This is a genomic window from Arthrobacter sp. BC5 (genome assembly GCF_056680255.1).
In genome coordinates this window covers 57,672-115,342 of record NZ_CM155273.1, presented here as the reverse complement: position 1 = coordinate 115,342, position 57,671 = coordinate 57,672, and the positions used below count along the sequence as shown (strand labels likewise).

40 protein-coding genes (2 of these 40 cut by a window edge) are annotated in these 57,671 nt (G+C 70.7%); 19 read left to right on the top strand and 21 right to left on the bottom strand.

What is annotated here, in order from left to right:
* From AC1MFI_RS00400 to AC1MFI_RS00370, 7 genes are all read right to left on the bottom strand, one after another.
* Positions 1 to 705 carry the 5' portion of a PIG-L deacetylase family protein gene (locus tag AC1MFI_RS00400; protein WP_479818718.1) on the bottom strand. 87 nt of this gene lie to the left of the window's left edge, so the window shows 705 of its 792 coding nt (coding positions 1-705); its start codon is at positions 703 to 705; its stop codon lies beyond the left edge, outside the window.
* Positions 706 to 739: 34 nt separating this feature from the next.
* Complete coding sequence (locus AC1MFI_RS00395) at positions 740 to 1,864, bottom strand: glycosyltransferase family 4 protein (protein WP_479818716.1); 1,125 nt, start codon at positions 1,862 to 1,864, stop codon at positions 740 to 742.
* A gap of 4 nt (positions 1,865 to 1,868) precedes the next feature.
* Positions 1,869 to 3,458: an ArnT family glycosyltransferase gene (locus AC1MFI_RS00390; protein ID WP_479818714.1), complete on the bottom strand. Its 1,590-nt coding sequence runs from the start codon at positions 3,456 to 3,458 to the stop codon at positions 1,869 to 1,871.
* The gene (locus tag AC1MFI_RS00385; RefSeq protein ID WP_479818713.1) at positions 3,455 to 4,933 is read right to left on the bottom strand and encodes a glycosyltransferase family 4 protein; all 1,479 of its coding nucleotides are present in this window, start codon (positions 4,931 to 4,933) and stop codon (positions 3,455 to 3,457) included. The genes AC1MFI_RS00390 and AC1MFI_RS00385 overlap by 4 nt, the downstream gene beginning before the upstream one ends.
* On the bottom strand, positions 4,933 to 5,754 hold the full coding sequence (locus tag AC1MFI_RS00380; RefSeq protein ID WP_479818711.1) for a glycosyltransferase: 822 nt from the start codon (positions 5,752 to 5,754) through the stop codon (positions 4,933 to 4,935). Before AC1MFI_RS00380 ends, AC1MFI_RS00385 begins: the two co-directional genes overlap by 1 nt.
* Positions 5,755 to 5,927: 173 nt before the next feature.
* The gene (locus AC1MFI_RS00375) at positions 5,928 to 7,046 is read right to left on the bottom strand and encodes a heparan-alpha-glucosaminide N-acetyltransferase domain-containing protein (RefSeq protein WP_479820946.1); all 1,119 of its coding nucleotides are present in this window, start codon (positions 7,044 to 7,046) and stop codon (positions 5,928 to 5,930) included.
* Between the two features lie 54 nt (positions 7,047 to 7,100).
* A complete protein-coding gene (locus AC1MFI_RS00370) occupies positions 7,101 to 8,111 on the bottom strand; it encodes a GNAT family N-acetyltransferase (protein WP_479818709.1) in 1,011 nt (336 codons plus the stop codon).
* 194 nt (positions 8,112 to 8,305) lie between these two features.
* Between AC1MFI_RS00370 and AC1MFI_RS00365 the strand changes: the two genes are divergently transcribed.
* Entirely contained in the window at positions 8,306 to 9,817 is a 1,512-nt protein-coding gene (locus AC1MFI_RS00365) for a lipopolysaccharide biosynthesis protein (protein WP_479818707.1), read from the top strand.
* Here the strand turns inward: AC1MFI_RS00365 and AC1MFI_RS00360 are convergent.
* Positions 9,802 to 10,896: a right-handed parallel beta-helix repeat-containing protein gene (locus tag AC1MFI_RS00360; RefSeq protein ID WP_479818706.1), complete on the bottom strand. Its 1,095-nt coding sequence runs from the start codon at positions 10,894 to 10,896 to the stop codon at positions 9,802 to 9,804. The two genes, AC1MFI_RS00365 and AC1MFI_RS00360, sit on opposite strands and share 16 nt — an antisense overlap.
* 347 nt (positions 10,897 to 11,243) lie before the next feature.
* Here AC1MFI_RS00360 and AC1MFI_RS00355 point away from each other — a divergent pair, with 347 nt between their 5' ends.
* The 13 genes from AC1MFI_RS00355 (at position 11,244) to sufU (ending at position 35,020) form a co-directional block, all read left to right on the top strand.
* Entirely contained in the window at positions 11,244 to 14,018 is a 2,775-nt protein-coding gene (locus tag AC1MFI_RS00355) for a helix-turn-helix transcriptional regulator (protein ID WP_479818705.1), read from the top strand.
* Positions 14,015 to 16,702, top strand: a complete 2,688-nt coding sequence (locus AC1MFI_RS00350) for a helix-turn-helix transcriptional regulator (RefSeq protein WP_479818703.1) — start codon at positions 14,015 to 14,017, stop codon at positions 16,700 to 16,702. The genes AC1MFI_RS00355 and AC1MFI_RS00350 overlap by 4 nt, the downstream gene beginning before the upstream one ends.
* A gap of 36 nt (positions 16,703 to 16,738) precedes the next feature.
* Positions 16,739 to 17,962: a glycosyl hydrolase family 8 gene (locus tag AC1MFI_RS00345; RefSeq protein WP_479818702.1), complete on the top strand. Its 1,224-nt coding sequence runs from the start codon at positions 16,739 to 16,741 to the stop codon at positions 17,960 to 17,962.
* Positions 17,963 to 18,164: 202 nt separating this feature from the next.
* Positions 18,165 to 20,861 (top strand): helix-turn-helix transcriptional regulator, encoded by a 2,697-nt coding sequence (locus AC1MFI_RS00340; protein ID WP_479818700.1) that lies wholly within the window; start codon positions 18,165 to 18,167, stop codon positions 20,859 to 20,861.
* Positions 20,858 to 23,515 carry a helix-turn-helix transcriptional regulator gene (locus AC1MFI_RS00335; protein WP_479818698.1) on the top strand — a complete coding sequence of 886 codons (2,658 nt, stop codon included), beginning with the start codon at positions 20,858 to 20,860 and terminating at the stop codon, positions 23,513 to 23,515. Before AC1MFI_RS00340 ends, AC1MFI_RS00335 begins: the two co-directional genes overlap by 4 nt.
* A 331-nt stretch (positions 23,516 to 23,846) precedes the next feature.
* Positions 23,847 to 26,393: a galactose oxidase early set domain-containing protein gene (locus AC1MFI_RS00330; protein ID WP_479818696.1), complete on the top strand. Its 2,547-nt coding sequence runs from the start codon at positions 23,847 to 23,849 to the stop codon at positions 26,391 to 26,393.
* A complete protein-coding gene (locus AC1MFI_RS00325) occupies positions 26,390 to 27,259 on the top strand; it encodes a hypothetical protein (protein WP_479818694.1) in 870 nt (289 codons plus the stop codon). Before AC1MFI_RS00330 ends, AC1MFI_RS00325 begins: the two co-directional genes overlap by 4 nt.
* Positions 27,260 to 27,304: 45 nt before the next feature.
* Positions 27,305 to 28,588: a glycosyltransferase family 2 protein gene (locus AC1MFI_RS00320; protein WP_479818692.1), complete on the top strand. Its 1,284-nt coding sequence runs from the start codon at positions 27,305 to 27,307 to the stop codon at positions 28,586 to 28,588.
* A 76-nt stretch (positions 28,589 to 28,664) separates the two neighbouring features.
* A complete protein-coding gene (locus tag AC1MFI_RS00315) occupies positions 28,665 to 30,287 on the top strand; it encodes an ArnT family glycosyltransferase (protein ID WP_479818690.1) in 1,623 nt (540 codons plus the stop codon).
* 2 nt (positions 30,288 to 30,289) lie between these two features.
* Positions 30,290 to 31,576 (top strand): GtrA family protein, encoded by a 1,287-nt coding sequence (locus AC1MFI_RS00310; RefSeq protein ID WP_479818689.1) that lies wholly within the window; start codon positions 30,290 to 30,292, stop codon positions 31,574 to 31,576.
* Between the two features lie 323 nt (positions 31,577 to 31,899).
* Complete coding sequence (locus AC1MFI_RS00305) at positions 31,900 to 33,039, top strand: excalibur calcium-binding domain-containing protein (RefSeq protein WP_479818687.1); 1,140 nt, start codon at positions 31,900 to 31,902, stop codon at positions 33,037 to 33,039.
* Between the two features lie 211 nt (positions 33,040 to 33,250).
* Positions 33,251 to 34,567 (top strand): aminotransferase class V-fold PLP-dependent enzyme, encoded by a 1,317-nt coding sequence (locus AC1MFI_RS00300; RefSeq protein WP_479818685.1) that lies wholly within the window; start codon positions 33,251 to 33,253, stop codon positions 34,565 to 34,567.
* Entirely contained in the window at positions 34,568 to 35,020 is a 453-nt protein-coding gene (gene sufU, locus AC1MFI_RS00295) for a Fe-S cluster assembly sulfur transfer protein SufU (protein WP_479818683.1), read from the top strand.
* On the opposite strand, the gene AC1MFI_RS00290 is transcribed toward sufU, so the two are convergent.
* From AC1MFI_RS00290 to AC1MFI_RS00275, 4 genes are read right to left on the bottom strand one after another with little or no spacing between them, the layout of a single operon-like run.
* The gene (locus tag AC1MFI_RS00290) at positions 35,017 to 36,717 is read right to left on the bottom strand and encodes a sensor histidine kinase (RefSeq protein ID WP_479818681.1); all 1,701 of its coding nucleotides are present in this window, start codon (positions 36,715 to 36,717) and stop codon (positions 35,017 to 35,019) included. The two genes, sufU and AC1MFI_RS00290, sit on opposite strands and share 4 nt — an antisense overlap.
* Positions 36,718 to 36,720: 3 nt before the next feature.
* A complete protein-coding gene (gene nhaA / locus AC1MFI_RS00285; RefSeq protein WP_479818679.1) occupies positions 36,721 to 38,076 on the bottom strand; it encodes a Na+/H+ antiporter NhaA in 1,356 nt (451 codons plus the stop codon).
* A 43-nt stretch (positions 38,077 to 38,119) separates the two neighbouring features.
* Positions 38,120 to 38,341 carry an SCO4848 family membrane protein gene (locus tag AC1MFI_RS00280; RefSeq protein ID WP_479818678.1) on the bottom strand — a complete coding sequence of 74 codons (222 nt, stop codon included), beginning with the start codon at positions 38,339 to 38,341 and terminating at the stop codon, positions 38,120 to 38,122.
* Positions 38,342 to 38,398: 57 nt separating this feature from the next.
* Positions 38,399 to 38,896 (bottom strand): DUF2505 domain-containing protein, encoded by a 498-nt coding sequence (locus AC1MFI_RS00275; RefSeq protein ID WP_479818676.1) that lies wholly within the window; start codon positions 38,894 to 38,896, stop codon positions 38,399 to 38,401.
* A gap of 246 nt (positions 38,897 to 39,142) precedes the next feature.
* Between AC1MFI_RS00275 and mfd the strand changes: the two genes are divergently transcribed.
* Entirely contained in the window at positions 39,143 to 42,739 is a 3,597-nt protein-coding gene (gene mfd, locus AC1MFI_RS00270) for a transcription-repair coupling factor (RefSeq protein ID WP_479818674.1), read from the top strand.
* A gap of 105 nt (positions 42,740 to 42,844) precedes the next feature.
* Here mfd and AC1MFI_RS00265 read toward each other — a convergent pair whose 3' ends face one another.
* The 4 genes from AC1MFI_RS00265 to AC1MFI_RS00250 form a co-directional block, all read right to left on the bottom strand.
* Positions 42,845 to 43,153 (bottom strand): hypothetical protein, encoded by a 309-nt coding sequence (locus AC1MFI_RS00265; protein WP_479818672.1) that lies wholly within the window; start codon positions 43,151 to 43,153, stop codon positions 42,845 to 42,847.
* 45 nt (positions 43,154 to 43,198) lie between these two features.
* The gene (gene deoC / locus AC1MFI_RS00260) at positions 43,199 to 43,879 is read right to left on the bottom strand and encodes a deoxyribose-phosphate aldolase (RefSeq protein ID WP_479818670.1); all 681 of its coding nucleotides are present in this window, start codon (positions 43,877 to 43,879) and stop codon (positions 43,199 to 43,201) included.
* Between the two features lie 92 nt (positions 43,880 to 43,971).
* Positions 43,972 to 45,711, bottom strand: coding sequence for a phospho-sugar mutase (locus AC1MFI_RS00255; protein WP_479818668.1), 1,740 nt, complete (start codon positions 45,709 to 45,711; stop codon positions 43,972 to 43,974).
* Positions 45,712 to 45,795: 84 nt separating this feature from the next.
* On the bottom strand, positions 45,796 to 46,596 hold the full coding sequence (locus AC1MFI_RS00250; RefSeq protein ID WP_479818667.1) for a purine-nucleoside phosphorylase: 801 nt from the start codon (positions 46,594 to 46,596) through the stop codon (positions 45,796 to 45,798).
* A gap of 122 nt (positions 46,597 to 46,718) precedes the next feature.
* On the opposite strand from AC1MFI_RS00250, the gene AC1MFI_RS00245 reads away from it, so the two are divergent.
* From AC1MFI_RS00245 to AC1MFI_RS00230, 4 genes are all read left to right on the top strand, one after another.
* Positions 46,719 to 48,119 (top strand): NAD(P)H-quinone dehydrogenase, encoded by a 1,401-nt coding sequence (locus AC1MFI_RS00245; RefSeq protein ID WP_479818665.1) that lies wholly within the window; start codon positions 46,719 to 46,721, stop codon positions 48,117 to 48,119.
* Positions 48,120 to 48,326: 207 nt separating this feature from the next.
* Positions 48,327 to 49,739 carry an MFS transporter gene (locus AC1MFI_RS00240; RefSeq protein WP_479818663.1) on the top strand — a complete coding sequence of 471 codons (1,413 nt, stop codon included), beginning with the start codon at positions 48,327 to 48,329 and terminating at the stop codon, positions 49,737 to 49,739.
* A 274-nt stretch (positions 49,740 to 50,013) separates the two neighbouring features.
* Positions 50,014 to 51,513 (top strand): serine/threonine-protein kinase, encoded by a 1,500-nt coding sequence (locus AC1MFI_RS00235; protein ID WP_479818662.1) that lies wholly within the window; start codon positions 50,014 to 50,016, stop codon positions 51,511 to 51,513.
* Positions 51,513 to 52,193, top strand: coding sequence for a hypothetical protein (locus tag AC1MFI_RS00230; RefSeq protein ID WP_479818661.1), 681 nt, complete (start codon positions 51,513 to 51,515; stop codon positions 52,191 to 52,193). The genes AC1MFI_RS00235 and AC1MFI_RS00230 overlap by 1 nt, the downstream gene beginning before the upstream one ends.
* A gap of 64 nt (positions 52,194 to 52,257) precedes the next feature.
* Here AC1MFI_RS00230 and AC1MFI_RS00225 read toward each other — a convergent pair whose 3' ends face one another.
* The 5 genes from AC1MFI_RS00225 to AC1MFI_RS00205 form a co-directional block, all read right to left on the bottom strand.
* Positions 52,258 to 54,093: an acetyl/propionyl/methylcrotonyl-CoA carboxylase subunit alpha gene (locus AC1MFI_RS00225; RefSeq protein ID WP_479818659.1), complete on the bottom strand. Its 1,836-nt coding sequence runs from the start codon at positions 54,091 to 54,093 to the stop codon at positions 52,258 to 52,260.
* Positions 54,094 to 54,201: 108 nt separating this feature from the next.
* Positions 54,202 to 54,834, bottom strand: a complete 633-nt coding sequence (locus AC1MFI_RS00220) for a Maf family protein (RefSeq protein WP_479818658.1) — start codon at positions 54,832 to 54,834, stop codon at positions 54,202 to 54,204.
* Positions 54,835 to 54,876: 42 nt separating this feature from the next.
* Positions 54,877 to 55,422, bottom strand: coding sequence for an AMIN-like domain-containing (lipo)protein (locus AC1MFI_RS00215; RefSeq protein WP_479820945.1), 546 nt, complete (start codon positions 55,420 to 55,422; stop codon positions 54,877 to 54,879).
* Between the two features lie 176 nt (positions 55,423 to 55,598).
* The gene (locus AC1MFI_RS00210) at positions 55,599 to 57,014 is read right to left on the bottom strand and encodes a dicarboxylate/amino acid:cation symporter (protein WP_479818656.1); all 1,416 of its coding nucleotides are present in this window, start codon (positions 57,012 to 57,014) and stop codon (positions 55,599 to 55,601) included.
* Between the two features lie 183 nt (positions 57,015 to 57,197).
* Positions 57,198 to 57,671 carry the end of a DUF885 domain-containing protein gene (locus AC1MFI_RS00205; RefSeq protein ID WP_479818654.1) on the bottom strand. It continues 1,242 nt past the right edge of the window, so the window shows 474 of its 1,716 coding nt (coding positions 1,243-1,716); its start codon lies off the right edge, out of view; the stop codon is at positions 57,198 to 57,200.

Genomic DNA, 57,671 nt, shown 5'->3' with positions numbered 1-57,671 from the left:
GATCATCGGCTGCTTCGCGGCGAGCTCCCGGTCCCAGGTACCGCTCTCCAGCCCGTGCTCGCCGATGAACCGCTCCTCCAGGGGAAAGGACATGCAGTACGGGAAATCCGCGTAGTACACCACCTGGTCCGGGAAGAAGCTGCCCACCAGGCGCGTGATCACGTGGTCCACGTGCCGGCCCACTCCCAGCGGACAGAACAGCAACTCCGCACCCGTCTGATCCAGCATGTCCTCGACGCTCATGCGTAACGCCCTGATGAGCGCCCTGTCACCCCGGGAGATCCGCCCGAAGGCGATGTCGAAGCGGTAGGTGGGGTACCGGTACACGAGCTCGGGCAGCAGTCTCTTCAGGAGCTCGAACCCGGGGACAGGGCGCCGCTCCCGAAAGAGGGCGTCCGCCAGCCCGAGGTGCACGTACCGGACACCCAGGTGTTCGAGCACCTGGCGGTCCTCCGCCCGCCTGCCGCTGAACAGCGTCTCCGCATCCGGCGCGGCGCACTGGCTGACGTACGTCCTGGCGGCCCGGGTGTGGGGCGGAGCGGAGGTCTCGGTGAAGAGGGTGGCCACCGTGATGTCCCGCGCCCTCGTGCTCTCCTTCAGCAGCGCGCCGCAGGACAGCACGGCGTCGTCCAGATGGGGGGACAGGAACAGCCACGGGTTGTTGCCGAGCAGGGACCGCTGCAGGCGGGGCAGGTGAGTGAGCACGGGAGCCTTCCAGGAAGTGGGACGGACGTGTGTGTCAGGTGGATGCCAGGGGCGCCCCTACTCCACTGCGGTAGATGCGGGCCTGCCGCTGCGCCAGCGCATCCCAGTCGAAGCCGCGGGCGAAGTCCCGGCCCCGCCGTCCGGCGTCGAGCAGTTCCGCCTCGCTGCCGTACCGCAGCGTGAGCTCCCTGGCGAGCCCACCGACGTCGAACGGCGCCACCTTCCACCCGCACCCGGCGGGCACCACTTCCCGGAGGCACGGGATGTCGAAGATGATCACCGGCGTTCCGCAGGCCAGGGCCTCGACGGCCACGAGCCCGAAGGTCTCGTGGCGGGACGGCACGACGACGAGGCGGGCCGAGCGCATCAGGGCATGCTTGCGCTCGCCGGACACCCAGCCCACCAGCTCCACGGAATCCGCGATGCCCAGGGTCTCGATGAGGCGCTCGACCCTCTCCTGGTCCGGCCCCGTTCCAGCGATGATCAGCCGGTCCCCGATGCGTGGCGCAGCCTCGGCCCAGGCGGCGAGGAGGAGGTCCAGTCCCTTGAGGTGCAGTTCCAGCCGGCCGACGAACAGCACGTGCCGGCCCAGCTCCGTCTCGCCCTCGAGCGCCCCCGGGTCGATGCCGTTGCCGACCACCTCCACGCAGGCAGCGGGATTGAGCGCGGCCAGTTTGTCCGCCGTGCCCTGGGAGACCGCGATGAGCCGCGAGTGCGACCGCACGCCCCACCGCTCCAGCCAGTGCAGGGGGAGCCTGTACTGCCGGGCCTTGTCACGGGCGTGCAGCCACTGCACCATGCCGATGGTCGGTCGACCGGTCCAGAGGGGAGCGGCCATGGTGGAGAACGGGGCGAAGAAGTCCTCCACCACGAGGTCGGCCTGCTGCCGCCGCCGTCGTGCCTCCAGCGGCAGCCGGGCGATGTAGCCCAGCAGCCGGGTGAGGCGGTTGCGCCCCTGCCCGATGCCCACGGGCACGTAGTGCACGCCGTCCTGCACGCGCTCCCGGGCCCCGGGGTACGTGGTGGTCAGGACGGTCACCTCGAAGCCGAGCTCCGCCAGGCGCCGGTTGATCTGGTGGGTGCGCACGGACCCGCCCCCGGCCCCCGGCATGAGGGGATCCTCGAAGCCGAGGTGGAGCACCCGGAGGTCCGCGGCCATGGTGCTACCTCTCGGATTCGTACGTGGCGGACGGGAAGCCCACGTTGTCCGCGGCGCCCCGCGCCAGGGTGGCGTCGTCGACCTCCCACAGGACCGTGCTGCCGTTGGTGGGGCCGTCGACGGCGAACAGCGGCTCGCCGTTGGCCTTGAGCCACTCCAGCATCTCCGGGCGGGCGTAGCCGTAGCCCAGGGACGTGGGGAGTTCCTGCGTGATGATGTAGTTGGCCCCGTTCTCCTGCATGAGGGGCGCCGACGGCCACACCCCGATCCGCGGATCGTCCTCGAACGCCACCTCGCCGGTGCTGTTCGAGACGCTGACCCGGGCATCGGCCGGGAGGTTCTCCTGCATCCAGGAGCGGACCTGCACGAAGCCGTTGTCGATGGTCACCAGGGTCCGGAGGCCGACCGCCAGGGCAAGGGCCACGAAGGCGACGGTGAACAGGATCACCGGCGTGCGCAACCGCTCCCTCCGTTCCACGAGCTCCACGGCACAGACCGCTGCGCTGACGGTGCCGGCGAACAGCACCGGGTACCCGTACTGCTCCTCGAGGGTGCCGAACGCAACGCTGTAGAAGCCGAACAGGCCGAACATCACCGCGGTGAGGCCGATCAGGCGCCGGCCCGCCACCCTGCTGAAGCACAGGATCACGCCGGTGACCGGACCGATGGCCAGCAGCAGGTAGGAGGACCCGAACTGGCCCAGCTGGTCGAGGAGCCGGTCCACCAGGCTCGGTGCCCCCGCCTCGTTGAATCCCGTGGTCTGCTCGATGCCGACCATGCGCCGCACGCCGTTGGTCTTCGCCCAGATCCAGGCGCCCAGGAGGCCGTTCAGGGCCAGCACGCCGAGATAGGCGGTGTAGGGCACGGCGGAGGCCAGCAGGATCCACAGGGCATCCCGCACGCGGAGGGTGCGCCGCCACACCGTGGCCGCGACCACGGGCGCGACGGCCCCGAGGACGTACACGTCCTTCGTCAGCACGGCATACCCCAGCAGCAGGCCCGCTGCCAGCAGTTTCGCGGGGCGGTACCTGGCCTGCGGGTGGACCATCAGTGCCACGATGATCAGCAGCCCGGCGAGCAGGGCGGCCATCCCGAGGGTCTCGAGGAACACCCGGCTGTTGTTCCGCAGCACGAACGGCTCGATCATGAGCACGCCGGCGATGACCCAGGCCGCCGCTTTGTTGGCGACCTTCCAGACCAGCACGAAGGCCAACCCCACCGACACCGCGCCGATCACGGCGTTCAGCCACCGCAGCTGCAGCACCAGGTCCATGCTGTTGCCCGTGATGCCGAACAGCTTGATGGCCGCGCCCTCCACGAGGAAGTAGCCCGGCGGGTGCAGCAGGAAGGGACCATCGGGCAGGTTGGGGATCTGCCCCATGCTGATGGACTGCCCCAGCCGGGCGTACAGCATCTCGTCGAGCCAGAGCTCGAATCCGCGCACCAGCCCGATGGAGCGGACACCGAAGGCGGCGGCGACGACGACGGCGAACCCCACCAGCGTGCCGAGCGTCAGCCGGGGGCCTTCGGGCACGAAATGGCGGGGAGGTGGTGGCACGTCGGCCGACTCCGCGTAGGTGACCGACGCCGTCATGGCAGCCCGTCCTTGGCCCGGGTCACACCCTCCGCGGGGCCCGCGGGCGCAGCAGGGCCGGCGGGGGCAGCTGGGCGCCTGGGGCCGGCGAGGACCCTGTCGCGGTCGGCAAGCGCGATCTCGGCCTCGACGATGCCGAGTCTGCGCAGCACGCTGCGTGCATCCGTCTCGTCGCAGCCGTTCAGCAGCACGCAGGTGTCGGTGCCATCCTCGGCCACCTCGTCCGTGGCCCGCAGCGACCGGTAGGGGTCGAAACCCTCCGGCGTGCGGAACCTGGCATGCGCCGCCATGTCCGAGCGCGCCCGCCGCCGCTGCGCCCTCGCCGTCCCGGTCAGGCCGCCCTCCTCGACGAGGATCCCGGCGAGCAGCGCGGCGCTGCGGTCCCACGTGAAGCGCGCGGCCCAGCTCCGGCACGCCTCGGTGATCGTCTTGGCCTTCGCCGCGTCACCGACGAGCTCCAGGGCCTTCACCGCCGCGATGCCGAATTCCTTCGCGCTGTCGACCAGCCAGCCCGTCTCGCCGTCGAGCACCGAGTCCCGGATACCCGGGACCCGCAGGGCGACACAGGGAACGCCCCAGGCGTTGGCCTCGATGACGGAACAGCCCCAGCCCTCGGCGGCGGAGGCCGACGCCGTGATCCACGCGCGGCTCAGGAGGGCGTCCCGCACCTCGTCCGGCTGGTAGCCATGGAACGTGACGGTCGACAGCAGGTCCAGGTCCGCCGCGATCTTCTGCAGCCGTGCCCGTTCCGGGCCGTCCCCGACGATGTTCACGCGAAGCCGGGGGATGGCCTCGGCCACCACCGCGACCTGCCCGAGCAGGAGGTCCATCCGCTTGTGCGGCACCAGCCGGCTGACGACGGTGATGGTGGGGTCCGGGTCCCGTGGGCCCACCTCCTGCGGCGGGTCCACCGTACCGTTGGGCACCACGAAGATGGGGCTCGTGTACCCGAGGCGCCGCCGCAGTTCCTGGCGGGTGGACGGGGACACGGCGGCAATGGAGCGCCTGCCGTACACCACCCGGGCGGCGTCCTTCTCGAGGAACCGTCCCACCGTGGCGAGCGGGCTCGAGAAGCGGGTCGCGAACTGGTCCTGGTGCACGTGGTGGACCACCTGCACGATCGGCGCCGAGCGTGGGAGGAAGAGGGGCGAGAAGAACGGGATGCCGTTCTGGCAGTCGATGACGCCGTCGAACTTCCGGCCGCACCGGAGCAGCCAGAACGCCGCGGCCGGATAGAGGCCGAGCGGCCCACCCGAACGGATCACGTCGATGCCGTCCACGACGTCGTGCGGCGACTGCCCGGGGCCGCGGCCCGTCACCCACGTGACGAGCGCCCCGGCCTCGACCCAGCGCACCGCGATCTGGTGCATGTACTGTTCCGCGCCGCCCGCCTGCGGGTGCCTGACATCCCGCCAGTTGAGGACGAGGAGGTGCTTGCCGGCGAGCCGCTCGATCGGCACGGCGGAGGAACCCATCAGTAGACCCTCGGCATCTGGAGGACCGTACTGAAACTCGCGATGCCGTCCCGGACGGGCCGGAAGGTCGAGGCGGGGCCGTCGGTCCAGACCACGGGGACCTCGAGGATCCGCCCTCCGGAGCGCTGGATCCGCTGGAGGAGCTCGACGTCGAAGGCGAACCCCGTGGTCCGGCACTCCACGAGGGCGCGCTTCACGGCGCCGAGTTCGAAGAACTTGAAACCGCACTGCGTGTCCGCGATGCCCTGGACCATGCGGCGTGTCATCAGCCGGAAGGCGGTTCCCCCGACCCTCCGGCCCAGGCGCTGTGGCTGGACGAAGGTGGCTCCGGACACGTGGCGCGAGGCGATCACGGCGGCTGCGCCTGCCTCGAGGTAGGTCATCGCCGCGTCCAGTGTGGCGATGGGAGTTGCGCAGTCCGCGTCGAGGAATCCTGCGAAGTCCGCGTGGCTGCTCAGGAGGCCGCGGCGGACGGCGGCGCCCTTGCCGGGCTGGGCGCACCCCATCAGGCGGATGTCGACGTCGCTGCGTGCGCGGGCGCACCGCCTCACGACGCCGCTCGTGTCATCGACGCTCCCGTTGTCCACCACCACGATCCGGGAGGACCACGGCTGGGACGCGAGGAAGTCCACCGTTGCCTCCAGCGTGGCCGGGATGCGCTCGGCCTCGTTGTAGGCAGGGATGACGACCTCGAGGTGAACGGGTCTGTGCGGTGGGGCGGGGGCGGCCGGGTGGACACCCGGCGACCGGCCGACGGCGGCGGGTCGTCCTTCGTGGGTGGTGTTCGCATGCTCGCGGACGAGACTCGATTCCGTCTCCACGGCTCTCCTCGGGTTGAAGCTCCTCGGCGGACCTGTTGGTTCACGCAAGTATCTGCAGCCTCGACGCTAATCAGGGCCGCCCCATGGTGCACGGGTAGGGGGTACTTCACTTCTCGTGCGCCTTACTCGGCCGGCGCTGAGGGAATACCCGGGCTGCCGCCGGCCGTCGTGTTCTAGCCGGCGGCCAGCACGCGGTCCCGGGTCCGTCTCGTTGCGGCCGTCACGAGGCCTTCGAGGGGACCGTTCGCGTGGCTGCGGCGCCACTGGATCGCGAAGACGGTGGCGACGGCGAGCTGGATGAGCAGGGAACCGCTGGGCTGGTTCGCCAGGAAGCCGGTCGCCAGGACGAGCAGGTGGGCCGAGTACAGGGTGAGTGTCATGCTGCCGAGCGCCGCCAGCGGCGCCAGCTCGGCGGCGGCGATGCGGGACAGGAGCAGGACTGCTCCCAGGGCGGCCATCGACGTGCCGACGGTATTGATCTTCTCCAGCACCGTGGTGGAGTGCGGGGAGAGGACGACCTGCCACCAGAGCGACGTGGTGGGGAGCCGGCCCTCGGGCCCCCACACCAGGATCCGGCGGATCGCCTCCGCCCCGAGGTCGGGCGATGCTTCCGCCAGGCGCCTCATGCCACCCAGGGGACCGAGGAGGAAGACCGAGAGCAGCCACGTGCCGACAGCGAGGACCAGCCCGGTGAGCATCAGCCGGAGCTGGACGCGACGGGACCCGAGCTCGAGCCGGCCGATGGCGAGCCCGGCGCAGAGGTAGGCCATGTAGGGCACGGCGGGGTACTCGCCCGTCAGCAGCAACTGGGTCACCAGGACCAGGGGCTCTACGACGAGGGAGGTGAAGGTGGGGTTGAACCCCGGGCCCGGCAGGGAATCGCGCAGCAGCTGGACGACGACCGGGCCTGCCACCGCCGCCATCACGGCAAGGAGAGCCAGCGTCCTGGCGGAGAGGCCGAGCAGCGGGACGGCCAGCAGGAACATCACCCCGTAGTAGGGCAGGATGATGGACACCGGCGTCGGGGCGTAGCCGATCGCGAGCCCGACGGCCAGGATGAGAGCGGCCCGGACCGCCACGGATGCCCGGGCGGCCCTGAGTGCGGTGCCCTTCACCGCGTGCCGTCCTCCGGACCCGAAGGCGAGCGACACCCCCGCCAGCAGGGCGAACAGGGCAGCGGAATGACCGGCGAAGATCCGCCAGAGGACGGTGGGTTCGAAGTCGTAGTCCTCCGGTGGGAGGACATGCACGATCATCAGGCCGATGAGCGCCAGACCACGCGCGCCATCCACCGCGATCAATCGCGGCTTCCTCACTGGTTCCCGTGAGCGCATGCGTTCTCTTTCCTACTCGTTCGCCCGGCCCTGCGTCCGCTGGACGCCCGCCCGTGCGTGGAACCTGTCCGCCGCACCCGCCAGGGCCCGGCGTCCCGAGATGACCAGCCGTTTGGCGCGGTAGAACAGGTGCGGGGACAGGGCGACCAACCGTCGCTTCACGACCTGCTCCGCGGCATCACGGGTGCGGCGGGCCAGCGGGGGGTGCCCGTAGCTGCCGACGAGTTGGACATGGGTGGCGTAGTACCACTTGTAGGGTTCGGCGCCCAGCAGGAGGTCGAAACTCCTGTGCCCCTGGCGGTAGCTGTACTCCAGCAGGCGCAGGCGCAGTTCCCGGCCCACCCCATACACCGCGAAGGCCGGATCATACGCCGACAGCAGGTCCAGGTACTCGCCCTCCCAGAGGAACCCCGCATGCACCGCGACGTAGTCGCCGGCGAGTTTCAGCGTCGACACCACGAGGTGGCCGTCGTCGAAGAGGCTTCTCAGCATGACGAGGGCGTTGGGGTCCTCGAGCGTCTCGTGCCCACCCTCGTACTGCGCGATCTTCCATTTCACGCAGAGGTCCAGTGCCTCGCCACTGGTGTCGCCGAACGTGAAGACCGGTTCGCCGAACTGCTCCGTCGTCCTTCTGAGCTTCTTGCGGCGAGCGGCCAGAAGGTTCCGGCTTCTCTTGCCGAGCAGGGCCAGGTACTCGTCCCAGCTGGAGAAACGCTCCCAGACGACGAGCGGCGCCACGTTCTCGCTGGCGGGCACGGACCCGGCCGGATCCTCGTCCGCGAGGGGTACCACGGACGTCACGAGCCTCGGCAGGTACTTCACGGCCTCCCGGGGCGAGCCGTCCGACGGCACGGATTTCACGTAGTCGTAGAACGGCCCGGTTGTCAGGATCCTGCGGCCGCCGACCTCCGCGAGACGCACCTGCCCGCCCCGGATGCCGTACATCTTGAACTCGACGGTCCTGGCCCGGTGGTACTCCACGGCCAGGGCTCTCAGAAAGGGGTCAGATGCAAAGAAGTCCATGCCTATCGTCCTACCGTCGCCCGTGGCCGGGAATGGGAGCCCGCCGCTTTCCGATCTGGCCGGCGCGCCCAGTATAGGGGCCCTGCCGGGTAGTGGGGGGCGGCACGAAGCGAGTAGCCGGTACTCGTGCCGGCGTCCTGCGCCCGACCGTACTCTGGCTTCCTGTCCTGCTCGAAAGCCCTCTGGGGAGATACGTGACGATAGGTCCCATTTCCGAACTCCAGGCCGGACTGGGCCCGCACGCCGAAGGCGTGGAGGCGCCGGCCGCGAGTGCCGGAGTTGCCCGCTACGGGGTGCTCCTGTCCGTCGGCGCCGGGTTCGTCGGGGTCCTGAGTTACGCAGTCACGCTCATCATGGCGAATGCCCTCGAGCCCACGGACTTCAGCCAGTTCGCCGCCGCCCAGATGATGCTGGGCATGGTGGGCATCGTGACCTCGGCACTGGTTCCCCTGCCGCTGTCCCAGGCGGTGACCGCCCATCCGGCCGGTTCGGAAGCACGGCGCGACGCGATGGCGTTCGCGGTCGCGGTCTCCGTGGCGGTGGGACTCGTGGCAGCCCTGGTGACCGGGGCGATCACGGCGGGACTCGGCTCGGCCCCGACCGCCGCCTTCGTTGCGCTGTCCGCCTTCGTGCTGTTCGTCGGAGCGGCACCGTCCGGCTGGATCCAGGGAGAACTGCGCTTCGTGCGGTACACGGTGAAGTCGGTCGGCGAGGTCCTCATCCGGCTGGTCTTCTCGCTCCTCGTCGTGCTGTTCGCGTGGGGTGCCCCCGGGGCCGTCCTCGGCTTCGCCATGGGCGGTCTGGCCCTCCTGGTCACGCCCCGCTCCTTCCTCCGCGACATCACCTGGCGGCCGCGGGTGCTGCGCCAGCGATGGCGCTGGGCGGAGACCTCCGGCATCGCCTCGACGCTCTGCATCGTGTCGGTACTGGTGGGGATCGACGTAGTGCTCGTGGCCTTCCTCGACGGCGGCTCCACGGCGGCAGCAGGGCTGCAGGCCCTCGCATCCATCGCGAAGGCCCCGGTGTACGTCGCGGCGGGGACGGTCATCGTCGTCTTCCCGCTCCTGCGCCGCCCCGGGTCCGACGTGACGGCGATCCTCACCGATGCCCTGCGGTCCTTCGGCCGGCTCTCGCTCGTGGCCTGCGCGGTGATCGCGACAGCCCCGCACCCCCTGGTGGCACTCGTCCTGCCGGAGCGCTACCACGCCTCATTCACCCTGCTGCCCTGGCTCGCGCTGTCAGGCCTGGGATATGCCGCCCTGACGGTCCTCGCCACGGTCCTGCTGGCCCTGCGCGCGTATCGGCGGTGCCAGCTGGGGCTCGTGGCGGCATCGGGGCTGGTGCTCGGAGGCCTGTTCCTGGGCTGGGACCGCGGCGGCGTGGAGGGCATCGCGATCGGCTGCGCGGTGGGTGCCATGGCCTCGGCGGCCGTCCTGACGGTGATCGCCCTTCCGCTCCTCCCGCCGTCGTCCGGCCGGATGGCGGCCACGGGTTTCATCGGGGCGGCCCTCTTCGCGCTGCTGCTCGAGGCGGCCGCGGGGCAGCCGGCGGTCTGGCTGCTGATCGTCTTCGCCGCCGGGCTCGTCGTCCTGGCCCAGCTGAGGGAGCGCGGCCCGCTCGAGGTGGTCCGCGGACTGGGCGTGTGGCGCCGCTTCAGGTCACCGCGCACCGCGCGCCACGCCGCGAGGCCTCAGCAGCGTTCCTGATTCCCGTCCACCACGTGCCCGGTTGCCGGCGCTATGTCGATGGCCCCGCTGCGGCAGATCGTGTTGCGTTCCACGCGGATGTTCACCAGATCCCCCTCGAACGCGATCGAGTCGCCGTCGTTCTCGAAGAACGTGTTGCCGATCACCGAGATGTCGTGGACGGACTGGGTGCCGCCGTCGTAGTAGCCCGTCCGGATACCCGAGGGCGAGCCCCAGAACCTGTTGTCCTCGATGGTGATGTTGTAGATCTCATGGCCCGAGACGGCCAGCTGCATGCCCGCACCGTGCGAGCCGCCCCGGACGTCGTTGTCCCGGTAGACGACGTCGTGGACCGCGCTGCCGATCGTCTGGGCGACCAGGCCGTCGTCGCCGTCACTGCCCCGCCGCTGGTCGATCCGGTTGCCCACCACGGCGCCGGAGTGCGAGTCGGTGATGTGGATGCCGTCCAGCTGGTTGTACCTGCCGGACGACTCGGCGACCGTCGAACTGTCCCGCACGCAGAAGTCCCGGCTGCCCACCACTGCTATGGAATAGGTGAAGGGATTGCGGGTCGTCACGCCCTCCACGAGGGCGTTGACGGAGTGCCGGACGTCGATCAGGTACTCGTTGAGCCGGCCATCGACGTTGCCGTCGAGCACGTCACCGCTCTGGTCGGCGGTCAGGTCGGCGATCGTGACGTTGTCCGCTCCCTCGGTGGTGATGATGGGGTGCCCGCCGTGGGGCCCCTTCGTGTCGAGGAACCGGGCGGACGCCTTGAGGACCGTGGCGGGCCCCGAACCCCTGAGCGCCACGTTGTCCCTCAGCAACAGCGGGCGGTCGATGTCGAACCGGCCGGCGGACAGCTGCACGATCCCACCGCCCTGGCGGGCAGCGCTGTCGATTGCCGCCTGGAGCGCGGCGGAGTTCCCGGAACCGGAGACGTCCGCCTGCACCACGGTGGTGGCGCTGCTGCCGGTCGCTGTGCAGCCCCGCTGGGTGTTCGCGCTGAACGCGGAGACCATCACCACGAAACCCACGACGACGGCGACCAGGAGCGTCGCCCCGAGATGGTGCTTCCTCGTGAGACGGTGCTTCCTCATGAGACGGTGCTTCCTCATGACTCGACCTTCTGCCTGCGCAACGGGGGAGGGGGATTTCAGGTGCCGACGAGTCCGGGTCGCCGTGCGGGACGCGTCTTCAGGATAGATGAAGCAGGTCCGCCCGTGGCTGCCTACTCCCGTGCCGCCGCCGCCCCCGTGTACCGGAAACCATCAGGGTGCGTAGTACCCACCCCTGTTTCCAAGTGGTCGCCTCTCCGGCTCGAGGGTTTAATCGAGTAGCTCGACTTCCACCCTCAGTACCTCTCACTCGTGTACCGGGGACATCCGCTTCCTAGTGTGAAGAACAGGTCTTTGGTGCATTGCCTGGGGAAGAGGACGAAAACTTCGTGGAGTCTCAAACACACGGTCTCATCAGCACGCGCACGCCCGCATCCGGCGGTCCTTCTGTGGCGGCGGGGGGAGAGCAGGCCTTCCTCGAGGCGCGGGCGCACCTCATCGACGACGTCCACCAGCGCATCCTCGCCCCGGGCCGCATCGGGGCGGTACTGCTGGGCAGTGAGGGCAGCGGCAAGACGGCCATCCTGCGCGCCGTGGCACACCGCGCTTCCCGCACGCACCACGTGGTCCGCATCTGGGCGTCGAAGAATGCCTCCGCCGAGCCGTACCGGGCCATCGCCTTCCTCCTGGCGGAGCTGGAGACCGAGCAGGCGAGCCACCCACTGACCCTCCTGCAGGGGATCCGGACCCTCCTCGCGGAGCAGTCCGACGGCCGCCCCGTGGTGTTCGCCATCGACAACGCCGAGCACCTCGATCCGGAGTCGGCCACGATCATCACCCGGCTCGTGAGCGGCGGAGGAGCGTCGGTCCTCATCGCCGCCGAGTCGCTCAGGACCGTGGACGAATCCTTCTCCGACCTGTGGCGTGACGGGGAGCTCGAGCGCTTCGACCTGCCGGACCTGACGCGGGCGGAGATCCGCGGCATCGCGGAAGCGGCGCTCGGGGCACCCCTGTCCCCGCAGGCGGTCGAGGCGGCGTGGCGCTCCAGTGAGGGAAACGCCCGGTTCCTCTGCGCTGCGCTCGAGGATCTACCGCAGTCGGACCTCGTCCTCCACCGGGGCGCGTGGGTCGCGGCCGGGCCCGCCGCCGCTCCCCGGGTCCCTGCCCCCGTCCGGGACAGGGCGCGGTCCGCCCTCGGCGCCCTGCACGCCCGCGAGCTGCGGATGTTGCGGGCACTGGCCTTCGCCGGTGCCCTGCCCGCGGCTGTCGTCCGGCGACTCGCCGCCGAGCCCGGCGGTCCCTCGGACGCGCCGGTGCCGGAGCCGGCCCGGGCGACCACGGAGGCAGCACACCTCGACGCCCTGCAGCCCCTGACCGTCCAGAACCGTGGGGAAGGAGCGACGACGGTATCCCTGGCGTCGAGGCTCTTCGCAGCCGCCGTCCGGGAGCAGACGAGCGCCGCCGAGGCGGCGGAGCTCTACCTGCTGCTGACCGGCCGGCCGATCGGTGCCTTCGATCCCACCGGCCTCGATCCGGTGCTCCACGCGGAATGGCTCCTCGTTGCCGGCCTGCCCGTGCCGGCGGACCTCTCCCTGGCCGCGGCGAGGCGCTGCACCTTCGCAGGTCTCGCCGACCGGGCGCTCTTCTGGGCCTCGCGGGAGTCCGACGACAGCCCCGAACACCTGCTCGAGGCGGCCCGCGCCGCCCTCGCCGCCGGCCGGGGGGACGAGGCCGGGGCGTTCCTGGCCAGGGGGCGCGCGACGTCGGCGGGCGCTTCCACGGCGACGACGGTCAGCCTGCTCATCCTGGGTAGCCGCGCTGCACGACTCGTGGGCGAGCCCCCGGCGCAGCGGCAGGCGCTGCTCGATGAAGCCGACGAACGGCTCGCAGGCGCAGGAGGGCAGCCCGGAAGCACGCGCATGACGGGGCGGCAGATCCTCGAGCACCGCGGTGAGCTGACGATCGCACGCGCCGAGGAGGCGTCGTTCAGCGGGAACTACCAGGCGGCGGCGGAGATCCTGCAGGGCGCGGACCGCACCGGCTGGACCCCGGAGCAGGTGGTGCTCGGGGACGGGCTGCTATGCGTCGCCCTCGCCATGACCGACGGGCAACATGCCGCCGTCGGGCTCGCGCGCTCCCTCCAGGCGGAGCTAGCGCAGGAGGAGGCGTTCAGCCGCACGACCCTGGACGTCACGCACCTGCGGCTCGCCGCAGTGCACTACGCGGCGGGCACCGCGGGCGGACCGGTGCCCGGTCCCGGCGTCGAGGGCAGGGAGCGCTCCTCCGGTGCCGCCGACATCGTCCTGGACAGCGCCAGGGGAGTGGCAGCGGCTGTCCAGGGCCGCCCGGACGAGGCGCGGGCGCTCCTCTTCCCGGTGGCACGGCAGCTCGAACTGCAGGACCCGTACAGCCTCCTGCCGCTGGTGGCTGCGGCGCTCGCGTACAGCTCTGCCGAGGCCGGTGCCCTGGGCGCGGCGATCGGGTATCTTCCCCTCGCGCAGGCAGGGCACGGCGTCCCCTGGGCGGCGCACGCCTTCATCAGCCAGCTCCAGGTGGGTTCGGCAGGATTGCGCGAGTCACGGGTGGAGACGGCGGCGAAGCTCGGCCAGCTGGCGGAAGCTGCCCGGGGCAAGGGCGCGTGGATGCTCGAGATGAGCCACCGGCTCGCGCAGGTCCGCGCCGGTGATTCCCGTGCCGCCACGGCGCTCGCCGGAGCGGCCGCGCGCGTCGAGGGGATCTACGGGGCGTCCTGCGAGCTCTACGCGAAGGCCACGGCCACCGGGGACGTGGAGCTCTTCGCCCAGGCGATGGAGCACGCCGAACTCGCCGGTGACAGCCGCTTCGCCCGTGAGTGCGCCGCCCAGGCACTCCAGGCGGCACAGCTCTCCGGCACCCGCGGCGTGCTGAAAGGCGTCCAGCAGCGGGCCCGCCTGCTCTTCGGCGACACCGCCGACCTGGAGTTGGGCGCCGCACTCGAACGCCTGACCAAGCGCGAGCGGGAAGTGGCACGGCTCGCGGCACAGGGGGAGAGCAACAGATCCATCGCCGTGCAGATGGGTGTCACGGTCAGGACGGTCGAGGGCCACCTGTACCAGGTCTACTCCAAGCTCCACATCCGCGCCCGCAACGAACTCGCCGACCTGATCCTGACGGGAGCGCGATGAACTTCCTCGGCACCGGCGATCTCCTGCCGGACCGGCAACCCGTCATCGACGCCCTGCAGGACGTCCTGCGGAGGGAGGACAGCCACGGTGCCCTGGTGTTCGGTGAGGCAGGCCTGGGGAAGTCCTATCTGCTCCGCGCCCTGGAGCGCTCGGCCCCGGCCGCCTCCCAGCGCCACGTGGTCCGCGCGACGCGGGCCCTGCGGACCGTGCCGTACGGGGCCCTCGGCGAAGCCGCCGGTCCCGTCTCCGACGCCGCCCTCAGCAGTCCGGTCTCCATGCTGCGGGTGGTGCGGCAACGCCTGGGCAGCCCCGGAAGCCGCTGCACCAGCGTGGTGCTGGTGGATGACGCGCAATTCCTGGACGAGGAGAGCGCGCACGTGCTGACCCAGCTGGTGGTCACCGGAGCCATCCGGATCGTCGCCTTCGCCGACTACTCCCTGGCCGAGGCCGGCGGGCTCCACACCTTCGCCAGGGAGGGCTACCTGGACCGCCTGCACCTCGAACCGCTCAGCGCCGACAGCCTCCACACGGTGGCAGGGTCCGCCCTGGGAGCGCCGGCACTCGGCCGCCGGGCCGCCCTGCAGCTCCACAGGGCCACGGGCGGCAATCCGATGCTGCTGCACGCGGTGCTCGGCCACGCCGCGTCCGGCGGCCCACGCGCCGCGGCCGGAGACGGCTGCACCACGGCCCCGGTGGAGGAACCCTTCGCCGATGCCCTGGCGGACCTGGTCACGTCCGTCGTCGCGTCCATGCCCGAGGCCCAACGCAAAGCCCTGGACATCCTCGCCCTCGGCGGATCGGTGGCCGTCGCCGACCTCGAGCGCCTGACGGGCACCGACGCCGTGCGCTCGCTGGTGGACCAGCGGCTCGCGATCACCCACCCGGCCGAATCCCGGTACCTGACATTGCGCTACGGCCTGTACGCGGACGTGATCCGCGCAACCCTGCCGTTCGGCCGGAAGGCCCTGCTGCGCGACGAGCTCCACGGGCCCGCGTACGTCCTTCCCCCGTACCAGTGCCACCGCATCCGCCATCTCGAGTGGGCCGTCGAGACGGGCTCACCCGTGGCGGCAGGCGTGCTGACCGACGCAGCGAGGGTCGCCACCCACCTCGGCTGCCTCGAGTCGTCGGAGGGCTTCATCCACGCGTTGTCCGGGGAGCGGCGGCTGGATGCCGACGTCGAACGGGCGCGCCTGCTCGCCGCCTCCGGGCGGACGGCGAACGCACTGCAGCTGCTCGCGGCGCACGTCGCGGATGCCACCGGCGACCAGGCGCGGGCCGCCGTCGTCCTGCACGTCGCCGTGATGCGGCTCGCCGGTGCCGCCCCGACCGAGCTCCAGGCGCTGCTCCGTGCCCAGGCCGCGCCCACCGGCCGGGACGCCGGCACGGAGGATGGCGAGCACGAGGAGCGCCTGCACCTCCTCGAGGCGCAGATCCGCCTCGACGAGGGTGATCCCGCCACGGCCGAGCTCCTGGTGGTCGAGCGCCAGTACCGCTCACTGGAGGCGCGCGCGGTCGGGCTGGGTCTCCGGGGCGAGGCACTGGGGATGCTGGGCCGGCCGATCGAGGCCGAGCAGAGTACGCAGGCCGCGCTCGGAGCGGTTGCGGGGGAGCCGTATGCGCTGATCCATGTCACCGAGGATCTCCTGACCCAGCACGTCCTCGTCCTCGCGCATGCAGGGAAGGCCGAGCAGGCGATCGGCCTGATCGAGGAAGCGGAGTCCGGTCCGGTGCCCTTCGGCGCGGCCGAGGCCCTGCGCGGGATCGTGCTCGTCAGGCAGGGCAGCTTCCGGGCCGGGATGCGGAGCCTGGTGCCGGCCCTGGCCCGGTTGCGGACGGTGGACCGGCAGCTCCTGCTGCCCTATGCCCTGGGGGTCGCGTCCTGGGGTGCTGCGGTACTGGGGAACACGGACCAGGCCCTGGCGCTGGCGGACGAGTGCCGGAGCCTCCCGCGCCGGGGGAGGACGGAACGCGGGATGCTCGGCCAGGCCTTCGCTGCTGCGGCTGCCTCGCTGGACCCCCGGACCGCACAGGGTGCGCCGTCGCTCGCGTCGCTGATCGACGGAGCCGGCACCACCGGCCTCCGCGCGTGCGAGAAGGACCTGCTGGTCCTGGCGCTGCTGCTCGGCCAGGACGACGGCGCCGACCGCCTGGCGCGACTCGCGGCGGACATGCAGGGGGGCGAGGCCTCGATCCTTCGCAGCTTCGCCCGCGCGGTCGCTGCCGGCGACGGCGCCGAGCTCGCGGACGCAGCGGACCGCGCTGCCGCTTCCGGCCTCCCCCTGATCGCCGTCAACGCGGCGGAGCGGGCGCGGACGCTGCAGGGCGAGCCGGCTGCCGGGGCCGAGACACGGGCGGCTTCCCGCCGTCTCAGCCAGTACAGCGAGCCCTTCGTCGGCACCCGGTTCGAGGTGCCGGGCGGTGCCCGCGGTGTCGCCGATCTCTCGGTGAGCGAGCTCGCCGTCGCGCGGCTCGCCGTGACCGGCCAGAGCAACAAGGGCATGGCGCAGGCCCTCTCCCTGTCCGTTCGCACGGTCGAGGGCCACCTGCAGCGGATGTACGTGAAGCTGGCCATCAACGGACGCAACGAGTTGACGCGGCTGTTCGAGGACCAGGACCGCGCGCTGCAGGTGGGCGGTCCAGGGACGCGCGTGCAGGCACGGCAACCGCAGACCATTCCGTAGCATCCGGGGCAGGTTCACGAAGGAGGCGGGCCACACGTGCCAGCGAGACCCTTGTTCCAGGGGAGAGCCCAGCGGAGAGCCCGGCGGGGAGCCCGGCGCAGGACGCGGTGGGCGATCGGTGCCGGAGCGGCAGCGGTGGTCCTCCTGGCCGTGCTCGGAATGGCGGCGCTGGCCGGCCGCGGCGATCCGGCGGGCACGGCCCCCGGGACGGTCCCGGCGGCCGGCGAAGCCTGGAGCGCACAGGAGGAGGCCGAACGGTTCCTCGACGCGTGGGTGGACGACGACGGCCGGGTGGTACGGCGTGACCAGGGCGACGACACCGTCAGCGAAGGGCAGGCCTACGGGCTCCTGATCGCCGTGGGGGCGGACGACGAGGCCCGGTTCGACCTCATCTGGACGTGGACGAAGACCCACCTGATGCGGGACGACGGCCTGTTGTCGTGGCACTGGCAGGACGGGCAGGTACGGGACGAGGGACCTGCGGCAGATGCGGAGGTCGATGCCGCGCGCGCGTTGGTCCTCGCGGGTGAGCGTTTCGGCCGGCCCGACCTCACGGCGGACGGCAACGCGCTCGCGTCGGAGGTCCTGGCTGCCATGACGGCCCGGACATCGCTCGGGCTGGTCCTCCTGCCGGGACTCTGGGCGGTCGACGGGAGCGATCACACCTACAACCCCTCGTACGCGTCACCCGTCTCCTTCGCGGTGCTGGCGAGCAGTACGGGGGACCGCAGGTGGTCGGAGATCATGGCGGGAAGCGCGCAGGCCACGCACGCGCTCCTGGAGCAGTCGGCGTTGCCGCCGGACTGGGCGCTGATCGAGGCAGGGCAGGGGATCGGGGCGATCGCGGGAGCGGATGGGGAAGGAGCGGCTGCGCACTACAGCTACGACGCGGCACGGCTCCCCATCCGGTACGCCGAATCCTGCAGGGCGGAGGACCGGGAGATCGCCGCGCTCCTCCACGCACCGCTGGGCACGCAGGATCGGATCCCTGTGACACTCGGTCTCGACGGTACCGGCAGCGCCGGCGACCAGCACCCGCTGGCCTACCTCGCACGCGCGGCAGCAGCTGCCGCGGACGGCGAGCCCGGGTCCGCCGCTCGGGACATCGACCGTGCCTACCGCCTCCGCCAGGACTACGACACCTACTACGGCGCCGCGTGGACGGCCCTCACCCGGCTGATGCTCGAGACGGACAGCCTGGGCGGCTGCCCCACCCTCGAGGAAGGAGTACGCGGACCGGCCGCCCCCGGGCACGGTTAACCACCGACTGCTGCGCGTACTCGCGCGTACTCACGCGCACATGCGAGTGGGAAGCACGGTTCCGCGCGAAGCGGGAAAGGGCCTGCGCGAGTACACAGGGCGACGACGTCGAGTATGATTCGGCGAAACCACCGTAGTCGGCGGGGGCTTCCGGCAGCAGGTCGGAAGCGGGGGACCGGCGAGCGGTTGATGGGGACGGGTCATGGGCAAGCAGCTGAACACGGGGGCCGAGGCGGGTCCGGCGCAGCCCGGCCCGACCCCCCGTGCGGGCGCCGGCCCGCTGCTCGAGCGCGTGGCACCGGGCGCGTGGCCGCTGGTCGGGCGCACCGCGGAGATCGAGCGGGTGAAGGCAGCCCTGCTCCACGCCGGCTCGTCGGGCGCGCTGGTCGTGGGCGCCGCGGGCCAGGGCAAGACGACGGTTGCGCGGAACGCCGTCAACACTCTCTCCGAGAGGTCCGAGATCCTCTACATCCGCGGGTCGAGCGTCGGGGCCGGCACGCCCTACGGCGCGCTGACGGTCCTCCTCGTGGACGTCGACGAACACGCCGCACGCACCCCCCTCCTCCTGTTCACGGCACTCCAGGCGATGTTCGGCCGCATGCCCGGCGGCAGGCCCATCATCGTCGTCGACAACGTGGAGGACCTGGACCCGCACTCCGCGACCGTCCTCGCCCACCTCGCCTCGGCCCGGTCGGTCCGGGTCGTCGTCCTCACCGACGACGTGCGGCGAACCCCCGAGCCCTTCCTCGAGCTGTGGCGGAACCAGCTGATCGAGCGGATCGACATCGACCCCCTGACACTCGGGCAGACCCGGGAGCTCGCGGAGGAGGTGCTCGGCGGCCCCGTCTCCCGCGTCCTGGCGGTGGACCTGTGGAGGGGGAGCAACGGGAAGGCAGGCGCCCTCCGGACCATGATCCCGCTGGCGCTCGAGTCGGGAGGGCTGGAGCTCCGGAACGGGGTGTGGACCCGGCCCCGGTTCCCGGGGGAGGAGCGCCTCGCCGATGCGCGCGCCGGTTCCGACCTCCTCGACGCCCTGTCCGGTGACGCCCGCACGGCGGTCGCCCTCCTGGGTGTCCTCGGGGCCATCCCCCTGCGGATGCTCCTGCGCCACGTCCCCGGTGAGGAGGTGGACAGGCTGCAGCGGGACCGGGTGGTCCGGGTGCTGCACCGTGATGCTCCCACTGCGGTGCTGGACGATCCGTTCGCGGGAGCCGTGCTCCGGGCCGCGCTGGCGCGTGCACCGGAGACGGCGGTCGACGGCGCACTCCGGGAGATCGAGCGGCACGGTGGGCTGCCCCCGGACGCCGACGTCCGCCTCACCACCTGGCTGATGCAGGCGGGGAGTCCCGTGACGGACGCGCGCCTCCTGCGGTCGGCACGGCACGCGAACCACCTGGCGCTTCCCCACCTGGCCCGCCGCTTCCTGTCCGGCGTGGACGCCTGGGAGGAGCACCCCGACGCCGTCCTGCAGTACGCGCGCGTGACGCTCGACGGCGCCGAGGCCGAGGACGCCCGTGCCGCGATCGCCGCGCTCCTGCGGCACCCCGGCCTGCCACCGGCCGTCCGTGCAGCACTGCGCCTGGAGGGCGCGCGGATGAGGATCAGGCACGCGCACCACCCCGACGTCGTCATGGAGGAACTGCGCGCCTGCGAAGTGGAGTGCGCGGCCGCGGAGGGCCCCGACGCCGCGGACGTGACGGGGGAACTCGCCCTGCTGGAGCTGGAGCTGGCACTGCTCCGGGGACGCTGCGCGGACGTGGTCGAGCGGGCCTCCGTGCTCCTCACCTCGATCGTCGACTCCTCCTCCACAGCCATCAGGGTGAGGGGCATGCTCGTCGTCGCCCTCGCGTCCACGGGACAGCACGAGCGCGCCGACCTGGTTGCGGAAGCCCTGGCATGGTGCCCCGACACCTCCTCCAACCCGTCGGACCGGGAGGAGGCGCGCCGCAGCGTGGTGATGTCCCTGGTGTCGGCGGGCCGGCTCGACGAGGCGCTGCAGCTCCTGCACGCCGGGTCCGGGCTGCCCGGGCAGGTCCAGGACGAGGCATGGTCCGAGAGCATGGAGGGCATGCTGCTCGCAGGTGCGGGCCGCAGCCAGGAAGCCCTCGCGGCACTCCTGCCGGCGATCGCCCAGCTGCAGGCGGAGGAGCGCGCAGCGACGTTGCCCGCACCGGAAGCGGCCGCGGCGTACGCGTACGCCCTGGACGGCCAGGACGACGCCGCCCGGGACTACCTCGACCGCGCCCGGCACGCGGGGGAGCCGTCCGACTGGGTGTCCCTGAGCACCTCCGACTACTTCAGCACCCTCACGATGTCCCTGCTCGAGGAACCCGTGGCCGCAGCCCGGCAGATGCTGCGCTGCGCCGACAGGGAGCGCGGGCTCGGCAACACGGGCCTCGAGCTCGTCTTCCTGATGCAGGCGGTGCGCCTGGGGGAGTACGCGTCCGCGCACCGCCTCTCGGTCCGGGCGGGTGACCTGCGCACTCCGCTGGCGCGGTGCAGCCTGCTCCTGGGCAAGGGGATCCTGGCACAGGACGCCGCCCTCCTCCTCGAGGCCGCCGAGGCAGGCCTCGCGATCGGACACCATGACCTGGCGGGGTCCTCGGCACTGCTCGCCGTGGACCTGCGCGCACCGGAGGACGACCCCCTGATCTTCGTCCGCGCGGAACAGATCCTGAGGCAGACGTCCGTGGAACGGAGGCGGTCCCTGACCCGCCAGTCGCTGACCGATCGCGAGCGGACGGTGGCCAGGATGGTGGCCCGCGGCGCCTCGAACAGGGACATCGCCGCGGCGGAGCACGTCTCGGTCCGGACCGCCGAAGGGTACGTGCACCGGGCCATGGCGAAGCTGGGCGTGCACAACCGCAAGCAACTGCGTTCAGTGTTCGCGAAGCCATGACGGGCCCGGCAGAGGGATCACCGACACTTCACGGACAGTCGGCGCTCGTCCGCGCGGTCGTCGACGAGCTGATGGCACCGGACTCGGTCGGCGTCGTCCTCGTGGGTGAGGCGGGGATCGGCAAGACCGCCATCGCGCGCCAGGCCGCGGGCCGTCTGCAGGACGCCGTGACCGTGCTGCAGGTCAGGGGCGGAGCAGGCCTCCAGCCGATCCCCTACGGCGCCCTGTCCCGCTACCTCGGCGAACTGAGCGTGGCGGACGTCGGATCTCCTGCCGCCGTCCTCCGGCACTTCATGAGGCACATCGCGAGCAGTATCAAGGCGCAGTCGCCGCCCATCCTCCTCATCGACGACGCCCACCGCCTCGACGACGAATCGGCCCTGCTCATCATGCAGCTGGCGACTGCCCGCAAGGTGAAGGTCCTGGCGACTGCACGTCAGGTCCCGGGCCCCGCCGGGGAGTTCGCCCGTGCCGTCAAGGACGGTCTGCTCGGACAGTACGTCGTCGAGCCGTTGACGCTCCCGGGCGTCCGGGACGTGTGCGAGCAGGTGCTCGGAGGGCCCGTCCTCACGGGTACGGTGCGGCTGCTCGCGGAGACGACACGCGGCAACCCCCTGTTCCTGACCATGCTCGTGGACCAGGGCAGGGTGCAGGGGTACCTCGTCGAGGAGAACGGTGTCTGGCGCGCTCGCGGACCGCGCCCCGCCCTCGACGGCCCGCTGGCGGACCTCGTCCTGCACGGGCTCGGAGACCAGGCCGGTGACGCACGCACGGCCCTCGAGTTCCTGGCCGTGGCAGGGCCGGTGCCCCCGGCCTCCCTCGAAGCGGACGTGGATCGGAGTACCCTGGCGCACCTCTTCCACGAGCAGCTCATCGAGCTGGATCCGGGGAGTGCGCACCTGGTCTCCCTGAGGCACCCCCTGCTCGCGGAGGCGATCCGCGGCAGCATGACGGCGGTGCGCGCGCTGGAACTGGCGGCGCGCGCCCATGCCGCCAGGCCCGAACCCCTCCGCAGTGTCCGTGACGTCATGGGCGCGGTCGCCTCGGCCCTCGACACGTCGTCGCCGCTCGACGACGTGCTGCTCCTGCGGGCCGCCAGGATCGGGAACCGCCTCCACGATCCGTCCTTCGCGCAGCGGGCCCTCGGGGCTGTCCGGGCGCCGGAGCCGACCTCCTCCTACCTCCTCGAGGCGGCCTGGGCACACTGGAACGGCAGGCGCTACGAGCTCGCTTGTGCGCTCCTCGACGAAGCGCTCCGGGCTGCCGACAGCCAGGACGCCGCACGGGAGGCGATCGTCCTCGCCCTCCTCATGCGCCTGCGGGAGGGAGCCGTTGGAAGCGGACCGCAGGACGACGTCGACCGGTGGGCCGAGCTGCTGGTTCCTGCGGCAGGCGGCGACGGCGAGCCGCACGCGGGCGAGGCCGGCAACGGCGCGCGCCTGCTCCGGACCTTCGCCTCGATCCTGCAGGGGGACCTGCGCGGCATGGCGGACCTGGCCTCCGTGCCGCCGGATCCCGCCCTGCCGGAGGCCCTGCAGGTGGGATACCTCGGCCTGCTGGCCCATGTCCACACACGGGCGGGCCGCCCACGGGCCGCGTCCGAGGCCCTGGAAAGGGCAGGTGCCCTCCTCGAGGCGGATCCCGAACCGCTCCTGACCTACCGGGATGCCGTTGTCGGGGAGCACCTGCTGGCCCTGGTCTGCCGTGGTGCGTGGGACGAGGCGCGCGGAGTGTTCCACCGCACCTACCCGCCCGGTTGCGCGCACTCCTGCCTCCTCGGTGGCTGGCTCGACGTGATCGACGGCAGCATGAGCCTCCACGCGGGCGACTTCCGCACCGCTCGGCACCACCTGCTCCTCGCCGTCGAGGCCTTCCGCGACGTCGACGCGCCGCACGTCCTCGGGTGGATAGCCGGAGTAGCCGCCTATGCCAGCGCGCGGGCCGGCGATGCGCAGGGGGCGCGCGCCCTGCTCGACGGGCGGAGCGCGCCGCAGGGACAGCCGGCCTCTGTCATGCACCAGATGGGCGAGGCGTATTCGACCGCCGCGCTCGGACACCTGGGAGAACCGGACGTCCTGCCGCGCCTCCGCCGGATCGCCGTGCAGGCGGAGGGTCGAGGCTCACTCCTGGTGGCTGCCACGGCGCTGGACCACGCCGTCGTGCTGGGAGACCGGAGCGCACTGCAACACCTCGCGGACGTCACGCGGGCGTTCGACGGCGAGGAGGGGCTGGTGATGCACCGTTTCGCCGCTGCCGCTGAAGCCGGTGACCGGGACGCCCTCGTGGAGGTGAGCGGAGCGGCCGAGGATCGCGGCTCCCTCCTCCTCGCCGTGCGGTCCCTCGAGGAAGCCGTGCTGCTCGGGCCGGCGGGAGCCGCGGCGCGAGGCATCGAGCGGAAGCTGTTCGCACTGCGGGCGAACCTCAGGATCCTGCCCGGTGGCACAACAACCTCGGGAGCCCACGGCACACGGCTGACGCGCGGAGAACAGGTGATCGTGAAGTTCGTCGCAGCGGGACACACCAACCGTGAGATAGCGGCCATCCAGGGCGTCTCGACGCGCACCGTCGAGGGCCACCTCTACCGGATCTTCGCGAAGCTCGGGATCAGCAGCCGCGAAGCACTGCAACAGCCGCTCGAGAACACGGCACCCTAGCCCGCCCGCCGCCGGGACGCTCGGCGCCGGGACGCTCGGCGCCGAGTAGTGGCAGCGGTGCCGGGGGTGGTGCCGGGAGTAATCCCGTGGGGGCGTGCCGAGTGCATGATTCAGGGGAATCACGTAGCGTGCCGAATTCGAACGAGTAGGACCCTTGGGTGCGCGCGGAATAAGTGCAGTAGCGGGTACTCGTTCGTGCTCCTGACCCCATACCTAGGCTTCAAGGAATAGCTCTCACGCTTTCCATATTCCCTGGGGTTCCAATGGTCCGTCTCATGAATGTCTCAATTCACCCACCTGCCGGTCTGCGCAATTCCGCAGATTCCTCGCGGTGCAGGACGGGCGCATCGTGAAGCGCCGGACGGGGGTTTCGAGGCTCCTTCCCTTCCTGTCGATCCTGGCCCTGATCGCGTGCCTCCTGGTGGCGTCACCGTCACTGGACGCACCGGCCGAGGCTGCTCCGGGGAACCTCGTCGTCAATCCGTCGCTCGAGGAAGGCGTGGGAACGCCCACCTGCTTCTCGCGTTCGGGGTGGGGAACGGAGGGGACCTGGGCCTTCCAGCCCGGACGGACCGGCGGGCGGTCGGTCGAAGTGACCACGAAGGCCTATGTCCAGGGTGATCGCAAGCTCCTGCAGACGGAGACAGCGCAGTGCGCTCCCAAGGTCACTGCCGGCGGCACCTACGACATGGAGATCTGGTACAAGTCCTCCGCCCCGGTGACGCTGACCATGTTCCGCCACACCGCGCAGGGGTGGAGCTACTGGGGTGACGTGAAGCAGGTTCCTGCCGCCGCGGGGTGGACGGCGGCAGCGGCGGTGACGCCCGCCATTCCCGCCGGAACGGACCAGATAATCTTCGGACTCGCCCTGAACACCAATGGGACATTGGTCACCGACGACTATTCACTCTCGCCGGTCCAGGCAGCTCCCGCGCCTCCCACGGGGCAATTGGTCGCAAATGGGAATTTGTCGCAGGGAAATCCCGTGCCGGCGTGCTTCCAGGTTGCCGGATGGGGAAACAGGACCGTTGCGCAAGCCATTTCCGCAGACGTTCCCGCGAATTCTGTCGCGGGTACCCGTTCGTTCCAGCTCTCGGTCACCAATTACGTCTCCGGCGACGCGAAGCTCCTGACATCGGAGGCCGCGGGATGCGCCCCGGCAGTGACCGGCGGTGCGCAGTACGACATCGCCGTCGACTACAAGAGCACCGGAACCGGGCAGCACGGGCTCAGCGTCTTCTCCCACACCGCCAACGGGTGGCAGTACTGGACGGACCTCAAGGCGGTGCCGGCATCGGGCGTCTGGACGACGGCCTCGGCCCGGACACCCGCAATACCAGCGGGTGTGGACCGGATCGCATTCGGGCTCTCGGTCGCGGGCAACGGCACCCTCAGCACCACCAACTACTCCGCACGACAGGTCGCGGTGGTGGTTCCCCCGCCGGCCGGCACACCGGAGAGCGTCGGTACCTGGACGGTCCAGGGCGAGCAGCTACCCATTCGCGCACTCCACAACACGCTGCTCAACGACGGTCGGGTGCTGCTCATCGCCGGTTCGGGCAACGAGGAGAAGGTGTTCACCGCAGGAGCGTTCAGGGCGGTGGTCTGGACGCCCGAGACCAACGCGTTCAAGGAGATCCCGGTGCCGTACGACATGTTCTGCGCCGGGCACGTGACGCTGCCGGACGGCAAGGTGCTGCTCGCAGGTGGTACGGAGGCCTTCCCCGCCCAGGACCAGGGGCCGAACACGTTCAAGGGTTCCAAGAAGAGCTACTACTTCGACCCCGCCGACGACACCTTCCACCCGACCACCGACATGGCGGGAGCCCACTGGTACCCGTCCCTCACCAAGCTCGGCAACGGCGACGTCTGGTCGGCGGGCGGGCTGGACGAGAAGGCCGAGGGAACGGTCCTGACCGAGATGTTCTCCTCGAAGACCATGAGCTGGCTCCCGCAGAACCAGGTGCCGCAGACGTGGAGCTTCTGGGGAACCTACCCCCACATGTTCCTCCTCGACGACGGCAAGATGTTCTACACCGGCGCCCACACCTTCGGGAACGGGTTGCCCGGCACGGGCGCCAGCCTCTACGACTGGACCACGGCGAAGATCTGGGACGTACCCGGTCTCCGGCAGAAGGACATGCGCGACCAGGCCGGCTCCGTCTTCATCGGCCCCGTCCAGGACCAGAAGCTGATGATCGTCGGGGGCGGCAATACCGACGGCAACGCGGCGGCCATCAACCTCGTGGACATCATCGATTTCAAGAAGCCCAGTCCCGCATACGTCCCGGGACCGGACCTTCCCGGACCGGGCAAGGCGTACGTCAACCTCGTCAACCTCCCTGACCGGACGGTCCTGGCGGCCAACGGCGCCCGGTACAACCGCGCGGGCAACGTGGATACGGCGGCCATCTACACTCCGGCCACCAATAGCTGGCGATCGATCGACGCGGACCCGGTGGGGCGCAACTACCACTCCACCTCGATCCTCCTGCCCAGTGGGAAGGTCGCCGTGATGGGATCCAACCCCGCGGACAATTCCTTCGAACTGAGGATCTCGCTCTACAGCCCGCCCTACCTCTACAAGGGCGTGCGCCCGACCGTGGCGACACAGCAGGCGCGGGCGACCTACGGGCAGGCCCTGCAGCTCGCCGTCACGGGTGACGTCGCGTCGGCCTCGCTGATCTCGCCGATGTCGGCCACGCACCAGACGGACACCAATGCGCGGCTCGTCGACCTGCCCCTCACCGGGACGGGCGGTACCCGGAGCGCGCTGGTGCCGGCCAACCGGAACCTGCTGCCCCCTGGGCCGTACATGCTCTCCGTCCTCGACACCAAGGGTGTCCCTAGCATCGCCAAGTGGGTGTGGATCTCATGAATCCCGAATCGCAGTCAGCATCACCTCGCCGGACACCGGGCTCCCCGACCGGGGGCCGCCGACGGCGCCGCGGGGCGGTCCTGTTCTCCGCGGCCGGTATCGCGACAGCCGTGACCCTCGCCTGGGGCGGATTCGTGGCCGCCGAGACCGTGCAGGCCCGGACCGGAGCGGAACCGTCGTCGGCTCCTGCCGCGCTTTCGGCACCGGCGGCCGTTGCCGACGCGCCGGCCCTGGCCGTCGCAGGCGAGCCGACACCGCTCGAGGCGCCGGCCCACCCCGGCGCCCACGGTGCACCCCCCGCCGCACAGGCGCCCGGTGGCGTCCCCGCCGCTCTGCCGTCCCAGGGGCAGCCCGCGGGGCAGGGGGCTGCCGACGCGGCGAAGGTACCGGCGTCCGGGAAGCCGGGGGAGAAGCTGGCGGCCCAGAACCCGTCCGAGCAGACAACGGTGCCCGGAGCGCGGAAGGAGAAGTCCCTTGCGGAAGCAGGATCGGAGGCCGTCCCGGCCCAGGCCGGCGCGGAGGGCTCCGATGCGGGCAACGGCGCCGACCGTTCCGCGGGCCTCGTACCTCGGGGTCCCGTAGATCCCGAGGAGGTCCTCGGAGCAGCGGGTGAGGCGGCCCTCGGCGGCTGCCTTGCCGAGTACGGGGCGGACGGGCAGTGCCTGCCGGTGGTACCGCCGAGCTCGGCGGAGCACGTGCAGCAGATGGCGGACAGCGGCGCCGATCCGCGGTCCATGCTGCACTTCTGGTCCTGCGACGAGGTCCGCGGCTTCTTCCCCGACGGCATCGCGGTCCGGCAGGCAGCAACGGATCCACAGGACCTCGACACGAACGCGGACGGCACGGCCTGCGGAGCCGGCGACTGACAGCGCGCAAACGACACTCTTCCGCATAACTCACAGGGGACAACCATGACTTTTTACCTGCTCGGATGCGCACTCGTCGTCGTCGTGGCGCTCGTGCTCTTCGCCATCGCATCGTCCACGCTCTACCTGAACACCTACGCCTGGTGGGATCCGAAGACCCAGGTGCGGACCTCCTACACGGGTCTGCTCGAGACGGAGACGCTGTCCTTCTCCCTGATCATGCCGTGCCGGAACGAGCGCGAGGACGTCATGCGGGCAACACTCGGGGCGCTGCTGTCGCAGACCCACGCGCGCAAGGAGATCATCATCTCGGTGGGGCACGACGACCCGGAGACAATGGCCAACGCGTACCGCCTGGCGAACGAGTTCCCCGAGATCGTCCGGGTGGCGCTCGACAGGCACGAGACCAAGAACAAGCCACGCCAACTGAACGATGCCCTGGCCATGTGCCGGAACGACGTCGTGGGAGTCTTCGACGCCGAGTCGATCGCCGCGCGGGAGCTGCTCACGCACATCGACAGTGTCTTCACGCGGCGCAATGCCGATGTGGTCCAGGGTGCCGTGCAGCTCATCAACTACCGGGACACCTGGTACTCGCTGCGGAACTGCCTCGAATACTTCACCTGGTTCAGGTCCCGGCTCCACGCCCACTCCCGCCAGGGCTTCATCCCCCTGGGCGGCAACACCGTCTTCATCAGACGCGAGCTCCTCCTGGCCGTCGGAGGCTGGGACGGTGCCTGCCTCGCCGAGGACTGCGACCTCGGCGTGAGGTTGTCCACCCTCAACAGGCGCATCGTCGTCGCCTACTCGCCGGAACTGGTGACTCGGGAGGAGACGCCCGACTCGCTCGCGACGCTCGTCCGGCAGCGGACGCGGTGGTCCCTCGGTTTCATGCAGGTCTTCGCCAAGGGCGACTGGAAGGCCCTGCCGACCCGGAGGATGCGCGTCATCGCGTGGTGGACGCTGATGCAGCAGCACTTCATGGCCTTCGCGGGTGTCTGCATCCCCATCGCGATCGTCGCGGCCGTCTGGGGGAACTTCCCCCTGCTGGTCACCCTGATCGCCTTCCTGCCGCTGATCCCCACCCTGGCCACCATCGCCTTCGATCTCTGCATGCTGCGTGAGTTCGGCAGGGATCACAGGTTCGAGCTGTCACCGTACGACTACGCGCGGCTGATCATCGGAACGCCCTTCTACCAGATGGTCCTTGCGTTCTCCGCCCTGCGGGCCCTCGTGAAGTTCCAGCGGGGAGATTTCCGCTGGGAGAAGACGAGCCACGCCGGCTCCCACCTGTCCTACATCGAAACCACCGCCACGGCGCAGATCTAGCCCAGGCTCTTCACGCCCTTTCCCTGACCGGGACCGCACTGGTCCCGCCGGTCTCGCACGCTCCCAGGAGGTCCCGATGTCCCTGCTCGAGGTCAAATCACCACTGAAGCTCCCGCTGCCCAGGCCCAGGAGCCGTGCGGCGCATGTCGCCCCCCTGGCGCGGGACGAACCGTTCACCCTGACCAGGATGAGCAGGGGCGAGCGCTTCACCATGGCGGGCCTGCTGGTGGCGGCGGTGATCCTGAGCCTGTGGAACCTGAACGGCGCCCCCAGCTACCAGGATGACGAGGGGACCTACACCGCCCAGGCCTTCTCGGTCCACGAGGGCGAACTGGCCCCCTACACCTACTGGTACGACCACCCGCCGCTGGGCTGGATCCAGATAGCAGCACTCAACTGGATCCCCCTGATCCTCAACCTCGGGGACGGGACGGCGATCGGAGCGACGCGGTACGTCATCTCCGTCTTCTTCGTCGCCAGCGCCATGCTGCTCTACATGCTCGCGCGGCGGCTCCGCGTGCGCACGCCCTTCGCGGCCCTCACCACGATCGTCTTCATCCTCTCCCCGCTCTCCCTGGTACTCGGGCGGCAGGTCTACCTGGACAACGTGGGAGTCCCGTGGCTCCTCCTGGCCTTCTACCTCGCACTGAGCACCCGCCATTCGCTGCGGGACCACGTGCTCGCCGGCGCCTGCTTCGCGGTGGCGGTCCTGTCCAAGGAGACGCTCGCGATCTTCGGCCCGGCGCTCCTGCTGGCCATGGTCAACCGTCCGCGGTGGAGCAACCGGGCGTTCTCGATCGTCGGCTTCCTCGCCGTGGGAGGCCTCCTCCTGGCCTTCTACCCGCTCGCGGCGCTCCTGCGGAACGAGCTCGTCGCCGGAGAGGACCACGTCTCCCTCCAGGACGCCCTCGCCTACCAGTTCTTCGAGAGGTCGGGCTCGGGAACCATCTTCGAGGCAGGCTCGAGCAGATCCGAACTGCTCGACGGCTGGCTCTACTTCGACAAGTACCTGATCGCCGCCGGCCTGGTCGCTGCCGTGGTGTGCCTCCTCAGGCGCAACAGCCACGCCGTGGCCCTGGCGATCTTCGTGTTCGCCGTCCCCATCGTGCTGGGGCAGGGCTACCTGCCGGCCATGTACATCATCGCCGTCATCCCGTTCCTCGCCCTGGCGCTGGGAATAGCCGTGGACCTCGCGTGGTCGGGTTCGGAGAGGCTCTGGCAACACAACCACCACCTGCGGCGTCCCCTGCGCGCCGCCTTCATCCTCGTCCTGGCCGCCGCGCTGTCCCTGATGTCCATGCCGCAGTGGCTCCAGCAGGACCGGGTGCTGCTGACGGCGGAGACGAACACGGACTGGCTGAAGACCGTCGAGTGGGTGCAGGCCAACGTGGACCGGGAGAGCGTGGTCCTGGCGCCGTATTCCATGTGGCACGACCTGAATTCGAGCGGCTGGGACGATCCCTGGACCATGATCGCGATCGAGAAACCCGACCTCGACGAGCAGTTCGACGCAGTCCACCCCGGCGGGTGGCAGGACGTCGAATACATCATCGTCGGGCCGATCGTGCTGGACAACATCGAGAACCTCGAGCTGACCCGGACCGGCAAGGCGCTCCAGTATTCGGAACCCGTGGTGACCTTCGGGGAATGGAGCGTCAACCGTGTCGACGTCCCGGCGGACGTGCCGAGGGGTGATTGACGGTGAGACTCTCGGTCATCATTCCCGGTATCGGGCGGGCAGCGGATACAGCTGAGCTGGTACGGCGGATCGGAGGAGCCTGCGCGGGCATCGACGCCGAGATCATCATCGTCGACGCCGTTCGGGATGCGCACCCCACCAGGGCCGGCGGAACCGGCGGAACCGGCGGAACCGGCCGGACCGGCGGAACCGGCGGAAGCGTGCCGGTGCGCCGCGTCCGCCCCGACGATCCCCGGAGCGGGTCCAGCGGCGCGGTGATGGAGGGTATCGCGACGAGTCGGGCAACCTACTGCCTGGTCATGGAGGGAGGCCCGCACCACCCGCCCGAACTGATCCCGATCCTCCTCGCGCGGCTCGAGTCCGGCCAGGCCGACCTGGTCATCGCATCCCGCTACCGCGGCGCCGCAACGCCGGACGGGAACCTCCCGCGCCCCTCCAGGACTCCCGGCGCGTGGCGGGCTGCTTTCGTGGCGCGCGTCCTCTTCCCGGCGCGCCTCCGGAACTGCAGCGATCCCCTGGCCGGCTTCTTCGCGTTCCGGCGGGACGCGATCGACCCGGGACTGGTGCAGCCGAAGAGTCCCCACGTCCTGCTGGACATCCTCCTGCGCCACAGGCTGAGCGTCGAGGAGGTCCCCTTCGATGTCGGGCCGCATGCTGCCCGGCAGCCGAAGGCGACACCGGCCCAGGACCTGCGCTTCCTGCGCCAGCTCGGCGAGTTGCGGATAGGCCGTGCGGGCCTCTTCGCAGTGGTCGGCGCCATCGGGACCGTCCTCAACCTGCTGATCATGGCGGTGCTCCTGGCCTTCGACGTCCACTACGTGGCCGCGGCGCTGGTGGCGGCGGAACTGACCATCCTCACAAACTTCGTGATGCAGGAGAAACTGGTCTTCGCCGGCGACACGCGGAGCGCGCGGGTGCTCCGCCACCGGTTCGCCCAGTCCGTCGGGTTCAACAACATCGAAGCGGTGCTGAGGGTGCCGTTCCTCCTCCTGCTCGTCGAGGTCCTGGTGGTCAACAGTATGATCGCGCAGGCCGGCACACTGGCATGCGCCTTCGTGGTCCGTTACCTGTTCCATGCCAAGGTGGTCTACCGGCAGCGGTCCGCCGACTCCCCGGCGGCCGAGACCGTGCCGGTGGCCGCCGCGCCGGCGGTCCTCGAGGAACTCCACGCCTCGCTGAACCAGGGCCAGCGTGACCGGCAGCCGCAGGCCGGGAACGAGCCGGCCCCGTCAGCGCCGCGGCCGTCGATCACCCTGCCCGCCGCGGTGCTGAATCCCCTGGAGACCTGACGCCGGGCACCCCTGGAACGCGGGCAGCACGGGGATGACCCTCCGGGCGCCGAGTGGGAAACCGCCCGCCGAACCACCTGCGGGGTGCGGAGAATGTCCCTCTCGGCGCGCCCCCTCCACTCACGCCACCTGGAGAAACTACGTTCCCAGCCGCTACTGGCACTCGTCTTCCCCCGGGGACTCCGTGTTCTGAGCGCTGCTGGTTACCCGAGCGTACTTTCCGGGGTGACATGGAATGAGAAGTGAGCTTCGGACTTTCCAGAACCTGTTTCGGAAGAGCCATTCACTTCTCAACTCCCAAGAATCCTCGACGAAGGTCCTACATGAACAAGCGCACTACCTACCTCGCTCTCGCGGTAACTGCGGGTCTCACCACCATGGCATCGCCGGCCCTCGCCACGTCCGTGGCGCCCACCGATCAGGTGTGCGCGGGTCTCAGCAGCGGCAAGATCGACACGCAGGGCGACCCCCAAACGGTCACACTGACAGCACCCGAAGGCATGGTCATCACCGGTTACTGTGTGAAGGCCGGTTCCGGCAACCAGGGTGACGGGCCCGAGTACGTCGTCCTCGATCCCGCCGGTTACGCAGCCACCCTCGTGGTCTCCCACTCATCGGGCAAGGCAGTATCGCACTACAGCTTCACGACGGCGCCGGCCACGCCCGCTGTCGAGACGCCGGGCGACGAGACTCCCGTCGTCGAGACCCCGGTCGTCGAGACCCCGAGCGACCAGCCGCCGGTCGTCGAGACCCCGAGCGACCAGCCGCCGGTCGTCGGGACCCCGGTTGTCGAGACTCCGGTCGTCGGGACCCCGGGCGACGAGACTCCGGTCGTCGAGACCCCGGGCGACCAGCCGCCGATCGTCGGGACGCCGGTCGTCGGGACTCCGGTCGTTGAGACCCCGGTTGTCGAGGCTCCGGTCGTTGAGACCCCGGTCGTCGAGACTCCGGTCGAGACTCCGGTCGAGACTCCGGTCGAGACCCCGGTCGTCGGAACTCCGGTCGTCGGGACCCCGGGTGTCGGGACACCGGCCGTGGAGACGCCGGTCGTCGGCACCCCCGTGAACGATGCGCCCGGCACGAACGTCGTCATCGACGTTCCCGTTGTCGTCGTGGACGTTCCCGACACCACGCCCGGCTTCGCTTCCGAGGTCTACTACGAGAACTGCGACGCCGTCCGCGCCGCCAATGCAGCGCCGATCTACCTCGGCGAGGCGGGCTACCGCGCCGGGCTCGACAGCGACAGGGACGGTATCGGCTGCGAGGTGGCCGGCGAGGAAGACCGCGCCGTTACGCCGTCCTACGACGCCGGTGACACCAGGAACACCACGGGCACCGACGAGCTGGCCTACACCGGAACGGGCGAGGACATGAAGGTTGCCGGTGGCATCGGTGCGGCCCTGCTCGCGCTGGGCGCCGGCGTCGTCCTCGCCGGTCGCGGCCGCCACCGCAAGGCCGCATAGGGCATCCTGACCCTGCACAGCAGCACGTCGGAAGGGCCGGTCGCCATCGACCGGCCCTTCCGTCCGCCTGCGGGCGGCCGAACCCACCACCCGGAGCCTCCCATAGTTAGGCAGCACTGGGATGCCCCGACGGGCGCCGGGTGGCAGGATTAGAGCAGAGAATCCTTGCGTAATTACCGCAGGGGCTGCTGCCCGATCCGAGGAGCCCGAAGTGCCCGTGGTTGAAACGCCCGTCACGCTCACCCCGTCCGGCGCCGGCCTGACCGACGCCGAGGTGCACCGCATCCGCAACGACTTCCCGATCCTCGGGACCGAGGTCAACGGCAAGCCGCTCGTCTACCTCGATTCGGGCGCCACCTCCCAGAACCCGGTGAGCGTCCTGGAGGCCGAGCAGGAGTTCTACGAGCAGCGCAACGCGGCCGTGCACCGTGGCGCCCACTCGCTGGCCGTCGACGCGACGGACGCCTACGAGGACGCCCGCGCGGCCGTCGCCCGCTTCATCGGCGCCCGCACCGACGAGCTCGTCTGGACGTCGAACGCGACCGAGGGCATCAACCTGGTGGCCTACGCGATGTCCAATGCGGCCGCAGGACGCGGGGGAGAGGCCGCACGCCGTTTCGCCGTCGGACCCGGCGACCGGATCGTGGTCACCGAGATGGAGCACCACGCGAACCTCATCCCGTGGCAGGAGCTCGCCGCACGCACGGGCGCGGAGCTGCGGTACATCCCGGTGGACGACGACGGCGCGCTGCGCCTCGAGGAGGCCGCGGCCCTCATCACGCCGGCCACGAGGATCGTGGCCTTCTCCCACGCCTCCAACGTGCTCGGCACCATCAACCCGGTAGGTGAGCTCGTCCGGCTGGCGCAGTCCGCCGGAGCACTCACGCTGCTCGACGCCTGCCAGTCCGTGCCGCACCTGCCGGTGGACGTGAAGGACCTCGACGTCGACTTCCTGGTGTTCTCCGGCCACAAGATGCTCGGCCCCACCGGCATCGGCGCCCTCTACGGACGCGCCGAGCTGCTCAACGCCATGCCTCCCTTCCTCACGGGCGGCTCCATGATCACCACGGTGACCATGGAGCGCGCCGAATACCTCCCGGCGCCCAACCGCTTCGAGGCGGGCACGCAGCGCATCTCGCAGGCCGTGGCCCTCGGCGCCGCGGTGAACTACCTCGCCGAGACCGGCATGCAGCGCATCGAGGCCTGGGAGTCGACGCTGGGCGCGCGGCTCGTCGAGGGCCTCGGGAGCATCGACGGCATCCGCGTCCTCGGGCCGGCGGCGGGGATCCCGCGCATCGGCCTCGCGGCCTTCGACGTCGCGGGTGTCCACGCGCACGACGTCGGGCAGTTCCTCGACGACAAGGGCATCGCGGTGCGGGTGGGCCACCACTGCGCGCAGCCGCTCCACCGGCGCCTCGGCCTGACGGCCACGACGCGCGCCAGCACGTACCTGTACACCACGACGGACGAGGTGGACACGTTCCTGGACGCCGTCGCCCGGGTCCGTCCTTTCTTTGGAGCGCACTAGATGAGCACCGGCCTCGAACAGCTGTACCAGCAGATCATCCTCGACCACGCCAAGGCGCGGCACGGGTCGCCGCTGCGCGAGTACGACGGCGCGGGACGCTCGGGGGAGTCCCACCAGCTCAACCCCGTGTGCGGGGACGAGATCACCCTCCGGGCCGGAGTCGCCGAGGGCACCGTCACCTCGGTGACCTGGGACGGAGCCGGCTGCGCCATCTCCATGGCCTCGGCATCCGTGCTCACCGACCTGGTGCAGGGGCTGCCGCGGGACGAGGTGATCTCCCTGGTGGACGCGTTCCGGGAGGTCATGCGCTCGCGCGGCAGGATCGAGGCCGACGAGGAGGTACTCGGCGACGCGGCCGCGTTCTCCGGGGTCTCGCGCTTCCCGGCGAGGGTCAAGTGCGCCATGCTCGCGTGGGTCGCGCTCGAGGAATCGCTCCTGGCCGCGAACGCCTAGCCCGGGGTCCCGGCGGCTGCCGGCGGCTGCGGGATACGGACGGTGAAGCAGGTCCCCTGGCCCGGCGTGCTCCTGACGGAGATCGATCCGCCGTGCTCGTCGATGATGCTCCGGGTGATCAGCAGGCCGAGCCCCACGCCCTGCACGGCGGAGCTGCGGACCGACGGCGAGCGGAAGAACCGCTCGAAGACGCGGTCCAGTTCCTCCGCCGCGATGCCGATGCCGGTATCCGCCACCTCGATCACCAGCCCGTCGTCGCCGAGCGAGGCGTCGAGCGTGATGCTTCCGCCCCGCCGGTTGTACTTGACGGCGTTGCTGAGCAGGTTGTCGACGGCCTGGGCGAGCCGGCCGGGATCCACGACCGCGGGCAGGCTCGACGGCGCCCGGTTGACGAGCTGGAGGTCCGAGCGCGTCGCGCGCACCTCGGCCGACGACGCCGCGTCCGCGAGGATGGTGCCGACGTCGGCGGGCACGGCATGAACCGCGAAGGTGCCCGCGTTGATGGCCAGGAGGTCCTCGACGAGCTGTTCGAGCCGCAGGGCGTTGCGCCGCGCCACCACGATGAAGGCGCCGGCGTCGTCGGGCAGCCTGTCGCCGTACTCGAGCGTCAGCTCGAGGTACCCGAGGATCGACGTCAGCGGCGTGCGGAACTCGTGCGAGACGTTGGAGAGGAAGTCGTCCTTCGCCTGCAGCGCGAGGACCAGCTCCGTCACGTCGTTGAAGGACACCACCGTCCCGGCCAGGACGCCGTCGTCGTCGTGCATGGACTGGGAGGAGATGCTCAGCGCGCGCTGCGAACGCCCCTCACCGAGCCAGATCTGCTCGTTCTCGAGGTCCTCGCCCCTGATCGCCCGGATCACCGGGCGCTGCTCGGGCGGGATCGGGGTGACCCTGTCCGGGCCGAAGATCAGCAGCTCGGCCTCGCTCGGGTCGTCGTTGCCCGCGGGCGCCGCCCCGGCGTGGCCTTCCCGCTGCCGCGCGTTGGTGAGGATGTCGTGGCCCTGCGCGTCCACGGCCAGGAGCCCCACGCTGACCGTGTCCAGCACGGTGCTGAGCAGGCGCTCACGTTCCCGGCCGGCCTCCACGCTCTCCCGCAGGGCGGCCTGTGACACCCTGAGCGCCTGCTGCCGCCGCCGGTTGTCCTTCGTGAGTTCGCTGACGAACCAGGCGAGGCCGGTGAGCATGATGGGCAGCAGGATCGGGTTGCTCAGGGAGTCGTAGGTCACCGGGGTGGCGGTGAAAGCCAGCGGAAGCCAGACCATCGCCAGGGACGCGACGAAGGTGAGGGCGACGGCCGTGCTGGTCCTGATGCGGGAGGCGGCGATCCAGACCACCGGGAACGCGGCCAGGAGCCCGACGCCGGAGAGGCTTTCGCCGGCCGCTGCACGGGCGAGCCCGACGGCGACGAAATCCGCCAGCGGAACGAGGATCACCCAACGGCTCGGGATGCGGGACCATGGCAGCGTGCAGCACAGGACGAGCACGAGCAGGTTCAGCGCCCAGCCGGTGAGGAAGACCGCCGTCGAGTCGAGGTTCTCGTGCTCGACGACGCCGAGCACCATCGTCAGGGTGAACGTGATGGCGAGGGCGAGCTCGCTGAGGACGATGCGGCGGCGGTTCCGGGACCGTCCGACGGCGTGGTCGGACCCCAGGGGACGAGCCGTCCCCGGTGCCTGACCGCGGTCCGCCGTCGACATCCGCTAGTTCCCGCGGTCCTCGAAGACGTCGGGGATGCCGTCCTGGTCGGCGTCGATCTTCTCCTGCGCCTCGAGGCGGCGGTAGTGCTTGTTGCGGGCCCGGAGGACCACGCTCGAGAGCAGCGCGGCCGTGAGGGACGCCGTGAGGATGGCGACCTTCGCGTGGTCGTCGTGCTCGCTGCCGGCCCCGAAGCTGAGGTCGTTGACCAGCAGGGAGACCGTGAAGCCCACGCCGGCGAGGATGCCGACGCCCAGGAGGTCCCACCAGCTCAGGCCGGGGTCCAGGTCGGCCCTGGTGGTCTTCGTGACGAGGAACGTGGTCAGCATGATCCCGAGGGGCTTGCCGAGGACCAGTCCGAGGACGATGCCGATGAGCACCGGATCGGTGAGGGCCGACGCGAAGCCCTCGGCCCCGCCGATCGCCACCCCGGCCGAGAAGAACGCGAAGACCGGTACGGCGAAACCGGTGGACAGGGGGCGGAAGCGGTGCTCGAGGACTTCCGCGAGTCCGGGCTTGCCGGGCCGGGGCAGGGCCGGTTTCCCGTCGGATTTCCGCAGTACCGGAACGCAGAAGCCCAGCAGCACACCGGCGACGGTGGCGTGGACACCGGAGGCGTGCATGAGGGCCCAGGTGATGATGCCCAGCGGCAGGAGGATCAGCCACGGGCCGCGCGTGGTGGTGCCGAAGAACTTCGGCCGCCACTGGGCGAGGAGGGCGAACAGTCCCAGGGGCAGGAGCATCCACAGCAGGTAGGTGAGATGGACGTCCTCGGAGTAGAAGAACGCGATGATCGCGATGGCGATGAGGTCGTCGACCACGGCGAGGGTCAGCAGGAAGATCCGCAGGGCGCCGGGCAGGTGGGAGCCGATGACAGCGAGCACGGCCAGGGCGAAGGCGATGTCCGTCGCCGTGGGGATGGCCCAGCCGCGCAGCGTGTCGGGTGAGGAAAGGTTCACGGCGGTGTAGACGAGGGCGGGGACGACGACGCCGCCGAACGCGGCCGCGACGGGCACGATCGCACGGCTGATCCGCCGCAGGTCGCCCGCGACGAATTCGCGTTTGAGTTCCAGACCGGTGAGGAAGAAGAACACGGCCAGGAGGCCGTCCGAGGCCCAGGCGCCCACCGACAGCTTCAGGTGCCACGGCTCGTAGCCGAACTCGAAGTCCCGGACGGCGAAGTAGGACTCGGAGACGGGCGAGTTGGCCCAGATGATGGCGATCGCGCTCGCGATCAGCAGCAGGATGCCGCCGACCGTCTCCTTGCGGAGGATCTCCGTGATGCGCAGGTACTCCGGGTAGCTCGAGCGCTGCAGGATCACAGGATGGGCGCCGGACGCCTTCGGGTTCTCGTGTGCCATCGGTCTCCTGAGGTAGGGCGGATGCGGTGCGGGCGGCAGTGCCTCAGGCGATGAGGGCCCGCACCCCGATCACGGCGGTCGCGGCGCCGAGGATCATCGACGTCGAGATGAGCATGAGGTGCACGGTGAGGAACCGCGTGGCCGCTCCCTTCTCATCGCGCGCCCGCGGGTCCTTCAGGATACGGCGAAGGAAGGGCGGCCAGACGATCAGGGTCCAGACGCCGGCGAGGATCAGGATGAGGGCGAGGGGGGTGGGGAGCTGCACGGTGCGGTCTTTCGGGTCGGGGAGGGTGGGAATGCGCGGCGCTGGAGGGCTGCCGGGTCAGCGGCTCTCGAGCCACTTGCGGGCCTCGACGGCCTGCACATTGAGTGCCTTGCCGATCATCGGCTCGGCAGCGCCGGCGATCTTCCCGCCGAGGAACGGGATGGAGGAGGTGACGTTGCCCTGGAGGTCGACGACGGTGTCGGTGCCCTGGGCGATCAGGCGCTGCACGGCCGAGACGTTCAGGGGGACGCCGGCGACCGTCATCTCGAGCGAGGCCTGACGGGAGCCGTCGGCCGCGGGAGCCTCCCAGTGCTCGGTCTGCGTGACGGAGAGTGTCTCGCCGACGAACTTGCGGGCCATGTCCGGCAGCCGGTCGGTGGGCATGGTGCGCACGGCGGTGAGCGTGAACGCCCCGGCGGCGTCGCCGTCGAGCGTGAGGGACTCGAGGGATCCGCCGACGTACTCGCTCATGTGGCGCACGAAGGCCTCGTCGGTGAAGACGCCGAGCACCGTGGTGGTGTCGTAGGGGAGCGTGGTGGACGCGTTCAAAGCCATGGTTCCTCCGGAGGATTCGGGGTGGACGCCGCCGCGACGGCGGGCCAGGGGTCTTCCGCAATCCTACGGCCTGGCCCCTGGTGGGGTGGGGCCGGACCGGCAAAGCGTCAGGGCCCCTTGGTAGAGTTGACGCATCCCCGGGAACGATTCGTCTTTCCGGGTTTTCGTGCTGTCCCCGTCCCGTCGGCGAGCGTCTCGACCGACGGGACGGGGCGGAGGAATCCACTCCTGAGGAGCCCCTGACAGATGAGCCTGAACGGATTGCGCGCGGCGCTTGCCGATGACGTTTCCTACGCGCGCGTGCGGACCAATGCCTCGCGGCCGGTCGAGCAGCGCAGCGCCGACCTGCAGATCGGCGCGCCCGCCGGGATGCGGGCCCCGCTGATCGCGGAGATGGTCGACGGCCTCGACACCCTCGGCGGCGCCGGTCCCGACGGCGCCGTGCCGGTGGTCCTGGCGATCACCGCCACCGGGCGGGAAGCGGAGGACCTCGCGGCGGCGCTGCGCAGCTACCTGCCCGAGAGTGCCATCGAGGAGTTCCCGAGCTGGGAGACCCTGCCCCACGAGCGGCTGTCGCCCCGCTCCGACACCGTGGGCCGCCGCCTCTCGGTGCTGCGCAGGCTCGCGCACCCGGAAGGGTCCCCGGTCCGGGTCATCACGGCGCCCATCCGCGCCGTGGTGCAGCCGCTCGTCGCCGGACTCGGCGACCTCGAGCCCGTGTCCCTGAAGGTCGGCGACGAGGTGGCCTTCTCCGACGTCGTCAAGGCCCTCTCCGACGCCGCCTACGCGCGCGTGGACATGGTCACGCACCGCGGTGAGTTCGCGGTGCGCGGCGGCATCATCGACGTCTTCCCGCCCACCGAGGACCACCCGATCCGCGTGGACTTCTTCGGCGACGAGGTGGACCAGATGCGCTGGTTCGCCGTCGCCGACCAGCGTTCGTTGACCTCGGGCGAGCCGCCGGCCGCCCTGTACGCGCCGCCGTGCCGCGAGATCCTCATCACCCCGTCGGTCATGTCCCGCGCCGCGAGGCTGCAGTCCGAGCTGCCGGCCGCGGCGTCCATGCTCGAGAAGATCGCCGGCGGCATCGCCGTCGAGGGCATGGAGTCCCTCGCGCCCGTGCTCGTCGACGCCATGGTGCCCTTCGCCGGTGAGCTGCCGCCCGGTTCGATCGCCGTCGTCATCGAACCCGAGAAGGTCCGTGCCCGCGCGCACGACCTCGCCGCCACGAACGAGGAGTTCCTCGCGGCCGCGTGGTCCACGGCGTCCGAGGGCGGTGCCGCACCGCTCGATCTCAGCGAGGGGCTGGGGACGGACCTGCAGGAAGCCAGCTTCCGCTCGCTCACCGACACCCGGGCGACGGCGCTCGCCCACTCCGTGGCGTGGTGGGGCATCACGTCCTTCGGCGCCGACGAGGAACTGAGCGACGTCGACAGCTTCACGCTGCACGCGCGCGAACCGCGCGGCTACCAGGGCGACGTCGCCGAGATGATGGAGTTCATCGGCGGCCGCGTCCGTGACCAGTGGCGCGTCGTCGTGGCCACCGAAGGCCCCGGACCGGCCCAGCGCCTCGCGGAGCTCTTCCACGACAACGACATCCCCGCCAGCCGCGTCGACTCGCTGGACGCCGCGCCGCAGGCGGGCATCATCGAGATCACGACGGCGTGCGCCGGCCGCGGGTTCGTGGTGGACGGCCTGAAGATGGGGTTGCTCACGGAGGCGGACCTGCTCGGCCGCACGAGTGCCTCGGGCACCCGCGACATGCGCAAGATGCCCTCGCGCCGCCGCAACGCCGTCGACCCCCTGCAGCTCAAGGAGGGCGATTTCGTCGTCCACGAGCAGCACGGCGTGGCGAAGTTCGTCGAGCTGATGCAGCGCTCCACCGGTGCCGGCCCCACGCGGACCACGCGCGAGTACCTCGTCCTCGAGTACGCGCCGTCCAAGCGCGGTGCGCCCGGAGACCGCCTCTTCGTGCCCACCGACCAGCTCGACCAGGTCACGCGCTACGTCGGCGGCGACGCCCCGGCCCTGAGCAAGATGGGTGGCTCGGACTGGAGCAAGACCAAGAACCAGGCGCGCAAGGCGGTCAAGGAGATCGCGGGGGAGCTCATCCGCCTGTACTCGGCGCGCATGGCATCGCGCGGACACGCCTTCGGCCCGGACACGCCCTGGCAGCGTGAGCTCGAGGAGGCTTTCCCGTACGTCGAGACACCCGACCAGCTGACCACCATCAACGAGGTCAAGGCGGACATGGAGCGGGAGGTCCCGATGGACCGCCTCGTCTCCGGCGACGTCGGCTACGGCAAGACCGAGATCGCGGTGCGGGCGGCCTTCAAGGCGGTGCAGGACGGCAAGCAGGTGGCCGTGCTCGTACCCACCACGCTTCTGGTGCAGCAGCACTTCGAGACCTTCTCCGAGCGGTTCTCCGGCTTTCCCGTCCGCGTGCGCGCGCTCTCCCGGTTCCAGACGGCCAAGGAGTCACGCGAGACGGCGGAGGGACTCACCTCGGGCGCCGTCGACGTCGTGATCGGCACGCACCGCCTGCTGTCGAAGGAGGTCTCCTTCAAGGATCTCGGCCTCGTGATCGTCGACGAGGAGCAGCGATTCGGCGTGGAGCACAAGGAAGCGCTGAAGAAGATGCGCACCAACGTGGACGTCCTCGCGATGAGCGCGACGCCGATCCCGCGCACGCTCGAGATGTCGCTCACGGGCATCCGCGAGACCTCGACGCTCGCCACGCCGCCGGAGGAGCGCCATCCGGTGCTCACGTACGTGGGCCCGTACACGGACAAGCAGGCCTCGGCCGCCATCCGGCGCGAGCTGATGCGGGAGGGACAGGTGTTCTTCGTGCACAACCGCGTCTCGTCGATCGACCGCACCGCGGCGCACCTCAAGGAGCTCGTGCCCGAGGCACGCGTCGCGGTCGCCCACGGGCAGATGACGGAATCCCGGCTCGAGCAGATCATCGTGGACTTCTGGGAGAAGCGGTTCGACGTGCTCGTCTGCACCACGATCATCGAGACCGGACTGGACATCTCCAACGCGAACACGCTGATCGTGGACCGCGCCGATTCCTACGGCCTCTCGCAGCTGCACCAGCTGCGTGGCCGCGTGGGCCGCGGCCGGGAGCGGGCCTACTCCTACTTCCTGTACCCCTCGGAGAAGCCGCTGGGCGAAGTGGCCCTCGAACGCCTCAAGGCCGTCGCGTCGCACAACGAGCTGGGCGCCGGCATGCAGCTGGCCATGAAGGACCTCGAGATCCGCGGGGCGGGCAACCTGCTCGGCGGCGAGCAGTCGGGCCACATCCAGGGCGTCGGCTTCGACCTCTACATCCGCCTCGTCGGCGAGGCCGTGGCCACCTTCCGCGGCGAGGCCGAGGAGAAGGCGGCGGAGATGAAGATCGAGCTGCCGGTCAACGCCCACCTGCCGCACGACTACGTGCCCGGGGAGCGGCTCCGGCTCGAGGCCTACCGGAAGCTCGCGGCCGCGATCACGGACGAGGCGATCGACGCCGTCGTCGCCGAGCTCGAGGACCGCTACGGTGAGCCCCCGGCTGCGGTGCAGAACCTGATCTCCGTGGCGCGCTTCCGGGTGGCCGCCCGCGCCCTCGGGCTGACGGACGTGGCGCTGCAGGGCAACTTCATCAAGTTCGCACCGGCGGACCTGCCCGAGTCGAAGCAGATGCGGCTCACCAGGATGTACCCGGGCGCCGCCATCAAGCCCGCGCTGAATGCGGTGCTCGTCCCGAAGCCGAAGACCGCGAGGATCGGAGGCCGGGACCTCGTGGACGCCGAGATCCTCGACTGGGCGAAGAACGTGCTCGATGCGGTGTTCACGGCGTAATCCTGCCGAGGTCCGCGCCGCCGGCTTGCAGGATGAACGAGAAAGGCCGTCCCCGTGGGGACGGCCTTTCTCGGTTCGATCGTGCGCGCTCTGTCCGCGCAGGGATCAGGAACTCACGCCCGCCGAGGTCTCCTTCTCGTCGGTGCGGTTTCCCTCGGCGAGGTCGTAGCCGGTGTCGGCGCGCCCCAGGATGCCCTGCGGGACGAAGAACGCGATGAAGGCCAGCACGATGACCGCGGCCATGGGCCACACATTCTGCGGGGTGAACCAGGTCAGGAGGTACATCCCGAGCAGGAACAGGCCGAACATGATCACGAACACCAGGATGTTCCCGACGAGGTGGCCCTTGCCGGCGTGGGCGGGCGGGCTGTCGGCGCGGCGGCTGGTGCGCTCCGCGCTGGCTTCATGTGACATTCGGTCTCCTAGCGTGCGTTCCTGCGGGATCTTCCTGCGGCGCCCTCAGTACCCTGCGGCGCCCTGTTCACCCTTAACGATAGCGACTCCCGAGCTGGCCCCGATACGGGTTGCTCCGGCGTCGATCATGGACCTCGCGTCCTCGAGCGACCGGACGCCGCCGGAGGCCTTCACGCCGAGGTCCGGACCGACGGTCCTCCGCATCAGTGCGACGTCCTCGACGGTGGCGCCGCCGCCGTTGAAGCCGGTGGAGGTCTTCACGAAATCCGCTCCTGCCTCCACCGCGGCCTCGCACGCAAGCACTTTCTGCTCGTCGGTGAGCAGCGAGGTCTCGATGATCACCTTGAGGATGGCGCCGTGCTCGTGGACGGCGTCGGCCACGGCGAGGATGTCCTGCACCAGCAGGTCCTTCTCGCCGGCCCGGGCGGCAGCGATGTCGATGACCATGTCGATCTCGTCGGCGCCGTCTGCCACCGCGCCGCGGGCCTCGAAGACCTTGACCTCGGTGGTGGTGGCGCCCAGGGGGAAGCCGACCACGGAGCACGTGAGGACGCCGGTGTCCTTCACCGCGGTGCGGACGGTGCTGACCCACAGGGGGTTGACGCAGACGGACTTGAACGAGTACTCGACCGCCTCGCGGCAGACCTCGAGGATCTGCTCGCGGCTGGCCTCGGGCTTCAGGAGCGTGTGGTCGATGTAGGAGGCGAGGGATACGTCGGTAGGCATGGTGTCCATCTTTCCATGTCGCCCGGCGCGGTCCGTCGCGGTGCCCCGACGACCGCCCGGGACGACACGCTCGCGCGTCCCGGGCTGGCGGCTCAGAGGCCGAGCGCCTCGCCCACGTCGTGCCTGACGGCGTCGAGGCGTGCACGGGCGGTGGCTTTGGCGGCGTCGAGCTCGGCGGCGGACCCGACCGGCTCGACGACCTCGAGATAGCACTTGAGCTTCGGCTCCGTGCCGCTCGGCCGGATGATGACGCGCGTCTGGTCCTGCGTCAGGTACAGGAGCCCGTCCGTGGGAGGCAGGCTCGCCGACCCCCGGGCGAGGTCCTCGGCGACGCCGACCGGCGAATCGGCGAACGACGACGGCGGGTTCTCGCGGAGCCTGTTCATCATGGCCCCGAGCAGGCCGAGGCTGCCCACGCGCACCGAGAGCTGGTCCGAGGCGTGCAGGCCGTGCACGAGGAAGGCGTCGTCCAGCAGGTCGAAGAGGGTGCGGCCGGCGGCCTTGGTGGCGGCGGCGAGTTCGGCGAGCAGCAGGCCGGCGGAGATGCCGTCCTTGTCCCGCACGAGCTCCGGTGCCACGCAGTAGCCCAGGGCCTCCTCGTAGCCGAAGGAGAGGTCGTGCACGCGGGCGATCCACTTGAAACCGGTCAGGGTCTGCGCATGGCCGATCCCGGCTACCGCGGCGATCCGCCCGAGCAGGCGGGAGGACACGATGGAGTTGGCGAAGACGTTCCCGCGGTCGGCAGAGCCGCCGGCCTGCGCCGTGAGCCGGGACGCCAGGTGGAGCCCGAGGAGGGTTCCGACCTCGTCGCCGCGGAGCATGCGCCACTCACCGGTGGAGGGCTCGCGGGCGGCCAGCGCCACGCGGTCGGCGTCCGGGTCGTTGGCGATCACCAGGTCGGCGCCCACCTCCACCGCGGTCTCGAGGGCGAGGTCCAGTGCACCGGGTTCCTCCGGATTGGGGAAGGCGACGGTCGGGAAGTCGGGGTCCGGCTCGGCCTGGCGCTCCACCATCGTGACGTCCCCGAACCCGGCCGCCGCGAGGACCGCCTGCGCCGTGCGTCCGCCGACGCCGTGCAGGGGAGTGAGGACGATCCGGAAGTCGCGATCCGTGCCGGCGGGGTCCGCCAGGGCCGCGACCGAGGCGATGTAGTCGGTCGCGATGGACTCCGGCAGGACGGTCCAGCCTCCTGCCGCGAGCTCGACGGCGTCGATCCCCCCGATCGCGTCGATGTGCGCCGCGATGCCGGCGTCGTGCGGTGCCACGATCTGGACGCCGCGGGCGTCCTCCTCCACGGCCCGCCCGCCCAGGTACACCTTGTACCCGTTGTCCTGTGGCGGATTGTGGCTCGCCGTCACCATGATGCCCACCTCGCACTCCAGGGCCCGGATCGCGTAGGCGAGCACAGGCGTCGGCAGTTCGCGCGGCATCAGGAACGTGTCGATCCCGGCGGCGGTGAGGATGGCCGCGGTCTCCTCGGCGAAGATGCGCGAGTTGTGGCGGGCATCGAAGCCGACGACGGCGCGGGGTGCGTACGCCCCGGCGGCGAGGTCCAGGGCGTGCGCGGCGACGCCGGCGGCGGCACGGCGCACCACCACGCGGTTCATCCGGTTGGGGCCGGCGCCAAGGGCGGCACGGAGGCCGGCCGTGCCGAAGGCCAGCGGACCGGAGAAGCGGTCCCTCAGGTCCTGTTCCGCGACGGCCGCGGAGGAGTCATCCGACCGCACGCGTCCGAGGAGCGTACGGAGTTCCTCCGCCGTCTGCGGATCCGGGTCGGCGTCGGCCCAGGCGTCGGCGGAGGCGAGAAGGGTGTCCAGTTCCGAGGTGGTCATGCGAGTTCCTGACGTGGATCGGCGGTGGATGCCCGACGGGCACCGGTCATGCTGGTCGTGCGGCGTGCGGGCGGTGCCCGGGTGCTAGATCGTGGCGACGATGTCGGCCAGCAGGCGCGAGATGCGCGGTCCTGCCGCCTGTCCCGCCTCGAGGACCTCGGCGTGGCTGAGCGGCACCGGGCTGATGCCGGCCGCCAGGTTGGTCACGAGGGAGATGCCGAAAACCTCCATGCCGGCGTGCCGTGCGGCGATGGCTTCGAGCGCGGTGGACATGCCCACGAGGTCCGCGCCGATGCGCCTGGCGTACTGCACTTCGGCGGGCGTCTCGTAGTGCGGTCCGGTGAACTGCGCGTAGACGCCTTCCTCGAGCGAGGGATCCACTTGGCGTGCGAGCTCCCGCAGGCGCGAGGAGTAGAGGTCGGTGAGGTCCACGAAGGTGGCGCCCTCCAGCGGCGACGACGCCGTGAGGTTGATGTGGTCGCTGATGAGGACGGGCGTGCCGGGCTGCCAGTGCTCCTGCAGTCCGCCGCACCCGTTGGTCAGGATCATCGTCGTCGCGCCGGCCGCAGCGGCCGTGCGCACGCCATGGACGACGGCGCGCACGCCCTTGCCCTCGTAGAAGTGCGTGCGGGCGCCCAGGACCAGGGCACGCTTGCCGTTGGGCGTGAGGATGGAGCGGATGGTGCCGGTGTGGCCCACGACGGCGGGTGCGGAGAATCCGGGGATGTCCGCGGCGTCGAGGGTGTGGGTGGTCTCGCCGATCAGCTCGGCTGCCTCGCCCCAGCCGGAGCCGAGGACGAGGGCGGTGTCATGCCGGTCGATTCCGGTAGCGCGGGCGATGTGGCCGGCAGCGTCGCGGGCCAGGTCAAAGGGATCAGAAGTCACCGCTACAACTTACCCTCTGAGCAAACGAGCGGACCACCGGCCAGGGCCGCCATCCCGCTCGGCCCGTCGGCGGGACCCGCTGGGTTTCGGGGGTGTCGGTGGCATGGGCGATAATCGAGGACGTGACCAACCAACTCGATTTCAGTTCATTGCGCCTGGCCATCCTCGGTGGGGGGCCCGGCGGGTATGAAGCGGCGCTGGTCGCGTCCTCGCTCGGCGCCAAGGTGACCGTCGTCGAGCGCCAGGGCCTCGGCGGATCGGCGGTCCTCACGGACGTCGTGCCGTCCAAGACCCTCATCGCGACGGCGGACACCATGACGCGCTTCACCGACGCGAGCGGACTGGGGGTCCACTTCTCCGCGGACAGCAAGGTCTACGCGGACCTGGACAAGGTCAACCAGCGGCTGCTGAAGCTCGCTGTCGAGCAGTCCTCGGACATCCGGGCCACGCTGGAGCGCCTCGGCGTTCGGGTCATCATCGGCACCGGCAAGCTGCTCGACGACCACCGGCTCGAGGTCGAGTCCGACGGCGAGACGAGCATCATCGAGGCCGACGCCGTCCTCCTCGCCGTCGGTTCGACCCCGCGCGAGCTGCCGAGCGCCAAGCCGGACGGCGAACGCATCTTCAACTGGACGCAGCTCTACAACATGCGCCGGATCCCGGAGCACCTGATCGTGGTCGGCTCGGGCGTGACCGGAGCGGAATTCGCCAGCGCCTACAACGGCCTCGGTTCGAAGGTCACCCTGATCTCCAGCCGCGACCGCGTGCTGCCGGGAGAGGATGCGGACGCCGCCGAGGTGCTCGAGGGCGTCTTCAAGGACCGCGGCATGACCGTCCTGTCCAAGTCCCGCGCGGACGCCGTCGACCGCACCGAGGACGGCGTGATCGTCCATCTCTCGGACGGCCGTACGGTCGAGGGCAGCCACTGCCTCGTCGCTGTCGGCGCCGTGCCGAACACCGCGGGCATCGGCCTCGAGGAGGCCGGCGTCGCCGTCAGCGAGTCCGGCCACATCCAGGTGGACGGCGTCTCGCGCACCACGGCGCCCAACGTCTACGCGGCAGGCGACTGCACGGGCGTGTTCGCCCTCGCCTCGGTGGCCGCGATGCAGGGCCGGATCGCGATCGCGCACCTCATGGGCGATTCGGTGAGCCCGATCAAGCTCAAGCAGGTCGCTTCCAACATCTTCACCTCCCCGGAGATCGCGACCGTCGGCGTGACGGAGGAGGACATCGAATCCGGGCGGTACCAGGGCGACGTCGTCAAGCTCTCCCTGCACACCAATGCCCGCGCGAAGATGATGAACGTCAAGGACGGCTTCGTGAAGGTGATCTCCCGCAAGGGGTCCGGCACGGTGATCGGCGGCGTCGTCGTCGGCCCCCGCGCCTCGGAGCTGATCTTCCCCCTCGCGCTCGCCGTCACCAAGAAGCTGCACGTGGACGACGTGGCGAACACCTTCACCGTCTACCCGTCGCTCACGGGTTCCATCTCGGAGGCCGCGCGGCGCCTGCACGTCCACATCTAGGGGGTTGGGGGTCGCAGGCCCGCAACCCCGCCGGTTCCCGCGTGGTTCCCGGTGCCGGCGTAGTTCCCGGTGTCCAGTACGTGGACACGTTTATCCACGTTCTGGACACCGGTGGTCGAATATCAGGGTTCAAGTGAAGCACGGGCGCCGTGCTGCAAGGGCCTCGTGGACCTGCGGCAGCGCCTCGTTCCGAGAAAGCCGCAGCCCATGACCTCCTCCACTTCCGCTGGTGCCAGCGGAACAACCACGCCCCTGAACAGCAGGGGCCGGGTGATCTTCGCCAGCCTCATCGGCACGACGATCGAGTTCTACGACTTCTACATCTACGCCACGGCCGCCGTCCTGGTCTTCCCGGCGCTCTTCTTCCCGAACCAGAGCGATGCGAACCAGCTCCTCAGCTCGTTCGCCGTCTTCGGCGTCGCGTTCGTCGCACGCCCGCTCGGCTCCATCGTGTTCGGGCACTTCGGCGACAAGATCGGGCGCAAGGCGACCCTGGTGGCCTCACTGCTCACCATGGGTATCGCCACCTTCCTCATCGGGCTGCTCCCCGCTGCGACCAACCCGGGGTGGGTCTTCCTGGCACCGCTGCTGCTCGTCGTGCTGCGGTTCCTCCAGGGCCTGGCGCTGGGCGGTGAGTGGAGCGGTGCTGCTCTGCTCGCCACCGAGAACGCTCCCGCGGGCAAGCGCGCCATCTACGGCACGTTCCCGCAGCTCGGGGCGCCGATCGGCTTCATCCTCGCCAACCTGCTGTTCGTGCTCCTCAGCTCCACGCTGAGCCCGGAGGAGTTCCTGTCCTGGGGCTGGCGTGTGCCGTTCCTGCTGAGCGCCGTCATGGTCATCATCGGCCTCTACGTGCGCCTCAAGCTGATCGAGAGCGCGTCCTTCCAGAAGGTCCAGAAGACCGGCAAGGTGGTGAAGGTGCCGCTCGGCACCACGTTCCGCCGCCACTGGCGCGGGCTGATCCTCGGCACGTTCATCATGTTCGCCACCTACGTCCTCTTCTACTTCATGACCGCCTTCACGCTGACGTACGGAACAGCGCCGTCCAGCCTCGAGCAGGCGCGGGCCAAGGCCGAAGCGGCCGGCGGCACGTTCACCGAAGCCCAGGCCGCCGCGTTCGTCCCAGGCCTCGGCATGGCGCGCACCGACTTCCTCTGGATGCTGATCATCGGCGTCGTCTTCTTCGGCATCTTCACCGTCGTCTCCGGACCCCTCGCCGAGCGGTTCGGGCGCCGCAAGATGCTCCTCGGGACGACGGTCGGTATCGCCGTCTTCGGACTCCTCTGGGCGCCCCTCTTCGGGGCCGGCACCGCCGGTGCCATGGCGTTGCTGATCATCGGCTTCATCCTCATGGGCCTGACGTTCGGGCCCATGGCCGCCGTGCTGCCGGAACTGTTCCCGGCGAACGTCCGCTACACGGGCTCGGCCGTGGCGTACAACGTCTCGAGCATGATCGGCGCCGCTCCGGCATCGTTCATCGCCGTCGCACTCTGGCAGGCAGCGGGAGGAAGCACCGTGCTGGTGGGCGCGTACCTGACCGTCGCGGCCGTCCTCACCTTCATCGCGCTCTACATCTCGCGCGAGACCCGTGACCACGACTACGAGAACAACGTCGCCTGATCGTCCTGGAGATCCCGCGCGCTCCAGCGGGCGTAACGACGGCGCCGCACCCACCCGGGTGCGGCGCCGTCCTCGTTCCCGGCCGGTGCCGGGAGCCGGTGCGGCAGGGCCCTCGTTCCCGTGGTCGCCGCTGAGGGCAGGAGGACGCTGCCCCTGCTTAACCCCGATCCCGATGCCGCCCGTACACTGGAAGGAAAGTCGGCTTATCAATCAACGGGTGCGTGGTGAACTCGCGCGCCCGGTGCCGGACCACGGGGTAGCGGAAGCGGGTGACATGGAGAAGCAGGCGCTGGCCGGGCGATACGCACTGGGGGAGCGGGTCGGTACCGGCGGCATGGCCGAGGTCTTCATGGCCCGGGACACGCGCCTTCAGCGCGACGTCGCCGTCAAGCTCTTCCGGTCCGGGATGGCGGACGGGCTCGAGCGGGGATCCGCCGAGGCGCGGCTGCTCGCCGGACTCGATCACCCCGGACTGGTCCGCGTGCTGGACATGGACAACGGCGAGCACTCCGGCGAGAACCCCTACCTGGTCATGGAACTGGTGCGGGGCCCGGACCTCGGCGTCCTGCTGCGCACCGCGGGACCGCTCGGTCCCGAGGAGGTCCGGCTCATGGCGCTGGACCTCGCACGGACACTGCAGTACATCCACGAACGCGGCATCGTGCACCGCGACATCAAGCCCTCCAACATCCTCACGCGCGAGGCCGATCCGCACAGCGGCTTCTTCCGCTACCTCCTCACGGACTTCGGGATAGCCCGGTTCTTCGACGGCGGCCGGATGACGGCGACCGGCCAGGTCATCGGCAGTGCCGCCTACTTCAGCCCGGAGCAGGCGCGGGGTGACGCCGTGGGCCGGCCCTCGGACGTCTATTCGCTGGGCCTCGTCCTGATCGAGGCCCTGACGGGGGAGCGCGCGTTCCCGGGCACGGGGGTCGAGAGTGCGCTGGCACGCCTGAGCCGGAGCCCCTCCGTCCCGCATGCTGCAGGCCCCGCGCTGTCCGCGCTCATGGTCGCGATGACCCTCGACGGGCCGGAGGACCGGCCGGAGGCCGCCCGGGTGGTCCGGGAGCTGATCGCCATGGGTGTGCAGCGGCACGGGGAGGTTCCGGCGACGACGGCGCTACCCGTGCACGTGCCCCCGACCGCGGCCCTGGCCGTTCCGGACCGTGACCGAGCCGTCGACGAGGGAACGCAGGCGCACGACGCCGGGGCCGGCGCATCGCGCGCGGCGCAGGCAGACGCCGGCGAAGCGGACACATCGCGCCTCACGCAGGCCGTCTCCGCGACCCGGGCCACAGCCGGTCCGGGGCGCGGCACCGATAGGTACCCGTCGTCGGTCGCTGAGGAGTCGGGTCCGACCTCCGCAACCGCCGTCGGGCCGGGTCCTGCCGCGCCTGCCTCTCGCCCGGTGTCCCCGCCCGCATCGCGTGTCTCCGTGACGCGTGAGAGCGACGGTGCGGGCCCCTCGACGGTGGCCCTGCCGGAGCACGGCGAGCGGTCATCGCCGGTGACGCCGAGCCGTTCGGGGCAGGGCGTGCAGCACGCGCGCGGGACGGCAGGCGAGGAACGGCCGAGCAGGCGATCCCCGCGCGGGAGCCGTGGGCGCGCCGTTCCGTGGCTCGTCGCGCTGCTCGCCGTCGCCGTGCTGGCTGCCGGCCTCTGGGCCTTCGCGACCCTGGTGCCCGGGGACCCGGCGCCCGGTATCGAACCTCTGCCGGCCGTCCCGGGCGAACCCGGCGAGAGACTTCAGGAACTCTACGAAAGCGTGCAGTGATGACCATCGCACCCCCACGAAGGATCCGGCTCGGAGTGCCCCTCCTGGTCGGCGCGGCCCTGCTGCTGGCCGGCTGCGGCAGCGATCCCATCGACGCCGCGACGGCGGGCGACTTCCAGGCCGAGGTGCGCACGATCGCCTCCCGTGCTGCTGCGCGTGACTCCGCGGGAGCGATCGTCCTCGCGCAGCGCCTCAGGGGTGAGGTCGAGAGTGCAGCCACTGCCGGCTCGGTCACCGAGGAGCGGGCAGCGCTGATCGGAGCGCGGATCGATGCGGTGATCGCGTCGCTCGAAGCCGGGCAGGTTCCCGCCGACGTCGTGCCGTCCGAGATCGTTCCCTCCGAGGAAGCGCCCGCGCCTGTCGAGGAGAGCGTGGACCAGGCGCCGCAGCCCGTACCCGCCGAGACCTCCCCGGTGCCGGTGAAGCCTGCCCCGGCACCGGCCGACGAGGATCCCGCGGATGACGGCGGGGAGACCGGTGACGATGCCGCACCGGAGGACGCGGGCGACACGGCGCCGGAGGACGCCGGCGGGGAAGGCTCCCGGCCCGGCGGCAGCGGCGATAAGGCAGCGGAGAAGGCAGCCGAGCAGCAGCGCAAGGCCGAAGAGAAAGCTCGCGAGGCGGCCGAGAAGGCCGCAGAGGACGCACGTGACAAGGGCAAGGGCAACGGCGGAGGCTGATCCGCGCCCGAACCCCACCCCCGCCCGTCGTCCCCGCTGACCGGCCAGTCGCGGGGGAACCTCGCTAGTCGCGGATGGTGGCGATGACGGAACCGGCGGAGACGGTGTCCCCGGCGGCAGCAGCGAGACCCGTCACGGTCCCTGACTTGTGCGCCGTGAGCGGCTGCTCCATCTTCATGGCCTCGAGCACCACGATCAGATCGCCCTCGGCGACCACGTCGCCGTCGGACGCGGCGACCTTGACGATCGTGCCCTGCATCGGTGAGGTCAGTTCGTCGCCGCTCACGGCCGCCTTGCCCGCCCGGGCCCGCGAGGACTTCTTGGTCTTGGCCGGAGCGCTCGTCTTGCCGTTCGACGTCGCACCGAGTCCGGCGGGCAGCACCACCTCGAGGCGGCGCCCGCCGACCTCGACCGTGACGCGCTGCCGCGAGTCCTCGTCGGTGGAAGGATCGGCCGCACCGGTCCAGGGGGCGATGGTGTTGTCGAACTCGGTCTCGATCCAGCGCGTGTGGACCGAGAAGGGGCCCTCGGCGGGAGCGAAGGCGGGATCGGCGACGACGGCGGCATGGAAGGGGAGCACGGTGGGCATGCCCTCGATGACCATCTCGCCGAGTGCACGGCGCGCACGCTGGAGGGCGTGCTCGCGGCTCGCCCCGCTGATGATCAGCTTGGCGAGCATGGAGTCGAAGTTGCCGCCGATGACCTCGCCGGCCTCGACGCCGGAGTCGACGCGCACGCCCGGGCCGGTAGGGAGCTTGAGGGTCCGCACGGTGCCGGGTGCCGGCATGAAGCCGCGACCGGCGTCCTCGCCGTTGATGCGGAACTCGAAGGAGTGGCCGCGGACCTCGGGGTCGCCGTAGCCGAGTTCCTCCCCGCGGGCGATACGGAACTGCTCGCGGACGAGGTCCAGCCCGGTGACCTCCTCCGAGACGGGGTGCTCGACCTGCAGCCGCGTGTTCACCTCGAGGAACGAGATGGTGCCGTCCTGGCCGACGAGGAACTCGCACGTGCCGGCACCCTGGTAGTCGGCCTCGCGCAGCATGGCCTTGGACGCTTCGTAGAGCCGGGCGTTCTGGTCGTCCGAGAGGAAGGGCGCCGGGGCCTCCTCGACGAGCTTCTGGTTCCGTCGCTGCAGGGAGCAGTCACGGGTCGAGACGACGACGACGTTCCCGTGGCTGTCGGCGAGGCACTGCGTCTCCACATGGCGCGGTGCGTCGAGGAACCGCTCCACGAAGCACTCGCCGCGGCCGAACGCCGCCGTGGCCTCGCGGACCGCCGAGTCGAACAGCTCGGGGATCTCCTCATGGCTGCGGACGACCTTGATGCCGCGTCCGCCGCCACCGAAGGCGGCCTTGATGGCGATGGGAAGCCCGAACTCCTGGGCGAAGTCGATCACTTCCTGGACGGACTCCACGGGGTCCCGGGTGCCGGGAACGAGGGGCGCACCGACGCGCTCGGCGATGTGGCGTGCCTGGACCTTGTCGCCCAACTGCGAGATGGAGGAGGGAGAGGGGCCGATCCACGTGATCCCGGCGTCGATGACCCGCTGGGCGAAGTCGGCGTTCTCGGAGAGGAACCCGTACCCGGGGTGGATGGCGTCGGCGCCGCTGCGCCGGGCTGCTTCGAGGATGCGGTCCATGAGCAGGTAGGACTCGGCGGCCGTCTCCCCGCCGAGCGCGAAGGCCTCGTCCGCCATGCGGACGTGGAGTGCATCGCGGTCGGGATCGGCGTACACGGCGACCGAGGCGATTCCTTCGTCGCGCGCGGCACGGATGACCCGGACGGCGATCTCCCCGCGGTTCGCCACCAGGACCTTCGTCACCCGGTGCTGCCGCCCGGTGTCGTTGCTCGCGCTGCTGGCATCAGGGGACTCGGACGGGACGAGGGGGGACTGGCTCATGGTGCGTTGGACTCCTTCTTCTCAGTTCGGAGCCTAGCCCGGTTTTGTGGCTTCCGCCCATGGATCGTGCTGAAGGGGAGTGTTGTGCGGGGATCCTTTGTAGGGAACCTACAACGCCGCGGTGTGTGACCACAGGTCGGTGACGGAGACCCCGGCCGCCTGCAGGAGGGCGCGCAGGGTGGAGATGCTGAGCCCGACGACGGCGTGCGGGTCTCCGTCCACGCGGTCGATGAAGGCCCCGCCGAGCCCGTCGATGGTGAAGGACCCCGCGCACTGCAGGGGTTCGCCGCTGGCGACGTACGCCGTCACGTCGGCGTCGGACATGGCGCCGAAGTGCACGGTCGCGGAGGACACCGCGCCGATCGTGGCACCCGATCCGCCGTCGCGCGTGTCCACGAGCCAGTGGCCCGTGTGCAGCACGCCGGAGCGGCCGCGCATCCGGCTGATCCGCTCGATCGCCACCGCGGGCTCGTAGGGCTTTCCGTGTGCTTCGCCGTCGAACTCGAAGACGGAGTCGCACCCGATCACGAGCGCGTCGTCGGCGTCGTCGAGCCCGGCGACGGCCTCGGCCTTGGCGCGTGCGAGCAGGAGGGCAGTGTCGTGGGGGTCGAGCTCGCCGTACGCAGCGACGACGGCGGGCTCGTCCACGTCCGACACCAGGACCGAATGGCGGATGCCCGCCTCGGTGAGGAGTTTGGTGCGGGCAGGGGATTTCGAGGCGAGGATCAGGCGGGCCGTCATGACTCCAAGCCTAGATGCACCGTGGCGGTGCGCCGTCCGATCTCACTGAAGGTGCGCGACGTCGATCACCACCCTCGAGCCGGCACCGGGACCGGGCACCACGAAGACGCGGACCGGAAGCCGCGCCCGAACGCCGAGCCCGAAGCTCGTCTGCCCCTCGTAGCTCCCGGCCAGGGCGACCTGGCGGAACGTCGAGTAGCCCGTGACATCCACGAGTTCGCTGCGGTTGGCGGGGCAGTAGGTCGCCCGGCCGGCGTCGTCGTAGGCGGGAGCGAGGACCGTCACGGAGAGGCGCGCGCCGCCGCGCAGGGGAACGGTGGCGCCCGATCCCGGGCTCGCGACCTCGTCCACGTAGGCCACGCGGTACCCGGCAACAGGACCACGGGCGTCGACGACGAGGCGATCGAAGCACTCGTGCCGCCTCGAGCGGACGTCGGTGATGGACGCGGAGGAGTAGGTGGGCGCGGCCTTCACGGTCGAGCCCCACATGATGCCGCAGTATGCGGCCGATGCCGGTGGTCCCCCTGCCAGGCCGAGGCCTGCGGTGAGGGCGAGGGCGGCGAATGTGGCGGAGAGTCTCCCCGTCATGCGCGATGTCTTCATGGCGCACCACCTTGTCGTGCTGGATAGGTGCTTCGATACTGCTCCCGCGCACAAGGAAAAGCGCTGCCGTTCTGCTGAACGGCGCCGAATCGTTAGCCGGACATGCAGGACGGCCCGCCCCGGAGGTGCCGGGGCGGGCCGTGGAACAGTGCGTCAGGTGCTCAGCGGGTGACGGAGGCCGAGATGCCGTCGTTCGCGGCGCTGGTGTCCAGCGCGCCGTCGAGGTCGCCGTCGTCGACGAACGGATCGCCGGTCCGCTGGGCGTTGTAGAGACCGAGGTCCAGCAGGCCTTCGCGCCGGGCGACGATCGTGGGCACGAGTGCCTGGCCGGCCACGTTCACCGCGGTGCGGCCCATGTCCAGGATCGGGTCCACGGCCAGGAGCAGCCCGACACCGGCCAGGGGCAGGCCCAGCGTGGAGAGCGTGAGCGTCAGCATGACGACGGCGCCGGTGGTTCCGGCGGTCGCCGCGGAGCCCAGCACGGAGACCAGGGCGATCAGCAGGTACTGCGTCAGCGTCAGGTCGATGCCGAAGAACTGGGCCACGAAGATCGCCGCGATCGCCGGGTAGATGGCCGCGCAACCGTCCATCTTCGTCGTGGCGCCGAGCGGCACCGCGAAGGAGGCGTATCCGCGGGGAACGCCGAGGTTCCGTTCGGTGACGCGCTGCGTGAGCGGCAGGGTGCCCACCGACGAGCGCGAGACGAACGCCAGCTGGATGGCCGGCCAGGCGCCCGAGAAGTACTGCCGGACGGACAGTCCGTGCGCCTTGATCAGCACGGGATACACGGCGAAGAGCACGAGTGCGAGGCCCACATAGATGGCCAGGGTGAACTTGCCGAGCGAACCGATGGTGTCCCAGCCGTAGACGGCGACGGCGTTGCCGATGAGGCCGACCGTGCCGAGCGGGGCGATCCGGATGATCCACCACAGGACCTTCTGGATGACGGCGAGGGCCGAGGCGTTGAAGGTGAGGAACGGCTCGGCCTGCCTGCCGACCTTGAGGGCGGCGATGCCGACGGCCACGGCGACGACGAGCACCTGCAGCACGTTGAAGTTCAGGGCCGTGGTGACCGCGCCGTCCTCGGCGACGGCGGACGATGCCTGGAGGCCCAGGAAGTTGGCGGGGACGAGACCGGTCAGGAAGGCCCACCAGCTGCCGGTGCTCCCGGTGTACTCCGCCGGCTGCGTCGCATCGGTGCCCGCGCCGGGCTGGAACACGACGCCGAGACCGATGCCGATCACCACGGAGATCAGTGCGGTGATAGCGAACCACAGCAGCGTCTGGCCGGCGAGCCGCGCGGCATTGGTGACGGCACGGAGGTTGGCGATCGAGCTGACGACCGCGGTGAAGATCAGGGGCACGACGGCGGCGCGCAGCAGGGCGACGTAGCTCGAGCCGAGGGTGGCGAGCGTGGTCCCGAGGCCGTTCGGGGTCTCCTTGGTATGGCCCGTGTACTTGGCGAGGAGGCCGAGCGCGAGCCCGACGACGAGGGCTGCGATGATCTGCGGACCGAAGGAGGTTGCCCAGCGGGGCAGCCTGCGCCGGGAGGGCGGGGAGCTGAGTTCAGTAGACACGAGCGAAACACTAGGGGCGCTTTATACCCAAGCGAAGCGGGAGTTGCGAAATGTTACGCAGCCGCCCGCCGCCGTCGTGGGCGGTTTCCAGCTCGTGCCGCGCGGATCCGGCGATGCCAGGGCGGGCGGGGGATATTCCCCGCCCGCCTGTGACGAACGTCTACGTGAGGAGGAGCAGCTGCATCAGGGCACCAGGGCCCGTCGCAGCGTGTCGAGGCCCACGGAACCGAGGTTGAGGGCGCGGGTGTGGAAGGCGCGCAGGTCGAAGGAATCGCCCTCCGCGGCCCGGACCTCGTCGCGAACCTGCTCCCACAGGCGCTGGCCGATCTTGTACGACGGCGCCTGGCCCGGCCAGCCGAGGTAGCGCGTGTACTCGAAGTTGAGCTGGCCCTCGCTGATGGCGATGTTGCTCTTCAGGAAGTCGTAGCCCTTGTCCGGCGTCCAGGTGCCCTCGCCCCAGCGCTCGGGGACCTCCAGTTCGAGGTGCACCCCGATGTCGAAGACCACGCGGGCCGCCCGCATGCGCTGCGCGTCGAGCATCCCGAGGCGGTCGCCCGGATCGGAGAGGAAGCCCAGTTCCTGCATGAGCCGCTCGGAGTAGAGCGCCCAGCCCTCGCCCTGCCCGGACACCCAGATGGCGTTGCGGCGCCAGGGGTT

What these genes read in the sequence shown, in the direction of transcription:
- AC1MFI_RS00395 (WP_479818716.1), bottom strand. Translation starts at nt 1,864, where the DNA reads ATGGCCGCGGACCTCCGGGTGCTCCACCTCGGCTTCGAGGATCCCCTC.
- AC1MFI_RS00390 (WP_479818714.1), bottom strand. Translation starts at nt 3,458, where the DNA reads ATGACGGCGTCGGTCACCTACGCGGAGTCGGCCGACGTGCCACCACCT.
- AC1MFI_RS00385 (WP_479818713.1), bottom strand. Translation starts at nt 4,933, where the DNA reads ATGGGTTCCTCCGCCGTGCCGATCGAGCGGCTCGCCGGCAAGCACCTC.
- AC1MFI_RS00370 (WP_479818709.1), bottom strand. Translation starts at nt 8,111, where the DNA reads ATGGACTTCTTTGCATCTGACCCCTTTCTGAGAGCCCTGGCCGTGGAG.
- AC1MFI_RS00360 (WP_479818706.1), bottom strand. Translation starts at nt 10,896, where the DNA reads ATGAGGAAGCACCGTCTCACGAGGAAGCACCATCTCGGGGCGACGCTC.
- AC1MFI_RS00350 (WP_479818703.1), top strand. Translation starts at nt 14,015, where the DNA reads ATGAACTTCCTCGGCACCGGCGATCTCCTGCCGGACCGGCAACCCGTC.
- AC1MFI_RS00340 (WP_479818700.1), top strand. Translation starts at nt 18,165, where the DNA reads ATGGGCAAGCAGCTGAACACGGGGGCCGAGGCGGGTCCGGCGCAGCCC.
- AC1MFI_RS00335 (WP_479818698.1), top strand. Translation starts at nt 20,858, where the DNA reads ATGACGGGCCCGGCAGAGGGATCACCGACACTTCACGGACAGTCGGCG.
- AC1MFI_RS00325 (WP_479818694.1), top strand. Translation starts at nt 26,390, where the DNA reads ATGAATCCCGAATCGCAGTCAGCATCACCTCGCCGGACACCGGGCTCC.
- AC1MFI_RS00320 (WP_479818692.1), top strand. Translation starts at nt 27,305, where the DNA reads ATGACTTTTTACCTGCTCGGATGCGCACTCGTCGTCGTCGTGGCGCTC.
- AC1MFI_RS00315 (WP_479818690.1), top strand. Translation starts at nt 28,665, where the DNA reads ATGTCCCTGCTCGAGGTCAAATCACCACTGAAGCTCCCGCTGCCCAGG.
- AC1MFI_RS00305 (WP_479818687.1), top strand. Translation starts at nt 31,900, where the DNA reads ATGAACAAGCGCACTACCTACCTCGCTCTCGCGGTAACTGCGGGTCTC.
- sufU (WP_479818683.1), top strand. Translation starts at nt 34,568, where the DNA reads ATGAGCACCGGCCTCGAACAGCTGTACCAGCAGATCATCCTCGACCAC.
- AC1MFI_RS00290 (WP_479818681.1), bottom strand. Translation starts at nt 36,717, where the DNA reads ATGTCGACGGCGGACCGCGGTCAGGCACCGGGGACGGCTCGTCCCCTG.
- nhaA (WP_479818679.1), bottom strand. Translation starts at nt 38,076, where the DNA reads ATGGCACACGAGAACCCGAAGGCGTCCGGCGCCCATCCTGTGATCCTG.
- AC1MFI_RS00275 (WP_479818676.1), bottom strand. Translation starts at nt 38,896, where the DNA reads ATGGCTTTGAACGCGTCCACCACGCTCCCCTACGACACCACCACGGTG.
- mfd (WP_479818674.1), top strand. Translation starts at nt 39,143, where the DNA reads ATGAGCCTGAACGGATTGCGCGCGGCGCTTGCCGATGACGTTTCCTAC.
- AC1MFI_RS00265 (WP_479818672.1), bottom strand. Translation starts at nt 43,153, where the DNA reads ATGTCACATGAAGCCAGCGCGGAGCGCACCAGCCGCCGCGCCGACAGC.
- deoC (WP_479818670.1), bottom strand. Translation starts at nt 43,879, where the DNA reads ATGCCTACCGACGTATCCCTCGCCTCCTACATCGACCACACGCTCCTG.
- AC1MFI_RS00255 (WP_479818668.1), bottom strand. Translation starts at nt 45,711, where the DNA reads ATGACCACCTCGGAACTGGACACCCTTCTCGCCTCCGCCGACGCCTGG.
- AC1MFI_RS00240 (WP_479818663.1), top strand. Translation starts at nt 48,327, where the DNA reads ATGACCTCCTCCACTTCCGCTGGTGCCAGCGGAACAACCACGCCCCTG.
- AC1MFI_RS00235 (WP_479818662.1), top strand. Translation starts at nt 50,014, where the DNA reads ATGGAGAAGCAGGCGCTGGCCGGGCGATACGCACTGGGGGAGCGGGTC.
- AC1MFI_RS00230 (WP_479818661.1), top strand. Translation starts at nt 51,513, where the DNA reads ATGACCATCGCACCCCCACGAAGGATCCGGCTCGGAGTGCCCCTCCTG.
- AC1MFI_RS00225 (WP_479818659.1), bottom strand. Translation starts at nt 54,093, where the DNA reads ATGAGCCAGTCCCCCCTCGTCCCGTCCGAGTCCCCTGATGCCAGCAGC.
- AC1MFI_RS00220 (WP_479818658.1), bottom strand. Translation starts at nt 54,834, where the DNA reads ATGACGGCCCGCCTGATCCTCGCCTCGAAATCCCCTGCCCGCACCAAA.
- AC1MFI_RS00215 (WP_479820945.1), bottom strand. Translation starts at nt 55,422, where the DNA reads ATGACGGGGAGACTCTCCGCCACATTCGCCGCCCTCGCCCTCACCGCA.